General features: G+C 39.1%; 55 protein-coding genes (2 of these 55 cut by a window edge). 27 read left to right on the plus strand and 28 right to left on the minus strand.

Annotated elements, in window-relative coordinates:
- Both secA and IO68_RS31035 read left to right on the plus strand, forming a co-directional pair.
- A protein-coding gene (secA, locus tag IO68_RS31030; RefSeq protein WP_023014100.1) for a preprotein translocase subunit SecA crosses the window boundary here: on the plus strand, positions 1-532 show its 3' portion. The gene continues 2,201 nt to the left of window position 1, outside the view; the window shows 532 of its 2,733 coding nt (coding positions 2,202-2,733); the start codon falls outside the window, past its left edge; the stop codon is at positions 530-532.
- Positions 533-673: 141 nt separating this feature from the next.
- Positions 674-1,081: a hypothetical protein gene (locus IO68_RS31035; protein ID WP_004877239.1), complete on the plus strand. Its 408-nt coding sequence runs from the start codon at positions 674-676 to the stop codon at positions 1,079-1,081.
- 60 nt (positions 1,082-1,141) lie between these two features.
- Here the strand turns inward: IO68_RS31035 and lpxO are convergent, their stop codons facing one another.
- The 3 genes from lpxO to trhA form a co-directional block, all read right to left on the minus strand.
- Positions 1,142-2,047: a lipid A hydroxylase LpxO gene (lpxO, locus tag IO68_RS31040; protein ID WP_023014101.1), complete on the minus strand. Its 906-nt coding sequence runs from the start codon at positions 2,045-2,047 to the stop codon at positions 1,142-1,144.
- A gap of 224 nt (positions 2,048-2,271) precedes the next feature.
- A complete protein-coding gene (locus IO68_RS31045; protein ID WP_007482548.1) occupies positions 2,272-3,582 on the minus strand; it encodes an MFS transporter in 1,311 nt (436 codons plus the stop codon).
- Between the two features lie 120 nt (positions 3,583-3,702).
- Complete coding sequence (trhA, locus tag IO68_RS31050) at positions 3,703-4,344, minus strand: PAQR family membrane homeostasis protein TrhA (RefSeq protein ID WP_007482550.1); 642 nt, start codon at positions 4,342-4,344, stop codon at positions 3,703-3,705.
- A 101-nt stretch (positions 4,345-4,445) separates the two neighbouring features.
- On the opposite strand from trhA, the gene IO68_RS31055 reads away from it, so the two are divergent.
- Positions 4,446-5,660 (plus strand): class I SAM-dependent methyltransferase, encoded by a 1,215-nt coding sequence (locus IO68_RS31055; protein ID WP_023014102.1) that lies wholly within the window; start codon positions 4,446-4,448, stop codon positions 5,658-5,660.
- 9 nt (positions 5,661-5,669) lie between these two features.
- Positions 5,670-6,101, plus strand: a complete 432-nt coding sequence (locus tag IO68_RS31060; RefSeq protein ID WP_023014103.1) for a GNAT family N-acetyltransferase — start codon at positions 5,670-5,672, stop codon at positions 6,099-6,101.
- Positions 6,102-6,119: 18 nt separating this feature from the next.
- Here the strand turns inward: IO68_RS31060 and IO68_RS31065 are convergent, their stop codons facing one another.
- The 3 genes from IO68_RS31065 to IO68_RS31075 all read right to left on the minus strand — a co-directional run bounded on the left by IO68_RS31065 (position 6,120) and on the right by IO68_RS31075 (position 7,744).
- A complete protein-coding gene (locus IO68_RS31065; protein WP_023014104.1) occupies positions 6,120-6,350 on the minus strand; it encodes a hypothetical protein in 231 nt (76 codons plus the stop codon).
- 248 nt (positions 6,351-6,598) lie between these two features.
- Positions 6,599-7,453, minus strand: coding sequence for a patatin family protein (locus IO68_RS31070; RefSeq protein WP_023014105.1), 855 nt, complete (start codon positions 7,451-7,453; stop codon positions 6,599-6,601).
- 66 nt (positions 7,454-7,519) lie between these two features.
- The gene (locus tag IO68_RS31075) at positions 7,520-7,744 is read right to left on the minus strand and encodes a hypothetical protein (RefSeq protein WP_007482557.1); all 225 of its coding nucleotides are present in this window, start codon (positions 7,742-7,744) and stop codon (positions 7,520-7,522) included.
- Between the two features lie 102 nt (positions 7,745-7,846).
- Between IO68_RS31075 and IO68_RS31080 the strand changes: the two genes are divergently transcribed.
- Positions 7,847-8,500 carry a hypothetical protein gene (locus IO68_RS31080; protein WP_019383753.1) on the plus strand — a complete coding sequence of 218 codons (654 nt, stop codon included), beginning with the start codon at positions 7,847-7,849 and terminating at the stop codon, positions 8,498-8,500.
- 46 nt (positions 8,501-8,546) lie between these two features.
- Here the strand turns inward: IO68_RS31080 and IO68_RS31085 are convergent, their stop codons facing one another.
- The 3 genes from IO68_RS31085 to IO68_RS31095 form a co-directional block, all read right to left on the minus strand.
- Complete coding sequence (locus IO68_RS31085; RefSeq protein WP_023014106.1) at positions 8,547-10,682, minus strand: 3-hydroxyacyl-CoA dehydrogenase NAD-binding domain-containing protein; 2,136 nt, start codon at positions 10,680-10,682, stop codon at positions 8,547-8,549.
- A 10-nt stretch (positions 10,683-10,692) separates the two neighbouring features.
- On the minus strand, positions 10,693-11,898 hold the full coding sequence (locus IO68_RS31090) for an acetyl-CoA C-acetyltransferase (RefSeq protein ID WP_004877220.1): 1,206 nt from the start codon (positions 11,896-11,898) through the stop codon (positions 10,693-10,695).
- A gap of 286 nt (positions 11,899-12,184) precedes the next feature.
- Entirely contained in the window at positions 12,185-12,805 is a 621-nt protein-coding gene (locus IO68_RS31095) for a hypothetical protein (protein WP_031234924.1), read from the minus strand.
- A gap of 249 nt (positions 12,806-13,054) precedes the next feature.
- Between IO68_RS31095 and IO68_RS31100 the strand changes: the two genes are divergently transcribed.
- Entirely contained in the window at positions 13,055-13,486 is a 432-nt protein-coding gene (locus tag IO68_RS31100) for an NUDIX hydrolase (RefSeq protein ID WP_031234925.1), read from the plus strand.
- 80 nt (positions 13,487-13,566) lie between these two features.
- Here the strand turns inward: IO68_RS31100 and IO68_RS31105 are convergent, their stop codons facing one another.
- Positions 13,567-14,580, minus strand: coding sequence for an AraC family transcriptional regulator (locus IO68_RS31105; RefSeq protein ID WP_004877216.1), 1,014 nt, complete (start codon positions 14,578-14,580; stop codon positions 13,567-13,569).
- Positions 14,581-14,793: 213 nt separating this feature from the next.
- Here IO68_RS31105 and IO68_RS31110 point away from each other — a divergent pair, with 213 nt between their 5' ends.
- The 5 genes from IO68_RS31110 to IO68_RS31130 all read left to right on the plus strand — a co-directional run bounded on the left by IO68_RS31110 (position 14,794) and on the right by IO68_RS31130 (position 22,155).
- A complete protein-coding gene (locus tag IO68_RS31110) occupies positions 14,794-15,912 on the plus strand; it encodes a CaiB/BaiF CoA transferase family protein (RefSeq protein ID WP_023014109.1) in 1,119 nt (372 codons plus the stop codon).
- A 144-nt stretch (positions 15,913-16,056) separates the two neighbouring features.
- Entirely contained in the window at positions 16,057-17,277 is a 1,221-nt protein-coding gene (locus IO68_RS31115) for a carbohydrate porin (protein ID WP_171056570.1), read from the plus strand.
- 137 nt (positions 17,278-17,414) lie between these two features.
- A complete protein-coding gene (locus tag IO68_RS31120) occupies positions 17,415-19,811 on the plus strand; it encodes a glucose/quinate/shikimate family membrane-bound PQQ-dependent dehydrogenase (protein WP_031234926.1) in 2,397 nt (798 codons plus the stop codon).
- A 222-nt stretch (positions 19,812-20,033) separates the two neighbouring features.
- Positions 20,034-21,677 carry a nitrite/sulfite reductase gene (locus IO68_RS31125; RefSeq protein ID WP_023014111.1) on the plus strand — a complete coding sequence of 548 codons (1,644 nt, stop codon included), beginning with the start codon at positions 20,034-20,036 and terminating at the stop codon, positions 21,675-21,677.
- Entirely contained in the window at positions 21,670-22,155 is a 486-nt protein-coding gene (locus tag IO68_RS31130) for a DUF934 domain-containing protein (protein ID WP_023014112.1), read from the plus strand. The genes IO68_RS31125 and IO68_RS31130 overlap by 8 nt, the downstream gene beginning before the upstream one ends.
- 174 nt (positions 22,156-22,329) lie before the next feature.
- On the opposite strand, the gene IO68_RS31135 is transcribed toward IO68_RS31130, so the two are convergent.
- From IO68_RS31135 to IO68_RS31145, 3 genes are all read right to left on the minus strand, one after another.
- Positions 22,330-22,770, minus strand: coding sequence for a VOC family protein (locus IO68_RS31135; protein WP_023014113.1), 441 nt, complete (start codon positions 22,768-22,770; stop codon positions 22,330-22,332).
- A gap of 133 nt (positions 22,771-22,903) precedes the next feature.
- Positions 22,904-24,079: a thiolase family protein gene (locus tag IO68_RS31140; RefSeq protein ID WP_023014114.1), complete on the minus strand. Its 1,176-nt coding sequence runs from the start codon at positions 24,077-24,079 to the stop codon at positions 22,904-22,906.
- A 101-nt stretch (positions 24,080-24,180) separates the two neighbouring features.
- The gene (locus IO68_RS31145; protein ID WP_031234927.1) at positions 24,181-24,693 is read right to left on the minus strand and encodes a GspH/FimT family protein; all 513 of its coding nucleotides are present in this window, start codon (positions 24,691-24,693) and stop codon (positions 24,181-24,183) included.
- Positions 24,694-25,080: 387 nt separating this feature from the next.
- Here IO68_RS31145 and omp38 point away from each other — a divergent pair, with 387 nt between their 5' ends.
- The gene (gene omp38 / locus IO68_RS31150) at positions 25,081-26,100 is read left to right on the plus strand and encodes an outer membrane protein Omp38 (RefSeq protein ID WP_023014116.1); all 1,020 of its coding nucleotides are present in this window, start codon (positions 25,081-25,083) and stop codon (positions 26,098-26,100) included.
- Positions 26,101-26,240: 140 nt separating this feature from the next.
- Here omp38 and IO68_RS34035 read toward each other — a convergent pair whose 3' ends face one another.
- From IO68_RS34035 to IO68_RS31170, 5 genes are all read right to left on the minus strand, one after another.
- Positions 26,241-26,399 (minus strand): hypothetical protein, encoded by a 159-nt coding sequence (locus tag IO68_RS34035; protein ID WP_004877198.1) that lies wholly within the window; start codon positions 26,397-26,399, stop codon positions 26,241-26,243.
- A 4-nt stretch (positions 26,400-26,403) separates the two neighbouring features.
- Positions 26,404-27,609: an RtcB family protein gene (locus tag IO68_RS31155; RefSeq protein WP_007482581.1), complete on the minus strand. Its 1,206-nt coding sequence runs from the start codon at positions 27,607-27,609 to the stop codon at positions 26,404-26,406.
- A 273-nt stretch (positions 27,610-27,882) separates the two neighbouring features.
- Positions 27,883-29,340, minus strand: a complete 1,458-nt coding sequence (locus IO68_RS31160; RefSeq protein ID WP_004877196.1) for an amino acid permease — start codon at positions 29,338-29,340, stop codon at positions 27,883-27,885.
- Between the two features lie 76 nt (positions 29,341-29,416).
- Positions 29,417-30,433, minus strand: coding sequence for a methyltransferase (locus IO68_RS31165; protein ID WP_023014117.1), 1,017 nt, complete (start codon positions 30,431-30,433; stop codon positions 29,417-29,419).
- Between the two features lie 64 nt (positions 30,434-30,497).
- Positions 30,498-31,856, minus strand: a complete 1,359-nt coding sequence (locus tag IO68_RS31170) for a uracil-xanthine permease family protein (RefSeq protein ID WP_023014118.1) — start codon at positions 31,854-31,856, stop codon at positions 30,498-30,500.
- A gap of 175 nt (positions 31,857-32,031) precedes the next feature.
- Here IO68_RS31170 and typA point away from each other — a divergent pair, with 175 nt between their 5' ends.
- From typA to IO68_RS31185, 3 genes are all read left to right on the plus strand, one after another.
- Positions 32,032-33,867 (plus strand): translational GTPase TypA, encoded by a 1,836-nt coding sequence (typA, locus tag IO68_RS31175; protein ID WP_004877193.1) that lies wholly within the window; start codon positions 32,032-32,034, stop codon positions 33,865-33,867.
- Positions 33,868-34,113: 246 nt separating this feature from the next.
- Positions 34,114-34,548, plus strand: coding sequence for a large conductance mechanosensitive channel protein MscL (mscL, locus tag IO68_RS31180; protein ID WP_004877192.1), 435 nt, complete (start codon positions 34,114-34,116; stop codon positions 34,546-34,548).
- Positions 34,549-34,704: 156 nt separating this feature from the next.
- Positions 34,705-35,040, plus strand: a complete 336-nt coding sequence (locus IO68_RS31185) for a gamma-glutamylcyclotransferase family protein (protein ID WP_007482451.1) — start codon at positions 34,705-34,707, stop codon at positions 35,038-35,040.
- A 55-nt stretch (positions 35,041-35,095) separates the two neighbouring features.
- Here the strand turns inward: IO68_RS31185 and IO68_RS31190 are convergent, their stop codons facing one another.
- Together IO68_RS31190 and mutM are read right to left on the minus strand one after the other, a co-directional pair.
- Positions 35,096-35,386: a peptidylprolyl isomerase gene (locus IO68_RS31190; RefSeq protein WP_004877189.1), complete on the minus strand. Its 291-nt coding sequence runs from the start codon at positions 35,384-35,386 to the stop codon at positions 35,096-35,098.
- Positions 35,387-35,417: 31 nt separating this feature from the next.
- Positions 35,418-36,239, minus strand: a complete 822-nt coding sequence (gene mutM, locus IO68_RS31195; protein WP_004877187.1) for a bifunctional DNA-formamidopyrimidine glycosylase/DNA-(apurinic or apyrimidinic site) lyase — start codon at positions 36,237-36,239, stop codon at positions 35,418-35,420.
- Between the two features lie 206 nt (positions 36,240-36,445).
- Here mutM and IO68_RS31200 point away from each other — a divergent pair, with 206 nt between their 5' ends.
- A complete protein-coding gene (locus tag IO68_RS31200) occupies positions 36,446-38,578 on the plus strand; it encodes a TonB-dependent receptor domain-containing protein (RefSeq protein WP_007482452.1) in 2,133 nt (710 codons plus the stop codon).
- Between the two features lie 32 nt (positions 38,579-38,610).
- Here the strand turns inward: IO68_RS31200 and IO68_RS31205 are convergent, their stop codons facing one another.
- From IO68_RS31205 to IO68_RS31215, 3 genes are all read right to left on the minus strand, one after another.
- Complete coding sequence (locus IO68_RS31205) at positions 38,611-39,417, minus strand: tetratricopeptide repeat protein (protein WP_023014119.1); 807 nt, start codon at positions 39,415-39,417, stop codon at positions 38,611-38,613.
- A 214-nt stretch (positions 39,418-39,631) separates the two neighbouring features.
- Positions 39,632-40,357, minus strand: a complete 726-nt coding sequence (locus IO68_RS31210) for a DsbC family protein (RefSeq protein ID WP_031234928.1) — start codon at positions 40,355-40,357, stop codon at positions 39,632-39,634.
- Between the two features lie 226 nt (positions 40,358-40,583).
- Positions 40,584-41,306: a YgfZ/GcvT domain-containing protein gene (locus IO68_RS31215; protein WP_023014121.1), complete on the minus strand. Its 723-nt coding sequence runs from the start codon at positions 41,304-41,306 to the stop codon at positions 40,584-40,586.
- A 187-nt stretch (positions 41,307-41,493) separates the two neighbouring features.
- On the opposite strand from IO68_RS31215, the gene IO68_RS31220 reads away from it, so the two are divergent.
- The 5 genes from IO68_RS31220 (at position 41,494) to IO68_RS31240 (ending at position 43,604) form a co-directional block, all read left to right on the plus strand.
- Complete coding sequence (locus IO68_RS31220; RefSeq protein ID WP_023014122.1) at positions 41,494-41,940, plus strand: SRPBCC family protein; 447 nt, start codon at positions 41,494-41,496, stop codon at positions 41,938-41,940.
- 59 nt (positions 41,941-41,999) lie between these two features.
- On the plus strand, positions 42,000-42,338 hold the full coding sequence (locus IO68_RS31225; protein ID WP_007482456.1) for a DUF2004 domain-containing protein: 339 nt from the start codon (positions 42,000-42,002) through the stop codon (positions 42,336-42,338).
- Positions 42,339-42,361: 23 nt separating this feature from the next.
- Positions 42,362-42,718, plus strand: a complete 357-nt coding sequence (locus IO68_RS31230; RefSeq protein WP_023014123.1) for a DUF488 domain-containing protein — start codon at positions 42,362-42,364, stop codon at positions 42,716-42,718.
- A gap of 51 nt (positions 42,719-42,769) precedes the next feature.
- Positions 42,770-43,114 carry a zinc ribbon domain-containing protein YjdM gene (locus IO68_RS31235; protein WP_023014124.1) on the plus strand — a complete coding sequence of 115 codons (345 nt, stop codon included), beginning with the start codon at positions 42,770-42,772 and terminating at the stop codon, positions 43,112-43,114.
- Between the two features lie 154 nt (positions 43,115-43,268).
- Complete coding sequence (locus IO68_RS31240) at positions 43,269-43,604, plus strand: YegP family protein (protein ID WP_023014125.1); 336 nt, start codon at positions 43,269-43,271, stop codon at positions 43,602-43,604.
- 56 nt (positions 43,605-43,660) lie between these two features.
- Here IO68_RS31240 and IO68_RS31245 read toward each other — a convergent pair whose 3' ends face one another.
- Both IO68_RS31245 and IO68_RS31250 read right to left on the minus strand, forming a co-directional pair.
- The gene (locus tag IO68_RS31245) at positions 43,661-45,376 is read right to left on the minus strand and encodes a proline--tRNA ligase (RefSeq protein ID WP_023014126.1); all 1,716 of its coding nucleotides are present in this window, start codon (positions 45,374-45,376) and stop codon (positions 43,661-43,663) included.
- A 179-nt stretch (positions 45,377-45,555) separates the two neighbouring features.
- Complete coding sequence (locus IO68_RS31250) at positions 45,556-46,224, minus strand: hypothetical protein (RefSeq protein ID WP_023014127.1); 669 nt, start codon at positions 46,222-46,224, stop codon at positions 45,556-45,558.
- Between the two features lie 280 nt (positions 46,225-46,504).
- Between IO68_RS31250 and pilG the strand changes: the two genes are divergently transcribed.
- From pilG to IO68_RS31280, 6 genes are all read left to right on the plus strand, one after another.
- Positions 46,505-46,888 (plus strand): twitching motility response regulator PilG, encoded by a 384-nt coding sequence (gene pilG, locus IO68_RS31255; protein WP_004877165.1) that lies wholly within the window; start codon positions 46,505-46,507, stop codon positions 46,886-46,888.
- A gap of 19 nt (positions 46,889-46,907) precedes the next feature.
- Entirely contained in the window at positions 46,908-47,270 is a 363-nt protein-coding gene (locus tag IO68_RS31260) for a response regulator (RefSeq protein ID WP_004877164.1), read from the plus strand.
- 39 nt (positions 47,271-47,309) lie between these two features.
- Positions 47,310-47,846, plus strand: coding sequence for a chemotaxis protein CheW (locus tag IO68_RS31265; protein WP_023014128.1), 537 nt, complete (start codon positions 47,310-47,312; stop codon positions 47,844-47,846).
- A gap of 47 nt (positions 47,847-47,893) precedes the next feature.
- On the plus strand, positions 47,894-49,981 hold the full coding sequence (locus IO68_RS31270) for a methyl-accepting chemotaxis protein (RefSeq protein WP_023014129.1): 2,088 nt from the start codon (positions 47,894-47,896) through the stop codon (positions 49,979-49,981).
- A gap of 152 nt (positions 49,982-50,133) precedes the next feature.
- A complete protein-coding gene (locus tag IO68_RS31275) occupies positions 50,134-55,182 on the plus strand; it encodes an Hpt domain-containing protein (RefSeq protein WP_023014130.1) in 5,049 nt (1,682 codons plus the stop codon).
- A gap of 13 nt (positions 55,183-55,195) precedes the next feature.
- Positions 55,196-55,651 carry a hypothetical protein gene (locus IO68_RS31280; RefSeq protein WP_004877156.1) on the plus strand — a complete coding sequence of 152 codons (456 nt, stop codon included), beginning with the start codon at positions 55,196-55,198 and terminating at the stop codon, positions 55,649-55,651.
- Positions 55,652-55,696: 45 nt separating this feature from the next.
- Here IO68_RS31280 and dapE read toward each other — a convergent pair whose 3' ends face one another.
- The 3 genes from dapE to IO68_RS31295 all read right to left on the minus strand — a co-directional run.
- Complete coding sequence (gene dapE, locus IO68_RS31285) at positions 55,697-56,830, minus strand: succinyl-diaminopimelate desuccinylase (protein WP_031234929.1); 1,134 nt, start codon at positions 56,828-56,830, stop codon at positions 55,697-55,699.
- 124 nt (positions 56,831-56,954) lie between these two features.
- A complete protein-coding gene (locus IO68_RS31290) occupies positions 56,955-57,098 on the minus strand; it encodes an entericidin A/B family lipoprotein (protein ID WP_017196706.1) in 144 nt (47 codons plus the stop codon).
- 118 nt (positions 57,099-57,216) lie between these two features.
- Positions 57,217-57,671, minus strand: partial view of a DUF1853 family protein gene (locus IO68_RS31295; protein WP_023014132.1) — the 3' portion only. The gene runs 406 nt beyond the window's last position; the window shows 455 of its 861 coding nt (coding positions 407-861); the start codon falls outside the window, past its right edge; the stop codon is at positions 57,217-57,219.

The following is a 57,671-nucleotide window of genomic DNA, read 5'->3' on the forward strand; positions in this document are numbered from 1 at the left end:
AGATGAAGAAGGTCTGGTTGCACGTATCTCTGATGAGGTTGTAGCACGTTATCGTCAACGTCGTGAACAGATGGGTGCTGAATCAGCGTCAATGCTTGAGCGCCACTTTATGTTGAACTCGTTAGATCGTCACTGGAAAGATCATTTAGCGGCGATGGATTACCTACGCCAAGGGATTCACTTACGTGGCTATGCACAGAAAAATCCTGAGCAAGAATACAAAAAAGAGGCATTTAACTTATTTGTGAATATGCTCGGTATTATTAAGTCAGATGTGGTGACTGATCTTTCTCGTGTACATGTACCGACAGCTGAGGAGTTGGCTGAGTTAGAGGCTCAACAGCAACGTCAAGCTGAATCTATGCGTCTTTCATTTGAGCATGATGAGGTTGATGGTCTAACTGGTGAATTGACGGTTTCAGAGGAAACTGAAGGTGATTTGAACCAAGCATTCCCTGTACCAGAAAGCCGTAATGCGCCATGTCCTTGTGGGTCTGGTCTTAAATATAAGCAATGTCACGGTAAAATCTAAGTAATTTAGATCAAATGGCATAAGAAGCAGAGCATAGGTCTCTGCTTTTTTACGAGAAGTAACTTGAGTCAAAACTGGCTTTGTAGTTTCATAAATAGACTTAAAGATCTTGATTGAATTCGCATTAAAAGCGGGAAGACAATGAAAAAAGCATTACAACTTTTAGTTTTAGCGAGTACAGCACTAACAGGTTTGGCATTTGCAAATGAGGCGACGCAAACGACGACTGTTGATAAAGTGATGGCTGCAAAAGGTTCAACTACAGCCGAAGCGCAAGTGAAACGTGAAGTGACGACAGTCGTCAGTCCTCGCACAGGAATCCGTTATACACTTGGTGATACGGGTAATCGTCCAATCGTATTGCAAACTGCGGCAATTGCACCTGCAAACTCTGCAAACATCAATCGTATTGTTGCGTCTAATCCAGCACTATCTGCAAAAAGCCAAGAAAAAGCCAAGATTGCTTTAATTGGTGAAGCGGCTGTACAAGCTGCTGATGCTGCGGCAGCTCAAACTGCAAGTGCTCAGACACAGCAAGCTGCTCAATAAGATTGTGTAGGTAATAAAAAAGAGATGCTTTTGCATCTCTTTTTTATTGATGAATCAGGATTATAGAATACTTGGTAGTAGGATTAAGCCAATAATAATAGCAAACAATAACCACTTCGAAGCATAGTAAAGTGGACGGTTACGAGCTTTTAAACCACGTCCATAGTGATGAACTGCATACCCATATTTGAAAATACGGTTGATAAAACCTGTTTTATCTTGATCGTCATTAGGCGAACTCGCTGCTGACATGACATTACGACCAAACCAATGGTTGAACTTTTGCGCCCAGCCCCATTTCATTGGACGTTCAATATCACAGAACAAGATGATGCGAGTTTCATCTGTTTTGTTTTCAGCCCAATGTACATAGGTTTCATCAAAAACCGTTGCCTCGCCATCTCTCCAGCTATAACGCTCTTGATCGACTTCAATAAAGCAATCATCACTATTTGGTGTTACGAGACCTAAGTGATAGCGTACTGAGCCAGCATAAGGGTCACGATGTTTACCTAAATAACTACCAGAAGGCAGTTCTGTAAACATGGCAGCTTTCACAGAAGGAATGCTTTCAAGCAAGGCAACTGTTTTAGGGCAAAGTTGTTGCGCAGATGGATGGCTGTCTTGGTACCATTTCAAATAGAAACGCTTCCAACCACGTTTGAAAAAGGTGTTAAAACCTGCATCATTATTTTTTTCAGCTGCTTTAATTTGATTTTGTAGCTGAATGGCTTCTTCTCGAATCACCTGCCAATTGTCTTGTAATGGTTGTAGCTCTGGAAATTGAGCAACATCAAAGAATGGCTGATTAGGTAATTTAGAAAAACCAGTCATAAACATGTTGACTGGTGCTAAGAATGTAGAATGGTCGAATAATTGTCGAGATGCTTTTAATCGTTCCTTACCACGGTAAAAAGTGTATAAAAAACTGACTAAAAATACGGCAACGATAATCACTGCGTACATAAGTACAATCGTCTAAAAAATAGGAGGCGGCTATTCTAGCATAAAAAATATTGCCGAGAATGTGTGGCGTTGATCAATATAATACGATGAACTGTGCTGTCTGATGAGTGGTTGTTCGATAGAAGATGAATGACGAGAACAAAGGCAGAATGGATGTAATTAACTTATAAGATCATTATTGGATAGGCTGAGCATCATAGTAATGCTCAGCCTAATATAAAACACTAAATTTGATTATTTACATCATCGTTTTTGGTTTCACGAATCAGTAAAAATGCAATTAAAGATAAGATTGACGCAACGCTGAGATATAAACCAACAGCGCCTAAGCCATAGCTTTCAGCAAGTTTTGTCGCAATATAGGGTGCAAATGAAGCGCCAAAAATACCTGCTAAGTTAAAGGTCAATGCTGAACCTGTATAGCGTACTGAGATTGGGAAAATTTCAGACAGCACCGTGCCGATTGGGCCATAGGTCAATCCCATGATCGAAAGCCCCATACATAAGAACAAGAATACGAGAATTGGGCTACCTGAGCCAAGTAAAGGGGCAAAGCACAAACCAAATAAAGCAGATAATACACATACGGCAATCGATGTATTTTTACGACCAAACTTCTCAGCAAAAATTGCAGACAAAGGAATAAATCCTGCAAAACATAAGGTAGCAACCAGTTGTAATTCTAAGAATTCACTGCGTGTATATCCCAACTGTGTTGTTCCCCATGTTAAGGCGAAAACGGTAGTGAGATAGAACACTACGAAGGTACAGATTGCAGCAATTGTGCCAAGCACTAACATTGGGAAATGTTTGGTCATCACCTCTTTGAAAGGAACATTGACCTCTTTCTGTTTGTTCAGAACTTTTTGGAATGCAGGTGTTTCATGCAGTTTTAAACGGATATAGAGACCCACTAACACTAAAATTGAACTTGCGACAAACGGAATACGCCATCCCCATGTCATAAATGCTTGCTCAGACATAAATGCAGTGAGTAATAGGAAGGAACCTGTTGCCAAGATAAAGCCAATCGGTGCACCTAGTTGAGGAAACATTCCATACCAAGCACGTTTACCTTCAGGGGCATTTTCAGTTGCAAGTAGGACGGCACCACTCCATTCACCACCTAAACCAAGCCCTTGACCTAAACGACACAAGGCCAATAATAAAGGTGCAACGATTCCAATTTGAGCATAAGTTGGCAGTAGACCAATACAAACGGTTGAAATACCCATGGTCAACAGTGCTGCTACAAGGGTTGCCTTACGTCCAATCCGATCCCCTAAGTGTCCAAAAATGGCAGCACCGATGGGACGTGCTATAAATGCGATCGCAAATGTCGCTAATGACTGTAAAATAGCTGCACTGCCACTGCTTTCAGGGAAAAATAGATGAGGGAAGATTAGGACTGCTGCTGTGGCGTAGATGTAAAAGTCAAAAAACTCAATCGTTGTTCCGACCAGACTGGCGAATAGTACTCTTACTTTTGAATTGGTTGCCACTTCTGTGGTGACAGTCGTAGAACTTGACGACATACAAGACCTTCATTTTTTGTGTTCAAGAAGCAGAAATGAAACTGTCTTGAAATTCCTTTTTGAATGCGGGATTTACTCAGAAAACTGAAAGTTAAGATTTAAGTTGTTGAGTGACCAAGCTTAAAGTACATAACAATAGATTGCTAGAAAGTGTAAACCTGCCCCTATTAGCACAAAAACATGCCAAATTGCGTGGGTATATCTTACCTTTTTTAAAGCATAAAACAACGTACCCACCGTATAGGCAACACCACCAGCGATGAGTAATTGAATTGCACCCTGTGAGAGATACTTTTGCATATCATCCATCACCAAAACAGCTAACCAGCCCATAACAAGATAAGCTGCTAAAGAGACCTTTTGGAAACGATGAATAAAAACTAATTTAAACAGTGTGCCAATCAAAGCAATCACCCAAAGTGCAATCAGTAAGTAATGCGCTTTGGCTGTTGGGATTGCGATACTGAGGAAGGGGGTATAAGTTCCTGCAATTAAATAATAAATCGCAGTGTGATCCAGTTTTTTATACCAATAACGTTTACGTTCATCTTGCGCAAAATGATAGATCATTGAACTAAACAGTAATAAGACAAGGCTGAAGCCATAGACCCATAGACTAAGCCATTGTCCGAGTGGCAATGTATGTCCCTTAATAATCAAGCATACAGATGCAATGAGTGCGAGTGCAGCACCTATACCGTGACTATATGCATTAAGTAGTTCTTCTTTCGGGTCATAGTCCAACAATGTTTTTGTGTTCATCTAGCAATTAGGCTGCATAAAAATACAACTGTATCGTAATGCAATTTCCCTTTTAAAGTAAGACGCTTTAAAATTTAGTTTCTATTTGTCAGGTTTTCATTATGTTTGCGCCGAATTTTTCATTTGAACAAGAACAGCAGTTTTTCTTGGATATCCAGCAATCGATTGAAAATCAAAGCTTTGATCGTCTGATCTTGAGTCAGTATAAAGGTGAGTTGGCACAATTAGAAAAAATGACATTCCGTCAAATTGAGTTACAAGGTCAAGCCACTTTATCTTGTCTATATCATTATCCGACACAAGACATGACCAAAAACTATTCTATTGATGAAGGTTTAGAAAAAATTGCTGAACTTTTATCGCAATCCAAACAAGCCAATCTATTTACTTTGCATGAAGATGTTCAACTTAAGAAAAATAAAAAGAAAGCGATGCTAAGTCGACAAAAAAAACAAGCAGAAGCAACTAAAATCGAGCAACAGCATAATCGTGAAAAACATCGTTATGTACAACAGCAGAGTCCATTTTTAAAGCATCTTGGTATTACTGATGAAAAGGGACACCTTATTCCAAGCATGGCACGTAAATGGAAACAGATTAATAAGTTTATTGAAATCTTTTCAAATGCCTATGAACAAATCGATGCATCCCAACAATCGTTGAACATTGTAGATTTTGGTTCAGGTAAAGGTTATTTAACTTTTGCTTTATATGATTATTTACAGGCTCAAAATAAAACGCCGTTGATTACAGGTGTTGAATTACGTTCTAACTTAGTTGAGTTCTGTCAGCAGGTCGCAGATGACGTTGGATTTAATCATCTTGATTTTTTTGAAGGTGATGTGCGTAGTTATCAACCAGCAAAATTAGATGTGATGATTGCACTACATGCCTGTGACATTGCAACTGATTTTGCGATTCATACAGGTATTCGTTTAAATGCTTCAATGATTATGTGTGCGCCATGTTGTCATAAAGAATTACGCCCGCAGTTGAAAAGCCCAGAAGTATTACAACCGATGTTGCAATTCGGAATCCATGCAGGGCAGCAAGCAGAGATGCTGACGGATACGTTGAGAGCGTTATTGTTGAAAGCCTATGGCTATGAAACCAAAGTTTTTGAGTTTGTTTCTTTAGAACACACCAGTAAGAATAAAATGATTTTAGCAACCAAACGTAAAGATATTCAGCAGCCTGATGAAAAAATTATGCAGCAGATTCAAGCATTAAAAGAAATGTATGGCATTCAAAAGCAAAGCTTAGAATTATTGTTGCAAGATCAAATGCCAATCGAAAATATCGGCTGTAAATGCTAAGAGAGAAATATGTTCAGCGTTAAATATGGTTCGTGGGATCAATTACAGCAGGATGCAAAACTCATTCGGGAATTGGTTTTTATTTCTGAACAAAACATTACTGAACAAGATGAGTGGGATGATCAAGATGCAATTTCTCAGCACTTTGTCGTTTATGAACAAAAACAACCGATTGCGACGGCTCGGCTATTAGTAAACAATAGTGTAGGACGTGTTGCTGTGCTCAAAACTTATCGTGGTCAGGGCATAGGTCGATTGATTATGCTGGAGATTATTGCTTACGCTCAGGCTCAAAAACGACCAAGCTTACAGCTATCGTCACAAGTTCATGCAATTTCATTTTATGAAAAGCTTGGCTTTAGCATACAAGGCGATGAATATGATGAGTGTGGCATCCCACATATTGAAATGGTGATGCCGATTGGTCTTCACAGTTTATAAGTGAATCATTCGATCAACTTATTTTTGCTGATTTTGCTCAACAACTTCTGATGCAGCAGATGCATGTTGAGCCAGTTGTTTTTCTTGTTGTGCTTTACGTTGCGCGCCCGGCATATAGTCAGGTTCTTGCGTCATTGCTAAATAGAAAAAGCTTAAAAAAATGGTGCTGAGTACACCAACGATGATGACAAATTTCCAGCCTAAAACAGTTTCGTTAGAATCTTTGTGAGAATTTGAGCGATCACTCATAAAAAATATCCAAAAATAAAAAAATTAAATTTTGCATTGTAATAACAAAAATAAAGAACTGAGCAATGCTCAGAAAACCATGAATATTATATGGTTTTATCCTGTGTTTGAGTGCATTTTCATGATTTATATTTTTGATTGAGTTGAAGTGATTGATTTGAAAATATTGAAGTGATTGGTTATGAATGTTTACGGAATTTGAACGAGAAGCCGTCAACATTGCTGAGATTGACGGCTTGATTATTTGATTAAAGCCACTTCCACTGCTCAATTGCTTTAAGCCCTGTTTCTATTCCAACATCATAGCTATAACGGATTTTGGCTTTGTTCTTAGAGAGACGGCCCGCCATATTTTTGAGATCAGGAGGACATACTTCTAAGATTTTTTGTTGTGATGACGAACGTACAAATTCTACCGAGTCATTATAACGTTGAGTCCGTGCTAATAGGCTCTGAGCAAATCCTCGTTGCTGTTTAAACATATATTTTGCTAGGAATTGATCACCTTTGCTGCTTGCTTTGAAGTAGCTTTTTGGTCGTGTACGCAACACCATAAGCTTTGAAACATTGTTTTGTTGAGCAGCCCAGTGGATGGGAAGGGCATCTGCTACACCACCATCAAAATAAGGTTCACCAAAGACTTCAACAGCTTGACGAGTCAATACAGGTATTGAGCTTGATGCTCTTAAACCTTCTAAGATATTGTCTTTTGACGCTTTGATATAGGTGGCTTCGCCTGAAATAGCATGAGTAAGCACCATATAGAATTCAGGATGATTGGCAAATAAATGACTTTGATTTAGCGGATGTTCTTTTTCAACGACATCCCACATCCATTTTAAATCCAGTAAGTCACCACCTTTAAAAAAGCGACCGTATTGGATAAATTCGGAACGAAGCGAGTGATCTAAATAGATTTGTAGCGTGCGACCTTGTTGTGCAGCTAAGTAATTGGCGAGATTGGTTGAACCAGAAGAAACTCCGACACATAGATCGAAGGGGTTAAACTGTTGCTGCAAAAATGCATCTAAGACACCGCTGGTAAATGCACCACGCATTCCACCACCTTCAACGACCAGTGCCTGACGATTTTGTTGAAGCATTGAAAATCTCGAATAACATGATAAATCCCTGTTTAACACAGATTTATCATGTTCGACAATAACACTTTAGTGATTATGTTGATGGCCTTCAGTGCTGTCCATTTCCATTGACATAGAGGATTGTGACATTTCAGCTGGAGTTACGGCTTTCTTTTGGTTCATTGGCATATAATCTGGCTCATTGTTGATCGCCAAATAGAAAATCACCATAAATAAAAAGCTTAAAATACAAGTGATGATGAGTGCTTTCCAGCCCCAAGGAGATGTTTCAGGACAGAGTTTTTCAGACATAAGAAATTCCCAAAAGATGCGAAAAAATAAAGCTTAATTGGGTAAAGTTATAGCATAGATTGTATAAAATTGCTTTGTTGATTTTAATGGAAGATCGTTGCAATGAAAGTGGAAAACTTAACGGCTATGATTGATGTGTTTAAAGCGCAATCTGAACCAATTGATCGCTATACTTCTTTTGATTATTGCTACAATTATTTTAAAACAACAGAAGATTTGACGGCTGATTTAGAAAAAAGTTGTTTGGTACTTGGTTTTTATTTAGCAAGTTGGGGAATGCTACGAGGTTCAAGTTTTTTATTGCAAAAAAGTATTAAATATTTTCAACCATTGATTGAATATTATGCAAAGTTAGATAAAGCAGTTTGGGAAATTGATATTGATCAATATAGTAATGAAAACATTGAACAAATTATGGATATTTATGATAAGACTAAGGGTTTAATCATTGCAGATAATCGCACTCATTTGACTTTAGTCACAAAGATTTTATTGGGTGTTTTTGGTTTCATTCCTGCATTTGATCAATACTTTTGTCAAACTTTTAGAAAGCTATCGAATAATAAATGTGGGTTTAGAGTGGTGAATCCGACATCACTAGCTTTATTAAATGAATTTTATCTTAGTAATAAGTTAGAGATTGATGAAGTGTCTGAAAATACATATACAAAAGATTTTAAAACAGGTGATAAAACTGATATTTCTTATCCAAAAGCAAAAATTGTTGATATGTATGGTTTTACTTACCGACCATAAAAAAGCGTTCTTCCGAAGAAGAACGCTTTTTTAATTGTAAGCGATATTATTTAAAAGCTTCACCCGAGGCTGCCTGTTTTTTTAGCAATTCTGGTGCCTTAAAACGTTCACCAAATTTAGCAGCAAGCTCTTCTGAGCGTTGAAGTGATTGCTCAATACCATTTTGATTGAGGAACTGAATTGCTCCACCTGTCCACGGTGCAAAACCGATCCCAAAAATAGAACCAACATTGGCATCAATCACTGACTCTAAAACACCTTCTTCATAGCAGCGTAAAGTATCGAGTGCTTGAACAAACAGGAAACGGTCAATCATATCTTGTTCAGAAATATCATTGGCTTTTGTCCAACGGCTTAGACCATCCCATAAATGTTTTTTACCATTTTCAGGATAATCATAGAAACCAGCACCTGCGGCTTTACCTTTACGATTCAGCTCATGAATCATGGTGTGAACCACTTCATCCACAGGTGTTTTTGGTGAATCTTTACCTTCTGCTTGAAGTGCTTTTCGTGTTTCTCCTGCAACATGCTCGGTCAACGTTAAAGAGACTTCATCTTGAATTGCCAATGGACCTACAGGCATACCTGCTTTGAGTGCAGCCATTTCGATTTTCGCTGGATGCACGCCCTCAGCAAGAAGACGCATACCTTCTTGAATAAAGGTTCCGAATACGCGACTGGTGAAGAAGCCACGGCTGTCATTGACTACGATTGGCGTTTTAGCAATTTGCTGTACAAAGTCATAGGCTTTAGCCAATGTTTCGGCAGAAGTCTCTTTACCTTTGATGATTTCGACCAATTGCATTTTGTCGACTGGGCTAAAGAAATGCAGGCCAATAAAATTCTGTGCATCTTTACTTGCTGTCGCTAAACCCGTAATTGGCAGAGTAGAGGTGTTCGATGCAAAGATTCCACCCTCAGCTAAATACTGTTCAGCTTCTTGAGTCACCTTGGCTTTGAGTTCTTGATTCTCAAATACCGCTTCAATAATCAAATCACAGCCTTGCAGATCTGCTGCATCAGCGGTTGCAGTAATTAGTGCTAAGACTTGATCACGTTTTTCAGCAGACATTCGACCTTGCGAAACGCGTTTATCAAGGAGCTTTTGTGAATACGCTTTACCTTTCTCTGCATTTTCTACAGACACATCTTTGAGTACTACAGGAATGCCTTTGATTGCCGTTGAATAAGCAATCCCAGCACCCATCATTCCTGCACCCAATACACCGACTTTTGTTGCTTGCCATTTTGCAACATCAGCAGGGCGACTTGCGCCCGATTTAATTGCATTTAGACCATGCCAGAATGTACCGATCATGTTCTTCGATACTTGCCCCACAGTCAGTTGAGTGAAGTAGCGTGACTCGATACGTAAAGCGGTATCCACATCGACTTGCGCACCTTCAACCGCGGCAGCCATGATCGCTTCAGGAGCAGGATAGCAACCTTTGGTTTTGTCACGTAGCATCGCAGGAGCAATTGCAAGTACTTGAGCCACCGCAGGCGTTTTAGGGTCGCCACCTGGAATTTTGTAACCTTTGACATCAAATGGTTGTTGTGATTTCGGATTGGCTTTCACCCAAGCAATCGCTTTATCTAAAAGCTCTTGTTCATTTTCAGCCGTGTCATGTACTAAACCAAGCGATTTTGCTTTATCGACACCAAATTGCTTTCCTTCCATCAAGAAGGGAAATGCATTTTGTAGACCAAGCAAACGTACCATACGCACGATACCACCGCCACCTGGGAGCAAGCCTAAAGTCACTTCAGGTAGACCAAACTTGGTTTTTGGATCATTGATCGCAATACGATAATGACAACCTAAAGCGATTTCCCAGCCACCGCCAAGCGCAGTACCGTTTAAAGCTGCAACAACAGGCACACCTAAAGTCTCAATCGTACGTAAGTCACCTTTGAGTTTTTCAATCATTTTGAAGAACTCAGTCGCATGTTCAGGTTGTACTTGAATCAGTTCATCCAAGTCACCGCCTGCAAAAAAGGTTTTCTTGGCAGAACGGAAAATAATGCCTTTCAGTTCAGTTTCAGCCTTTAATTTTTGACTGACTTCATCGAGTGAATCGCGGAACTCTGCATTCATAGTATTTGCAGATTGACCAGATGAATCAAGGGTAAGAATTACAATATTGTCAGCGTTTTTTTCGTATTTAATAGCGCTCATGTTGTTCTCCTTACACCAACTCGATAATGGTAGCGATACCCATACCACCACCGACACATAATGTTGCTAGACCACGTTTTTTACCTTGACGTTCTAACTCATCAAGTAAAGTTCCTAAAATCATGGCACCAGTTGCACCCAATGGATGACCCATTGCAATCGCGCCACCATTCACATTGACTTTTTCGGCAGGTACTTTAAGTTCATTGATGAAACGCATGACTACAGCAGCAAATGCTTCATTCACTTCAAAAAGATCGATATCATCAATTGTTAAGCCAGCTTTTGCCAATGCCTTGCGAGCAGCAGGGGCAGGACCTGTTAACATAATGGTTGGATCTGTACCGACCAATGCTGTAGCGAGTACTTTGGCGCGTGGTTTTAGGCCTTGTTCTTTGACCGCTTTTTCAGAAGCAAGTAGTACAACCGCCGCACCATCCACGATACCTGACGAGTTACCCGCATGATGCACATGATTGATTTTTTGAGCTTCAGGGTACTTCTGTAATGCAACTGCATCAAAGCCCATTTGTCCCATCATTTCAAAGCTCGCATTTAGCTTTGCTAACCCTTCAACAGTGGTATTGCCTTTAATAAATTCATCTTTTTCTAAAATCATGACACCTGAATGATCTTTTACAGGCACAACTGATTTATCGAAATAACCATTTGCTTGAGCAGCAGCGGCTTTTTGTTGTGAGCCGACAGCAAATGCATCGACATCTGCACGGCTATAGCCATCCAACGTTGCAATAAGATCTGCGCCAACGCCTTGTGGAACAAATGAAGATTTTAAATTGGTTTCAGGGTCAAGTGCCCAAGGACCGCCATCTGAACCCATTGGAATACGTGACATTGACTCTACGCCACCAGCAACGACAACGTCTTCCCAACCTGAACGTACTTTTTGTGCTGCCAAGTTCACCGCTTCTAAGCCAGATGCGCAGAATCGATTGATTTGTACCCCTGCAACATCATCATTCCAACCCGCGGCAATTGCTGCAGTTTTTGCAATATCACCACCTTGGTCTGCAACAGGTGTTACACAGCCTAATACGATGTCATCAACTTTCGATGTGTCGAGTTGATGGCGTTGTTGTAATTCATTCAGTAATGAAGTCAGTAAAGTAATTGGTTTTACTTCATGAAGTGAGCCGTCTTTTTTTCCTTTTCCGCGTGGCGTGCGAATGGCATCAATAATGTAGGCCTCGCTCATAGGTTTTCCTTGTATCACCTTAAAATTGTTGTTTATCGAGTGTACTCAATTTAAGTGCTAGTGCAATGATGATAAACGTTGGCAAGTTTGATGTTTTTCGCCAATTGTTCAGATTGCTCTTTAGCTGCAAGATGAAAGAAATAAAAAGCTCGAATCAACTACTCTGATTTTAGTGAAGATGTTTTATCTCATTAGAAATCAATCTAATAAAATGATATTAATTGGGGATTTTAGAGTCTTAGTTGATGATCTTAATTAATCAGCTAAGACTCTAAATTTAATTGTATTAGCTTTCAGCTTTATAGTCTTTTAACGGAATGCACCATTGGTTCGGATCATCTTGCCAACCAAGACCGAGTGAACCAATTTCGAGTACATTGGTGTAGAGATCGCCGCCACTATTTTTATTTTTCTCAAATGTGGCATTTACGGTGTAGTCACCACGGTCAGCGAACATATAAACATCTGCTCCGAATACAAGACACGCATTAGAAAAAGTTCTTCCTGTATGTTGGATATCATCACCTAATACGACAGTACGACCATCGAATACCATGTTGACGTTGTCTTTTTTATAACTGTCCAAAGGTTTGTCCCAGTCGATACCTTGGACACGATATTCATCAACAACTTTGCCATCTTCACTATAGGCATGTATGGCATATCTTTCGTCTTTAGTTGCGTATACATAGTGAAACTGATCACCATAATCTGCCGTGGATACAGGCTTTCCAAAACGCTTGGTGACGCTATTAATTGTATCTTTGACACGAAGCTGTTGACCTGAAATATTGATCACAGGAGGAGTGACTAATTGCTTTGCTTTGTCAGCAGATATGGTTTTTGCTTGTGATGAATGTGTACATGCTACTAATAGTAAAGCCGTAAACACCATAGAAAACTTCATACGATTTCCCCATAAATATTTAAAATTAAAGCTAAATTGGATTTGTTGTAGCTAGTTTTGATTTTAGATATATTAGATTGCTTAGAATGAATCTACAAATAAGATATCGGAAAGTCTTTAGGGAAATTAAGATTTTAGATTAAATAAAAAGAGATGATTCTGTCGATAGCTTATCGAATTTAAGATTTTTTATTATAAAGCATTGTAATGATTGTTATTTTATAATTTATGTTTAGCGAAGACGAAAGAATGAATCAGATCAAAACCAAGGCACTTTGTATTTTCCGTTATAAGGAGAAGGTCTTACTTTCAAAAGGATATGATCCTAGTAAAAATGAAAATTATTTAAGACCGATTGGTGGCGGGATTGAATATGGTGAATTGTCTGAACGGGCTGTATGCCGTGAGGTAATGGAGGAAATTGATAAGCAAATTATTTATCCAAAGCTCTTAGGTGTGTTAGAAAATTTATTCACTTTTGATGGTCAGCAAGGGCATGAAGTTGTTTTTATTTATTGTGCTGATTTTGTTGATGAGTCGATGTATCAAATTCAGCAAATAACGGGACATGAAACGAACGGATCAACTTATTTGGCGCAGTGGTTCAGTAAAGAAGAGATCGAAGATAATCATTATGCTGTGTATCCCAAAGGTGTTGAGCAGTGGTTATTTACAACATAAAAATTAAACTTATTATTAATGCTATTTATTATAAGAGGTAGTGTTCAACTCTTAAAAGTTGAACACTTGTATAGAACACATTAATTATGGTGTCCGTGCAACTGACGATACAAACCAGGTGTCACGCCTGTCCATTTTTTAAATGCACGGTGGAAGGTACTGGTTTCACTAAATCCAACCTGTTGAGCAACATCTTCAAGCGTAAGATTCGGTGTAAGTAATAAGTGAATTGCTGCGTCACGACGCAAGGCATCTTTGACACCTTGATAGCTTTTACCTTCTGCTGCTAAGCGACGACGTAAAGTCTGTGGTGAAAGATAAAGCATTGATGCTACATCATTAAGTGTTGGCATTTCTTCGCCAATTTGACTTTTCAATACATCACGAATACGCGATGTTAATGAATTGGTATTTTTGAATTTCACTAACAATTGCGCTGGTGCAGCTTTGAGAAACTCTTCTAAAGTGTTTTCATCTTGTCGAATTGGTAAATCGAGATAATCTGCAGCAAAGGTAATTTCTGTGCGTGGCGCATCAAATTGCATTACTGGCGCAAAGAACAGTGCGTCATATTCATCGGCGTGGTTTGGGCGTTCATAGCCAAAATGAACGCGTTCTAAAGGTAATCGACGCTCAATTAACCATGAAGCAAGACCATGCCAAATCATCAGCATACTTTCAGTAATGAAATGATCTGGATCGAGTGCTTTTGGAATATGAGGAACCAAACGAGCTTCATGCTTATCGCGTTCTAAACTGACAGACCATTCGTCTCCAAACAATTTGTAGAATTGAGATGAAAGCTCTAATGCTTGTCCAAGTGTCTTAGAATGAATAATCAATTGACACATGATTGCGAATGTACCTAGACGACGTGGTTGGACATCAAAGCCAACGTGCTCATCTTGAGTGACCATCCATAACATTTTTACAAAGCGAGTGTATTGCTCAGGGGAGATTCGAGCTTTAGGTTGGCGCAGCAATTCTGCTTCTATACCGACATGTGAAAGTAATGTTTCAACGTCCATGCCTAGGCGCTTAACACCTGTTAAAGCCGCATTCACGAAGTGGATGCTGATCGTATCACGGCTCATATTGAATCCTTCAGTTTCTTTACTGTTCACGATAATTGACCTAAATAACCGTCTAAAATATCAAATTGGGCAATTGACAAGAAAAATAATTGCTCATTCTGTACATGTTAAATTGCCGAAACTATCAAGGTAAATGGCTGAACATGACATTGTTTTTGTGTTTATCCAAACCTAGTATAAAAGAAAATTTGAACAAATTGAGTAAAAATTATTATGCCATCTGCTTTAAAGGGATTGAAAGTCCTAGATTTTTCAACTTTATTACCTGGTCCATTTGCGAGTATGTATCTAGCAGACATGGGTGCAGAAGTTATCCATATTGAGTCACCGACTCGCCCTGACTTAGTAAGGATTATGCCACCCTATGCGAATGGTCAGGCCACTGCACATAGTTATTTAAACAGAAATAAACAGTCGATTGCATTAGATCTTAAAGATGCAGCCAATATTGAGTTGCTGAAAAATAAAATCTCTGAATTTGATATTGTGGTTGAGCAATTCCGACCAGATGTGATGCGCCGTTTAGGTTTGGATTATGAAACTTTAGCTGAGATTAATCCGAGATTAATTTATTGCTCGATTACGGGGTATGGTCAAACAGGGGCATACAAAGATCGAGCAGGGCATGACATTAATTATCTTGCGCTTGCTGGTGTCTCAGGGCATAGCGGTCGTCAGGATAGTGGACCACCCCCATTAGGGATTCAAATTGCAGATGTTGCAGGAGGTTCTTTACATGCCGTGATTGGGATTTTGGCAGCAGTTGTAGAGCGTCAACGTAGTGGTATGGGGCAATACATTGATATTTCGATGACAGATTGTGTGGCGAGCTTAAATAGCATGGCTGCTTCAGCAAGTCTTGCTGGGCAGACACCTCAGGCTCCAGAACAAGGTATGCTGAATGGTGCGAGTTTCTATGATTATTATGAAACCAAAGACAGTCGCTATTTTTCAGTAGGCAGTTTAGAGCCGCAATTTATGGCCGGTTTAGCAGCAGCATTAGACTTACCGATTCTGCTGGCAAAAAGTGCATCCTTTGATCCTGAAGATCGTCAAGCCGTTAAGCAGGCATTGCAGGAGAAATTTAAGACCCAAGATTTTGCAGCATGGCAACAGCTATTCCAAAATCTCGACATTTGTGTTGAGCCTGTACTCAGCCTTGACGAGGCATTAGTATCGCCAATTGCTGATCAACGTGGCTGGGTGGTCGATGTTCCATTGTCTGAAAATGCAGAGCAAACTGAACCGCAGCTTGCATGTCCAATCAAGTTTTCTCGTTCGAAAATGAACTATGCATTTATAGGGCAAGGCTTGGGTGAGGGCAAATGGTAGAAAATATGTGCATTCAATCACTGATTGTTAACATATTGTACAGATCATTAACATTTTGAATAAATTGTAATTTCAAAATCGGAGTAACCTTTTATATACAAAAACATAAAAGGTTACGTAAACATGACAATCTCTAAACCATTGATTGTTTCTTGTTTATCCGTTCTATCATTGAGTCTTTTCGCACAACAAACTCAAGCAGCCGAAGCTTTTGACCCAAATGGTCAATGGCTGTTTGGGGATTGGAACGGTCAACGCACTGCGTTGCAAGAACAGGGTTATAACTTTTCTGCGGATTACACGGGTGAGTTTGCAGGGGTTTTAGATTCTAAACAGCATTCAAGTCATGGTAGTGAATATACTGGACAATTGGCTTTAGGTACACATCTTGATCTAAACAAAATTTTAGGTTGGCAAGATACAGAAGCTCAGATCACGATTACCTATCGTGATGGCCAGTCGCTTTCTCAAAAAGCAGATGGTCTGCAAGGACATCTGAGTTCAGTGCAAGAAGTTTGGGGACGTGGTCAAACTTGGCGCCTTACTGATCTCTGGATCAAAAAGAAATTTTTAGATCAAGCCTTAGATATTAAAGTTGGTCGTTTTGGTGAAGGTGAAGACTTTAATAGTTTTGACTGTGATTTCCAAAACTTAGCTTTATGTGGTTCTCAAGTCGGGAACTGGGTTGGTGATCAATGGTATAACTGGCCTGTCAGTCAGTGGGCATTACGTGTTAAGTACAACCTCCAACCTGATCTTTATGCACAAATCGGGGCTTATGAATACAACCCTGAAAATTTACAGCGTGGTAAAGGTTTTAATCTGAGTACTGATGGTTCTCGTGGGGCAATTATTCCTGCTGAAGTTGTATGGACTCCAAAACTAGGCGCGCTTTCTCTCCCAGGTGAATATCGTTTTGGCTATTACTACAGTACGGCTGATGCAACTGAAATCGAAAATCCAAGTAAGACAGGACACAAACAAGGTGGCTGGTTCTCAGCCAAGCAACAGTTAACTCAACATAATGGTCAATCTGATCGTGGTTTAACTGGTTTTGTAAATGTCACAGTACATGATTCAAAAACCAATGCTGTTAAAGACATGCAAAATGTTGGTTTGGTCTACAAAGGCTTACTTGATCAACGCCCGCAAGATGAACTTGCTCTAGGTGTGGCTCGTATTCATGCCAATGATAAAAACAACAATCTTTTGGATGAAGAATATAACACTGAGTTGTATTACGGCGTCCATGCAACCAACTGGCTGACGATTCGTCCAAATATTCAATATATCCATCATGTTGGTGCATTGAAAAATGGCGATAAAACGTGGGTTGGTGGGATTAAGTTTCAAACTATTTTCTAACTAAAAGTTGAGAAACTTTGCACATTTAGTCAATGCATAAGATTACATCTGCAAAGTTTCCTTGATGAATTGAATTCGACCATTGAAAGGTTTTGTCCTTTTCATGGATCTAAAATCAAAAGATGCAAGGTGATCTTATGAATCAATCTGCTTCAAAATCTGGGCTTAGAACATTGACGGTCATTATTATTGGCCTGATTGCATTGTTCTTGCTCATTGGCGGTGTCTGGCTCGCGACAATTGGCGGGTCTTATTATTATGTAATTGCTGGTGTGTTGCTACTGATTGTAGCAGTACAACTTTATAAGCGCGCATCTGGCCCATTATGGGTCTATGCCGCGTTAATGTTATGGAGTGTGATTTGGGGTGTTTGGGAAGTTGGAACGGACTTCTGGGCACTTGCTCCGCGTCTTGATGTTTTAGGTGTTTTGGGCTTGTGGTTATTAGTACCTGCTGTAACGCGTGGTATTGATAAGCTAGGTTCAAGTAAAGTTGCACTATCATCTACGTTAGCAATTGCGATCGTCGTGATGGTGTATTCAATCTTTAATGATCCACAAGAAATTAATGGTGTAATCGAAACGCCTCAACCTGAACAAGCAAAAGCAGTCGATGGCGTTGCGCCAGAAGATTGGCCTGCTTATGGTCGTAGCCAAGGTGGAGAGCGCTATTCTCCATTGACTCAAATTAATGACAAAAATGTCAAAGACTTGAAAGTGGCTTGGACATTCCGTACAGGTGATTTCCGAACTGAAAATGATTCAGGCGAAACAACCAATCAGGTGACACCGATCAAGATTGGCAACAATATGTATATGTGTACCCCACATCAACATTTGATTGCACTTGATCCTGCGACAGGTAAAGAAAAATGGCGTTTTGATCCAAAACTCAAAACGGATAAAACCTTCCAACATTTAACTTGTCGTGGCGTGATGTACTACGATGCGGCGAATACCACTGAATTTGCTACCAGTTTACAAGCGAAAAAGTCTAGCTCTGCTGAATGTCCACGCAAAGTATTCGTTCCTGTAAATGATGGTCGTTTAGTTGCGGTCAATGCTGATACAGGTAAAGCATGTTCTGATTTTGGGCAAAATGGTGAAGTGAATTTACAAGAATTCATGCCATATGCTTATCCAGGTGGCTATAACCCGACATCTCCGGGTGTTGTATCAGGTACTACAGTGGTCATTGCCGGTTCGGTTACTGATAACCATTCGAATAAAGAGCCATCGGGCGTGATTCGTGGTTATGACGTGAATACTGGTAAATTGCTATGGGTATTCGATACTGGTGCCGCTGATCCAAATGCAATGCCAGGTCAAGACACAACATTTGTGCATAACTCACCAAACGCTTGGGCGCCACTTGCCTATGATTCAAAACTAGATATCGTTTATGTTCCAACAGGTGTCGGTACACCAGATATTTGGGGGGGAGATCGTACTGAGTTAAAAGAACGTTATGCGAACTCAATGCTAGCGATCAATGCAACGACTGGTAAGCTTGTTTGGCATTTCCAAACCACACATCATGATTTGTGGGATATGGATGTACCATCACAACCTTCATTAGCAGATGTCCAAGATAAATCAGGTCAAACTGTTCCAGCGATTTATGTCTTAACCAAAACGGGGAATGCTTTTGTATTAGACCGTCGTAATGGCCAGCCAATTGTTCCGATTACTGAGAAGCCAGTTCCACAAACTGTAAAATGGGGTCCGCAGACTAAAGGTGAGTTCTATTCAAAAACTCAACCATTCTCTGATTTTAACTTAGCGCCTAAAGATAAATTGACAGATAAAGACATGTGGGGTGCCACAATGTTTGACCAGTTAATGTGTCGGGTGAAGTTTAAACGTTTGAATTACGATGGCATTTATACACCACCTTCTGAAAATGGCACTCTCGTATTCCCTGGCAACTTAGGTGTGTTCGAGTGGGGCGGTATGTCTGTGAATGCTGATCGTCAGGTCGCAGTTATGAATCCGATTGGCTTACCGTTTGTGAGTCGTTTGATTCCTGCTGATCCAAACCGTGAGCCAGTTGCACGTGGTGCAGGTACAGAACAGGGCATGCAACCGATGTATGGCACACCTTATGGTGTTGATATTAGCCCATTCCTTTCACCATTCGGCTTACCATGTAAACAACCAGGATGGGGCTTTGTTGCTGGTGTGGACTTAAAAACGCATGAAGTGGTCTGGAAAAAACGTATTGGTACGATTCGAGACAGCTTGCCACAATTGTTCCAATTGCCACCTGTAAAAATTGGTGTACCAGGTCTTGGTGGATCGATTTCAACTGCGGGTAATGTGATGTTCGTGGGTGCAACCCAAGATAACTACATTCGTGCATTTAATGTTTCAAATGGCGATAAGTTATGGGAAGCACGTTTACCTGCAGGTGGACAAGCTACACCAATGACTTATGAAGCCAATGGTAAACAATATGTCGTGATCATGGCAGGTGGGCATGGCTCATTCGGTACTAAGATGGGTGACTATCTCGTCGCTTATGCTTTACCTTAAATCCCTCCCAACCTCCCTTTCATAAAGGGAGGAGTTCCCCTCTTTTTAAAAAGAGAGGTTAGGGGAGATTAAAAGTCCAGATTTATCTGGGCTTTTTCTTTTGATAGCCTTTAATAAGCTTATCAATAAAACCGTTATTAAATATGCAAAAAAAGCATTTTATTGATGAATAAAAGCTCGCTATGCTAGTCCTCTTTATAATGAATTTACTAGCCATACGCCATGTATTTATATACTGACTTCGATCAGCAGCTGATCAACCAACGTGTTGCTCAGTTTCGCGATCAAACAGAACGCTATTTAGCAGGAAAATTGACCGAAGACGAATATCGTCCATTACGTTTGCAAAATGGTTTATACGTGCAACGTTACGCGCCGATGCTTCGTATCGCTGTGCCGTATGGCTTAATGAATACAAAACAACTCAGAAAAATTGCAGAGATTGCGACTGAATATGATCGCGGTTATGCGCACGTTTCAACACGCCAAAATATTCAGTTGAACTGGCCTGCATTAGAAAATGTACCTGATATTCTTGCTGAATTGGCAACGGTTCAGATGCACGCTGTACAGACTTCTGGTAACTGTATCCGTAATACAACCACTGACCAGTTTGCAGGTGTGGTTGCAGGTGAAATTGCTGATCCACGTCCAACATGTGAGCTGATTCGTCAGTGGAGTACATTCCACCCTGAATTTGCCTTCTTACCACGTAAGTTCAAAATCGCGGTTTCTGCTTTAGAAGAAAAAGATCGTGCTGCGACAGCATTCCATGATATTGGTGTTTATATCGTGCGTAATGATGCAGGTGAAATCGGTTATAAAATCATGGCTGGTGGTGGACTGGGTCGTACCCCAATTATTGGTAGTGTGATCCGTGAATTTTTACCACGCGAAGATTTGATTGCTTATTTAGAAGCAACTTTACGTGTCTATAATTTACATGGTCGCCGAGATAATAAATATAAAGCGCGTATCAAGATTTTAGTCAAAGCGCTTACGCCTGAAGTATTTGCGCAAAAAGTTGAAGCTGAATTTGAACACACACGTGAAGCATTGAAAATTCAACCAGAAATCTTGAAAAAATTAGATGAAGAGTTTACGCCATTTGATTATCAAGATTTAGAAGATCAAGATTTAACGACTTTGTTTGCTGAACATCCTAAATTCAAACAATGGTTTAATGTGAATACCAATGCACATAAAGTTAAAGGTTATCGTATTGTGACGATTTCTTTGAAACGTGCAGGTGTTGCGCCAGGGGATATGACTACTGAGGAAATGAATTTAATTGCTGACTTAGCAGATAAATACACCTTTGGTGAGTTCCGTACTACGCATGAACAAAATATTTCATTAGTGGATGTTCCGCAGAAAGATTTATTTGAATTGTGGCAAACGCTTGAACATCACAATATGGCGCGTGCGCATATTGGTTTTATTACCGATATTATTTGCTGTCCGGGCGGTGATTTCTGTTCATTGGCAAATGCGAAATCAATTCCAATTTCAGAAGCGATTAGCCGTCGTTTTGATGATTTAGACACGATTTATAATCTTGGCGAGCTTGACCTGAATATTTCAGGCTGTATGAATGCTTGTGGTCATCACCATGTTGGGAATATTGGTATTCTTGGCGTTGATAAAAAAGGTGCAGAATTCTATCAAATTACCCTAGGTGGACATGCGGATCATGATGCGTCTTTAGGTGATATTTTAGGCCCATCTTTTGCTGCTGATGCTGTGCCAGATGTGATCGAAGAAATTTTAAATACTTACCTTGATTTGCGTAATGAAGGTGAGCGTTTTATTGATACCTATCGCCGTGTCGGCATTCAGCCATTTAAGGAGCGTGCTTATGCTTAATACAACGCTACAAGTGCTTTTTAAAGATGGCACAATTGCAGATAATACCTATCAAGTGATTGCTGAAGATGGTGTTTTTCCAGCGGGTGATGTGGTTTTAACAACAGCACAGCTTGATCAATTACCAAATGTGCAAGGTAAAAAAGCGCTCTATATTACAGTCAATGATTCTCCTGAGACCCATCAGTTTCCATTAGATGCATTTGATGCAATTTTTATCGAATTTGCTGGTTTTAATGATGGTCGAGGATATTCATTTGCAGCATTGTTACGTCGCCAAGGCTATCAAGGTGAGTTACGTGCTGTCGGTGATATCTTTAAGGATGTTCTAAATTATTTAAAACGTTCTGGCTTTGATACTTTTGTGGTGAAAGAGGGTAAGGATATTCAAGAGGCTGCTGCTGGGCTTCAGGACTTTACCAATCCTTATCAAGCTTCTACCGCTGTACCGCAAGCAAGCTACCAAACAGGCGCTTAGAAATTTTTTTGTAATAAAAAGCTGAACTTAGGTTCAGCTTTTTATGGAGCTATATTTTTCCTAGTCGTAAATAAATCAAACCATTTAGAATAACTAATCATAAAAACTCAACTTAATATGAGAATTTCTTCTATCTATTAGTTCGTATGAGTATTTAGCTATAATCTTTTAGCCTTATTCATCTAATTGACAATTCACCATCCATTTGATGCCAAATTGATCTGTAAATGCACCGTATAGCGCCCCCCAAAATGTTTTTTCTAATTGCATTTCAATATGTCCGCCCACAGATAATTGATTGAATAGGCGGCGTGCTTCCATTTCATCATCTTCAATATTAATTGAAATATAGTGATTATTTCCTTGAATAAAGCTGCTATTTGGAGCGCAGAATTGATCAGTTACGTCAGAGCCCATTAGTACGGTATATTCATTAATGGGTAAAGACACATGTAAAATTAAACTTTTATCGGCTTCTGATAAAGTGACACCTTCTGCTGGTGGCATATCCGCGTAACGACTAAGCATTGCAAATTCACCACCAAAAACGGATTGATAAAAAATAAAAGCTTGTTCTGTTTGACCTTTAAAGTTTAGATAGTGATTAAGTTGCATTTTAAAGCTCCTTGTTGTTTTTTTATACAGTGCATAACGTAGCTCTATTTGAACAATAGGTGAATTATTTTTTGTAATTATTAAGCATAAAAAATCCTGCACAAGGCAGGATTTTTTATAAGACAATAAATCTTTAGATCAATTCGATTGCAACAGCTGTTGCTTCACCACCACCGATACAAAGCGCAGCAACGCCTTTTTTACCACCTGTACGTTTAAGTGCATGGATCAGTGTCAAAATAATGCGTGAACCCGTTGATCCGACAGGGTGACCTAATGCACAAGCCCCACCATTGATATTCACTTTTTCAGCATCTAATTTGAAATCATCGATCGGGCACATTGTAACCATTGCAAATGCTTCATTGATTTCCCATAGATCAACCTCTTGGGCATCCCAACCTGCTTTTTTCAATACTTTCTCAATTGCGCCAACTGGTGCAATCGTAAACTCAGAAGGGTGCTGTGAGTTTGATGCTGTCGCAACAATTTTAGCTAAAGGTTGTAAACCACGCTGAGCAGCTACATCACTATTTGTTAAAACAAGTGCGGATGCACCATCAGAAATTGAGCTTGCATTAGCCGCTGTGATTGTTCCATCTTTGGCGAAAGCAGGCTTTAATGATGGAATTTTATCAATTTTTGCATTTAAAGGTTGTTCGTCTTGATCAACAACAACATCACCTTTGCGTGTCGAAAGGGTGACTGGAACGATTTCATCCTTAAAGTAGCCTTCAGTAATTGCTTTTTGAGCACGTTGCAAAGAGCGAATAGCAAAATCATCCATTTGCTCACGTGTATAGCTACGTTTATTTGCCATATCCTGTGCAAATGAACCCATCAAACGACCTGTTTCTGCATCTTCAAGACCATCCAAGAACATATGATCTTTAATTTCACCATGACCCATGCGATAGCCAGCACGCGCTTTAGGCAAAACGTAAGGAGCGTTGGTCATTGATTCCATGCCGCCTGCAACAACAATTTCAGCACTACCAGCTTTGATCATGTCTGACGCTTGCATAACAGCTTTCATACCAGAACCACAAAGCTTGTTAATTGTCACAGCACCTGTTGAATCTGGTAAGCCAGCTTTACGCATTGCTTGACGCGCTGGACCTTGCTTTAAACCTGCTGGTAACACACAACCCATGATCACTTCTTCAACGTCAGTTGGTTGTAGGCCAGCGCGTGCAATTGCTTCTTTAATTGTGATCGCCCCAAGTTCAGGTGCTGTTGCACTTGATAAAGCGCCTTGGAAGCCGCCCATTGCAGTACGGGCACCATTAACAATTACGATATCAGTCATTATGTGTCTCCAGATTTATAATTTGTAGAGAATGTTCAAAACCTATGCAGTATAGTCAAAAATACGAGTTTTGGTTTTTTTCTGGTTGGACTGTAGAGTTTTTAGCAGGTCGTTACCATTTCACTGCGGATCTGTCCCATATTGCTTAAAATAACTTTTAAATGATTATTTGAGTTATTCATACAATAGAAAAAGCTACCATTTGAACCTCTTGGTAACCCTGTATCTCCTTGAAAGGTGACTGAGTTAACCCTTAGTGTTCCTCTCCAGTCTAATGTTCCATATTTTGATGGTATTGTGTTGGCATATAAAATTTGTTCTGAACGTTCTCGTGTCCGATTTCGGTTCTCATCAAAAAATCCAATAAAACCTCGACTCCAATCATTACTGCATGTTATGAGATCTGTACTTGCACACAAAGTCACATTTTTATGATGAATTTGAGCATCAGATTTAGCTTTTTGTATGTAAATTGTGAGAATTTTCTTGATCTGATTTACTTCATTTGAGATGAGCATATTGTTAAAGTAGGGTATTCCAATTGCTGCGATTATAGAAATAATGGCAATAGTGATGATGGCTTCACTCATTGTGAAACCTAAATTTTTAAACATAATATGACCTATATGTATTTCTGTAATTTTTTTATTAACAAAGTGTTAAGTAATTACTGTATTTATTAAATTAAGTTTAGTATTAGAAAAACTAACGATTACTTCATGTAAAAAATGCTGCTAAACTTGAAGTGAGCGAACAATAAGTTATTCAAATTTTCATTGCGAATCAAAATTTACTGAACTACAACGGAAATTGTAAGTAATTTTGTCAATAATTTACGAGGTTAAAGTTATCAAGCACTTGGAAAATTGATCAAGTGTTTGTATGATTCAAAGTGAAGTGAATAGCTTAAAAATAATACTGTGAACACTTCTGTGTTTATGGGGCCAAAAATCATAGGCTAAGCTTGAACAACAAACAATTGTTATCTCTGGAGGATATCCATGAAATTGAGTCGTATTGCACTTGCTATGCTTGTTGCTGCTCCTTTAGCTGCTGCTAATGCGGGTGTTACAGTAACACCATTAATGCTTGGTTACACAATGTTTGATACAGAACATAATAACCATGGCGATAAAGGTCAATTAACTCCAAGCCCAGAGCTTGAAGATGATTTATTCGTTGGTGCTGCATTAGGTATTGAATTAACCCCTTGGTTGGGCTTTGAAGCTGAATATAGCCAAATCAAAGGCGATACAAGCACAAACAATGATTACAAAGGTCGTAACATCGCTGGTAATGCGTATGTAACTTCTGATTTAATCACTAAAAACTACGATAGCAAAATCAAACCTTACGTATTAGCTGGTGCTGGTCACTATAAATACGAAGGTGATGACATTTACGGCGGTAAGCAAGAAGGTACTCTAGCAAATGCTGGTGGTGGTGTTTTCTGGCGTTTAAATGATGCTTTATCTCTTCGTACAGAAGCTCGTGGTACTTACCATTTTGACGAAAAATTCTGGAACTATACAGCTCTTGCTGGTTTAAACGTAGTTCTTGGTGGTCACTTGAAGCCTGCTGCTCCAGTAGTAGAAGTTGCTCCAGTTGAACCAACTCCAGTTGCTCCACAACCACAAGAGTTAACTGAAGACCTTAACATGGAACTTCGTGTATTCTTTGATACTAACAAGTCAGACATCAAGCCACAGTACAAGTCTGAAATTGCTAAAGTAGCTGAGAAATTATCTGAGTACCCGAATGCGACTGCGCGTATCGAAGGTCACACAGATAACACTGGTCCACGTAAGTTAAACGAACGTTTATCATTAGCTCGTGCTAACTCTGTTAAATCAGCTCTTGTAAACGAATACAACGTTGATGCTTCTCGTTTGTCTACTCAAGGTTTCGCTTGGGATCAACCGATTGCTGACAACAAAACTAAAGAAGGTCGTGCTATGAACCGTCGCGTATTCGCTGCGATCACTGGTAGCCGTACTGTTCTTGTACAACCAGGTCAATAAGCTCAATAATTTGAGTTTTAAATGACATAAAAAAGCGACTCAATTGAGTCGCTTTTTTTATTGCTATATTGTTGGTTTGATAAGATATATTCATTTGCTTTCTCCTTAATTTAATTGATGTATTTGAGGTAATATTTTAATTACCAAATACCTTTGTTGAGTTGTTGTTTTGCCTGTTGTCGATCTCTACGATGCTGTGCTCGTGGTTTTTCACTTTCATGTATTCCACCTTTTTTTAACAAAGGGGATACTGCAACAGGGTTGCGAGCTTTGATTTTTGGCATCTCTTTAAGTTTCATATCATTAACCTTTAATGCATAAAATTTGTTTAAGGGTGTGCAAGATTTCGACTAAATCTGATTGGTTTGCCATGACTTGATCAATATCTTTATATGCACTTGGGATTTCATCAATAACACCACTATCTTTACGGCATTCAATGCCTTGAGTCTGATGAATCAAATCATCTTGGCTAAAGAGTAATTTAGCTTTACTCCGACTCATTTTTCGTCCTGCACCATGTGAACATGAGCAAAAAGATTCAGGATTCGCTTTGCCTTTTACAATATAAGAGCGAGCTCCCATGGAACCTGGGATAATTCCTAACTCATCTCTGCCTGCGCGAATTGCACCTTTTCGTGTGATCAGTAAGTCTTCACCAAAATGATGTTCACGACTGACATAATTATGATGGCAGTTAATTGCTTCTTTGGTCATTTGAAATGGCGGCAGGAGTGGTCGAATCGCTTCTAAAATGAGGCGCATCATTTCACGTCGATTTTCAAAAGCATATTCTTGCGCCCATTCCACTGCCTCAACATAATCATCAAAGCTATTTGAACCTTCAGCAAAGTAGCTCAGATCTTTGTCTGGAACATGTCCAAACCGATGCTGCGCTTCTTTCTTTGCAAGTTCGATAAAATAAGTCCCAATCACATTCCCTAAACCACGACTACCAGAATGCAGCATGATCCAGACATCTTGGTTTTCATCCAGACAGAGTTCGATAAAGTGATTACCACCTCCTAAAGTACCCAGTTGTTTTTGCCATGTAGCATCAAATTTTCTGAGCATTCTAACAAGTCCAGGATGCTTTTTAATGATTGGTTGCAATCGCTTTTCCAGTGGAATAACACTTGAGGCTTTTGCCTTGATTTGTTTGTGCAACTCAAAACCTACAGGAACTTTGCGCTCAATTGCATGTCTCAATGGCGCTAAATTGTCGGGTAGTTGCAAAGCTTTTAAATTCAGCCGAATTGCGTTCATTCCACAGCCAATATCCACACCGACAGCGGCAGGGATAATCGCATGCTTGGTCGGAATGACACTACCAACAGTCGCACCTTTGCCGACATGTACATCTGGCATTACTGCGATATGTGAATGTACAAACTGTAGCTGTGCCATTTTTTTGAGTTGTTCAATGCTTTCTCGATCAATGTCATTGGTGAATATTTTTACTGGTACACCAAATTGTGCATCTGCATTGAGTATTTTTTGTATGCCCATTTTCTTATCTCGGTCATTTTAATTCTTCTGTCCGAATAGGCATAAAAAAACCTAGCGAATGCTAGGCTTAAGTAGGCATTCGGACAAGTGATCGTAAGATTTGTCACTTGTCCGTGAGATGACGGTGCCAAATCTAAAGTGTGTTTTCCTGTAGTAATAGCATCGTGTCATCCTCCTGTTTTCTTAAATACTTATACAATGTATAAGTTTGCCGTTGAAATATGAGCGTGAATTTTACTCATATTTCAACTTGGCTCAAGTTTTACCTGATTTTTATTCGCCTTCTTTAACATTCATGTCTTTGTAGGCAATCAGTTTGGTTTTATGTTTCCATTTATACCCTAGCCATATCACCAAGAATAATGGAATGCTGATATAGGTCGAAAGTAAGCCTATCCAATCCACTTTTCCACCTAGAACAGCTTCATAATTTTGTCCTAAGATAATGATTGAACACAGAATAAATGCAAACCACGGTGCAAAAGGAAAGAACTTTGCGCGATAGGCGAGGTCATCAAGTTTGTGACCCTGAGCAAGATAACCTTTACGGAAACGGTAGTGTGAAATTGCAATACCAAGCCAAACGATAAATCCACACATACCTGACATGTTCAGCAACCAGTTAAACACTTGTTGCTCACCAATAAAAGTGGTTAAAAAGCAGAGTGCAGCGACAGCCGTCGTTGCGTAAAGTGCATTCATTGGTACACCACGACGATCAAGCTGAGAGAACCATTTTGGTGCTCGGCCTTCTTTTGCCATGTCAAATAACATACGTGTTGATGAGTACATGCCTGAATTACCAGCGGATAAGATTGCGCTTAGAATCACGGCATTCATTAGGCCAGCAGCAAATGCAAATCCTGCTTTCTCATAAAGTAATGTGAAAGGTGAAAGTGCGATATTTTCACTTTCTGCAGCATGTAACAACAGTGGGTTGTCATAGCTAATCAAGGTGCCAATGATGAAGATACACAGGATGTAGAATAATAAAATACGCCAGAAAATTTGTTTAATCGCAAGCGGAATCGTTTTCTTCGGATCTTTTGATTCACCTGCTGCAACCCCAACCATTTCGGTACCTTGGAATGAGAACCCAGCAATCATGGCAACACCGATCATGGCCTGTAAACCACCAACAAACGGCGCGTCACCTTTAGTCCAATTCGTAAATACTGATGCATCTGGTGTTAGCATGATTTTTGCGATCATGGCGATCCCGATAATAATGAAGACAATAATCGCGATCACTTTAATCATCGAGAACCAGAATTCACTTTCACCAAAACCTTTGACGGTCATTGCATTGATGCCAAAAATCACGGCAAGGAACAGCGCACTCCAATAAAAGCCAGAAATTTCTGGGAACCAGAATTTCATAATAAATTGAACTGCAACTAATTCAAATGCAACGGTAATTGCCCAGTTGTACCAGTAATTCCATCCTAAGGCGAAGCCAAAGCCTTCTTCAACATAGCGGCTACCATAGGTAAAGAATGCACCTGAACTTGGGTTATGTGTTGCAAGTTCACCCAAGCTAGTCATCAAGAAATAAATCATGATACCAATTAGTGCATAGGCGAGTAATGCACCGCCAGGACCTGCAGTCGCAATAGTTGAACCTGATGCAAGGAATAAACCTGTACCGATCGATCCACCAATCGCAATCATATTGAGGTGGCGAGCCCCGAGCTTGCGCTGAAGGTGTTGGGGAGCAGATGTATCGCTCATAAAAATTCCTTAAACTTTATAAGGGTCTATTGACACTTCTCATAGGTTGTAGGGTAGACGAACATGTCAATTGACCCTATTTAGCACTCGCGAAGAGTACCTTAAATCCTTGTTGATCGGTTTTTATCATACATTGACCAAAACTTTGCTCAATGAGAGGCGGGTAGTTTAAAAAACGGTTCGCCACGATCCATAACTCACCTGAGCTTTTCAGGTGGGATTTTGCAAGCTGACAGAGTTCTTCACTTGCATCGTAATTGGTATGAATCCCTTGATGAAATGGTGGATTGCTCACAATCGCATCCAATTCTTTAGGTGCATCTTTTAAACCTGTGACAGCTTGTAGATGTAACTGAGCTAAATCCAAGCCATTTCGTTTGAAAGTCATCTCAGTTGACCGTAATGCAAATGCATCAACATCAAGCGCAAAAATATGTTGCTCTGGATTTAATTTGGCTAAAAAGCTGCTGATAACACCAGCCCCACAACCAAAGTCGGCAATCTTACCTGATTTTACTTCTGATAGGTAAGGTAGTAATACGGCTGTTCCGACATCTAAATGTGCTTGACTAAATACACCAGGTAGTGCACAAATTTCTAGCTGGTCTTGGTTTACTTGAACTGTATATGTTTTTAACCATTGTTCAAGTGGTTTAAGTTGCTCAGCTTTTTCTATTTTTAATTGCCATAATTGACAGTGACGTGCGCTATCTAACTTTAGTGTTTTCCCATAGGGTTGCAGTTGTTTTGCTGCGCGTTCCACGCCCCCTTTTTTCTCACCGACAAGAAGAATATTTTGACCAATGGTTAAATGGCTCACCACAACATGCAAAATATAGCTGAGGAGTTCTTTTGATTTTGGAACGAAAATAACGACTTGATCAAAGTTAGATTGAGGAAATTCCACTGAAAAGCTTGAATCAATTCCTGAGCTTAAAAAGCTTTGGTGATCAGCATAATTCCAAGTCCAAACAGATGCTTGTACTTGAGTTGGTAAATTTTTGGCGAGTTGATCATTTGGGGCATTGATCAGTAAAACTTGCCCGTTTAAATAATCTTGTTGTCTCAAGACAATTTCACTACGTGGATCCATTATTGATCTCTCATCAAAAACAAAGCCCAGTTGCTAAACTGGGCAATGATCATTTATTAGATGACTATTTGTGTGTTTCAGGTAAAACAATATTCAAAATCAAAGCTGCAATACCGCCTGTTGCGACACCTGAGCTAAAAATATTTTTGAATAATTCAGGTAAATGCTCAAGGATCTGAGGAACTTGTGCAACGCCTAATCCAAGCGCAAGTGAAATTGCAATAATCAGCAAGGCACGACGATCTAGATGGATACTTGAAAGGATATTAATACCTGATGCAGCAACTGCGCCAAACATTACCATCACTGCACCACCTAATACTGCTTGCGGTACGGCTTGAATCACAGCAGCAACAGCAGGGAATAAGCCTAAAATAACTAAAAGTACTGCTATCCAAATACCGACATAACGACTTGCTACACCTGTGAGTTGAATCACACCATTATTTTGTGCAAACACTGAGCTTGGGAAAGTGTTAAAAATACCAGCAAGGAACGAGTTGGCACCATTAACTAAAACACCACCTTTAATACGTTGCATCCAAATAGGACCATCAACAGGTTGGTTTGAAATTTTACTGGTTGCAGTCACATCACCAATCGCTTCCAAAGAGGTAACGAGATAGATGAATGCCATTGGAATAAACAAACTCCAAGAGAAGCTTAAACCAAAATGCATAGGCGTTGGGATTTGAATTAAAGGAGCATCACTCAAGACTGAAAAGTTCAAATGTCCCATAAACCCAGCGAGGATATAGCCAATCACTAAAGCAATTAAAATTGCTGAACTTTTCACCCAAATAATACGAATACGATTCAGTAGAATGATGATCCCAAGAACCGTACATGACATGATCAGGTTGTCTGCATTAGCAAAGGTATTGTCTTGCATTGCAGTATAACCACCACCCATGCTAATCAAGCCTTCTTTAATCAATGTTAAACCGATGAGCAGAACGACAATTCCTGTGACTAACGGGGTAATCAGCTTTTTTACCCAAGGTAAAATACGAGAAACACCCATTTCAATGAATGAGCCTGCAATCACAACGCCAAAAATAGCAGCCATAACTTGTTCTACGGGCGTTCCCGCAGCAACCATTGCACTTCCGATACCAATGATCGGGCCAATAAAGTTGAAGCTTGTACCTTGAACAATCAGTAAACCTGCTCCGAAATGACCGACTTTCTTACATTGTAAAAATGTCGCAATCCCTGAAATGATCAAAGACATTGAAAGGATCATATTGGTATCTTCACGAGAGACACCAAGTGCTAAACAGATTAGTAATCCTGGGGTAACGATTGGCACTAAAATCGCGAGGAGATGTTGAAGTGCAGCTAAAAATGCAACAAAAGGTTTCGGTCGATCATTCAGTCCGTAAACTAAGTCGAGCTGTTGCTGAGGTTGGGAATTTGACATGGGAGTTTGAAAAAGCGATAAGCATTAGTGGAATATTCTAATAGAGTTAGTCTACTTTACCAACGATTCTGTAACGTTTCGTCAGAAAAAAAGTCACATGTCAATAAACTGTCACTACTAAAGTGTAGTGTTTTTCTGTATAATCTGCCCTCAAATTTTAAGCGTATCGAATTCTATGTCTGATATTAAGAATCTCCGCAATATCGCAATTATTGCGCACGTCGACCACGGTAAAACCACGCTTGTCGATAAATTACTTCAACAATCTGGTGCTTTGGGTGACCGTGCAGGCGAGATTGAGCGTGTCATGGACTCGAATGCGCTTGAAAGTGAACGTGGTATTACCATTCTTGCAAAAAACACGGCAATTAAATGGTTAGATAAACGTACTGATACTGAATACCGTATCAACATCGTCGACACCCCAGGACACGCCGACTTCGGTGGTGAAGTGGAACGTGTGATGTCGATGGTTGACTGTGTATTACTTCTTGTTGACTCACAAGAAGGTCCAATGCCACAAACTCGCTTTGTAACTCAAAAAGCATTTGCTCGTGGTTTGAAGCCTATCGTGATTATCAACAAAGTTGATAAACCAAGCGCGCGTTGTGACTGGGTAATCGATCAAGTATTTGACTTGTTTGACAACCTTGGCGCGACTGACGAACAGTTAGACTTCCCAATCGTTTATGCTTCTGGCTTACGTGGTGTTGCTGGTCCAGCTCCTGAAGAGTTGGCAGAAGACATGACACCGTTGTTTGAAACGATCGTTGATATCGTTGAACCACCAGCGGTAGACGTTGATGGTCCATTCCAAATGCAGATTTCATCACTTGACTATAACAGCTTCGTGGGTGTTATCGGTGTTGGTCGTATTCAACGCGGTTCAGTAAAATTAAATACTCCTGTTACTGTAATTGACAAAGATGGCAATACACGTAATGGCCGTATCTTAAAAATCATGGGTTACCATGGTTTAGAGCGTGTAGATGTTGAATCAGCATCTGCTGGTGATATCGTATGTATTACAGGTATCGATGCACTTAACATTTCTGACACAGTTTGTGATCCGAAAAATGTTGAAGCTTTACCAGCATTGTCTGTAGATGAACCAACTGTATCTATGACATTCCAAGTAAACAACTCTCCGTTTGCTGGTAAAGAAGGTAAGTTCGTAACTTCACGTAATATTCGTGAACGTCTTGACCGTGAATTGATTCACAACGTAGCACTTCGTGTTGAAGATACTGATAGTCCAGACCGTTTCAAAGTTTCTGGTCGTGGTGAACTTCACCTTTCAGTATTGATTGAAAACATGCGTCGTGAAGGCTTCGAAATGGGCGTATCTCGTCCACAAGTAATCATCAAAGAAATTGATGGTGAAAAACAAGAGCCTTACGAAAACGTAACGTTTGACGTTGAAGAGCAGCACCAAGGTTCTGTAATGGAACAAATGGGTCACCGTAAAGGCGAAATGACCAATATGGAAGTTGACGGTAAAGGCCGTATCCGTATTGAAGCAACTGTTCCTTCTCGTGGCTTAATTGGTTTCCGTTCAGAATTCTTAACTATGACTTCTGGTACAGGCATCATGACATCAAGCTTCTCTCACTACGGCCCTGTGAAACAAGGTTCAGTAGCGAAGCGTCAAAATGGTGTGTTGATTTCTATGGTTCAAGGTACATGCTTGGGCTATGCACTATTCAGCTTGCAAGACCGTGGTCGTTTATTTGCTAAACCACAGTTAGAAGTTTACGAAGGTATGATCGTGGGTATTAACTCTCGTTCAGACGATATGGTGGTAAACCCAACTAAAGCGAAGCAGTTAACTAACGTTCGTGCGTCTGGTACTGATGATGCGTTGACTTTAACACCTGCAATTGAATACACGCTTGAGCAAGCACTTGAATTCATTGAAGATGATGAATTAGTTGAAGTAACACCTAAATCGATTCGTATTCGTAAGCGTTACTTAACTGAAAACGAACGTAAACGTAATCGTGATAAATAATTTTTCTGAATTGAAAAATGAAGAAAACCGCTAAATTTATTTGGCGGTTTTTTTATTGAGTAAAACAAGTGTCTATTTCATGCATAAGTTCATATTTTTATTAAAATAAAATATGTTGTTAAAGTGTGAAATAACTTTCTTTTTTTGAGAAAAATATTAAATTATTTACATACAACTAAATGCCTATCATTTGTAATTTAAGTACAAAAACAAATGTAATTCGATTCATTTTCTGGAGTGTCAACAATGAGTATTATTCAAGAATTTAAAGAGTTTGCTGTAAAAGGCAATATGATGGATTTGGCGATTGGTGTAATCATCGGTGGCGCTTTTGGTAAGATCATTGATTCATTAGTGAAAGATGTTCTGATGCCTGTCATCAACTTTATTATTGGTGGGGAAGTGAATTTCACCAATAAGTTTGTTGTGCTCGGTTCAAGTCCTGAAAACATCACAACTTTAGCTCAAGCTCAGGAGGCGGGGCTTACAGTTCTTGCTTATGGTAACTTTATTACGATCTTGATCAACTTCCTGATTTTAGCGTGGGTGGTGTTCTTAATGGTGAAAGTCATGAACCGCATGCGTAAAAAAGAAGAAGAAGCGCCAGCAGCACCTGCACCAACACCAGAAGATATTCAATTGTTGCGTGAAATTCGTGATGAGTTGAAAAAGCAAGCTTAATTGCTTTAAATAAAAAAACGGCATAAATTATGCCGTTTTTTTATTGTAGTTGTTTAATTGGTATTTGCTATTTCTTTGAGATAATGAGTTTTGATGAATATGGTCTCTGACTCAATTTCATTCTAAGATGTTAAATAATTGAAATGGAATAACATGATGAACCGATTGTTTGTATATGGCACATTGTGTCCGAATAGAGAAAATGCTCATATTTTGGGAGCTATTGAAGGGGATTGGCAAGTTGCAAAGGTACATGGAACCATCCATATATTGGATTGGGGGCCCGACAAAGGACTGCCTGCAATTGTATTGAATCAACATGATCTGCTAGTTGAGGGTTATTTATTTAGTACCGATAAATTAGAACAAAACTGGCCAATGTTAGATGAGTTTGAAGGATTCCAATATGAACGAGTTATTGCTGAAGTTGTTTTGGAGTCTGGTGAAAAAATAGATGCATGGACTTATGTCATGAAGCTTCAGCAAGATTAGCTCATTCATGCATGGAGGAAATGAGCTTATGGATACATTTAAGCTCATTGTTTATCTATCGTAGACCATCCATGCGGAATTTAATTTCTAAAAGATGGAAGCCAAACTGACTTTTAATTGGGCCGTGTAAAATTCGTTCTGCAGCTGTGAACACCAATTTATCAATTACAGGTACAAGCTGCCCTTTTTTTACTTCACCTAAATCGCCACCGCGTTTAGCAGAGTTACAAGTCGAATACTGCTTCGCAATTTTTGCAAAGTCTGCGCCAGACTGAATTCTTTTCTTAAGCTGTTCCGCTAAGTCTTTGTCTTTCACTAGAATATGCCGAACAATTGCAGTTTGCATAATGTTTCTCCTTCAATTACCTTGTATTTGCTTAAGCTTTCTTCAGCTTCAATGGCTGGCATTGTGGGCAAAATACACTGGCTCGTTGTCCTAACTTTAGGTTTTCAAGCGTTGTTTCACAGTTCACACACATTTCACCAGCACGGCCATATGCCAATAGTGTTTGCTGAAAATAACCATTTTCACCCATCGCATTACTATAGTTACGTAATGTTGAACCACCTAAATCAATTGCTTGTTTTAAGATGCGTTTAACCTCAATAACCAGCTTCTCAATTTGTACTTTCGTTAACGTTGAAGCAGGTTGTGCGGGATGGATGCCAACATTAAATAGACTTTCTGTCGCATAAATATTACCTACGCCAACAACGATATGATTATCCATTAAAGCAATTTTGATGCCGACATTTTTTTTATTTAGCTTTTCATGTAAATAGGCTGCATTAAAATCTTCGCTCAGAGGTTCAGGGCCGAGCGTATCAATCAGTTTAGTCTGGTTGTTTTGATCAAGCCAAAGAATGCACCCGAATCGACGTGGATCATGGTAGCGTAATTGCTGATCTTCAAAATCAATAATTAGATGATCATGTTTGCGTAGTTCATCTTTGGCTTCACATAAACGGAAGCTTCCAGACATACCTAAATGCCAAAGCATTTGGTCTTGCTCAAACTCAGCAAGAATATATTTAGAACGGCGCTTGAGTTGCATTAAACGCTGTCCAACCAGCTTTTTAATATCATTCGGTATAGGCCAACGCAAGCTTGGGTTCAAAACGCGAATGGCTTGAACACGTTGTTCTAATAAAGGCAGTAAGCTGGTTTTTGTGGTTTCAACTTCAGGAAGTTCAGGCATAGTTAACTCAAGTTGTTTCAACAACAATACAATGAGGGCAAATGTTTCACTTACAATTATGCGGGTATTTAATTTTATTTGCTAATCATGCTGATTAATCAGTTTAATTGTTTTCACTTAAGTTAAATACCTAAGATAAACATAAAATAATCATATTCTTAGCTTTAGCTGTTGTCGTTTAAAATTTCGAGAAATAAGGAATCTTCATGCCTTCGATGAAAATTAATCTTCTATACGGTTACATTGCCATGTTTATGGCATTGGGTAATACCTCAGTATGGGCAATTGAGGTTGATCACGATCAGCCAGCACAACTCCCAACAATCAAAGTTGAAGCGACACGTACAGATACTTCTTACATGGAGACGCCTGCTTCAATTTTTAGGGTGGATATGCCTGAAAGTAGCCAGTCGGCGCAGGTTAATTTGACGGAAATCGTGAAAGGTGTCCCAAGTATTCAGCTTAGGAATAGAGAAAATTACGCGCAAGACCTGCAACTTTCTATGCGTGGTTTTGGTGCGCGGTCTACATTTGGCGTTCGTGGTATTCGATTGTATGTTGATGGAATTCCTGCAACCATGCCTGATGGACAAGGGCAAACCTCAAATGTTGATTTGAGTAGCTTAAGTCATCTTGAGGTTTTAACGGGGCCATTTTCTTCACTGTATGGTAACTCGTCAGGTGGTGCGATTTTAGCAACCACCAGAGAAGGTACAGGAAAAGACTCGATTGAGATGAGTTATGCTGGTGGGAGTCACAATAAAAATCGTGCTGGTTTAATTTTACAGGGCGGTTCAGATCACCAATATGAACCAAGTTATATCATTAGTTCATCTTATTTTGATACTGATGGATTTCGAAATCATAGTGGCGCAAATAAAGTATTGAATAATGCAAAACTAACGTGGAATCTTGATGATGGCAGTAAAATTAACTGGATCACCAATTACGTCAAGATTAATGCTGATGATCCGCAGGGATTGAATAGGCAGCAATGGCAGAATAATCCACGTCAAGTGAATGATACAAACAATACTTACAATGTTCGAAAAGATATTGATCAAACACAAACAGGGATCACGTGGTCAAAACCGCTTAATGATCAGCATGAATTGTATGGCATGGCATATTTTGGTAATCGCCAAGTGACCCAGTATCAATCTATTCCTCGCTCTGCACAATTAAATCCTAATCACGCAGGTGGAGTAATAGATTTTGAACGTAATTATTATGGTGCTGATTTCCGTTGGACGGGTAAAGAGTTATTGCCAAATACTCGCTTTAGTATAGGTGTTGCCGTCGATAAGATGGATGAAGATCGACAAGGTTTTGAAAACTTTAATATTGTTGCTGGTGAACCATCATACGGCGTTAAAGGCACGTTACGCCGTGATGAAGACAATAGCTTATGGAATATCGATCCATATCTACAAGCATCTTGGCAGTTTTTACCGACTTGGCGTTTAGATACGGGTGTACGTTATAGCAATATGCATTACAAATCTAAAGATCACTATTTGAGTAATGGGAATGACAGTGATAAAACAGAGTATGACAAGATTTTGCCTTCAGCCGCGTTAAGCTGGCAAATTCTGCCTGAATTATTGCCTTATGTGAGTTATGCAAAAGGTTTTGAAACACCGACTTTTACTGAAATGGCTTATCAAGCTGATAGTAACAAGTCGGGCTTTAATTTTGATTTAAAGCCATCGACTAGTGATAACTATGAATTGGGTTTAAAGTCGCAAAATCAGTTGGGTGATTTTACTGTAGCCGTTTTCCAGAGCAAAACTCAAAATGATATTGTTTCAGCGGGTTCTTCAAATGGTCGTTCGACTTTCCGTAATGCAGATCGTACTTTAAGAAAAGGTGCTGAATTTACGTGGAATAAGCAAGTTTGGAAAGATCTTACTGTAAATGCGAGTTATGCTTACCTAGATGCAACTTTTGATTCATATGTTCCAGCACTTGGAAAAATTGCTGAGATTCCTAAAGGTAATGCAATTCCTGGCATCGCTAAGAATCAAGCATTTATTGGGCTAGCATGGAAACCAGATCAAGGTTTTTATGCAGGACTTGATACGCAGTATATGGACAAAATCTATGTCGATGACAGTAATAGTGATGCTGCTGCTAGCTATACAATTGCATCGATCTACACAGGATATGCTTGGAAATATGCAGATTGGGGCTTTAATAGCTTTGCACGTGTAGATAACTTATTTGATAAAAATTATGCAGGTTCAGTTATTGTTAATGATGGTAATAGTCGTTTCTTTGAACCAGCGGATGGGCGTAATTGGAGTGCTGGAATCAGTGTAAGTAAGCATTTTAAATGATAAAAAGCGCCTAAGATCAGGCGCTTTTTTTGTTATTTTTTAGGTGGAGGTGCAGCTTTTTGAGCAGCAATTGCTTGTTCGACTTTCGCAAGGGATTCTTTGGCATTTGGGATATTTTGAGCTGCTAACGACGAGAAAATCTTTTGAGCTTCTGGAAGGTTCTGTTCAATTACATCCCCGTTTGCCATCATGTTGCCTAAAACTAATAATGAGGGCGCATAGCCTTTTGCTGCTAATGTTCGAAAAGTATTTATAGCACGTTGTTGCATAATTGGGTTTTTGTTTTTTGTTCCTATACCTAAATCATATAAAGCTTTAAGGTGTATTGCTGGGTAGTAGTCTTTTTGAATCAAAGGAATGAGTTGTCGAATAGCAAGTTGATCGTATTCTGGTTTGCCTTGTGCAAAAAATAGGGTGGCGATTTCAACACCAGCTTCTTCAGAGCCTTGTTTTGCTGCTTTATCTAACATCTGCTTATATTTGTTTGTATCCTTGCTGATTCCTACACTGCTTTTGCCATAACGGTACATTTGTGCTATTTCAAAGCTAGCTTTTCCGAATCCTTTGTTAGAGGCTTCTTGAAAATACTGCAAAGCTTTTTTCTCATCTTTGATCGTACCTTGACCTTGTTGAGTCATTGCACCTACATTATAAATTGCTTGAGCATTTCCTGTATTTGCAATGCGTTGCATTTCTTGGAATGCGCCTGAAAAATTTTTGTCTTCGTATAATTGGGTTGCTTTTGCAAATAGATCAGTTTGAGCAGTGGCTTTTTCCTCAGCTGCAAATGTTGAGTGAGATGCAGCTAGAATTAAACTAGCAATGAGCAACTTTTTCATATTTTTTTCCTTATACCGAAACCTGCTTTCATCCTTTATGTAGCAGAGTGCAATATGCAATACACATCATAAAAAATTGGCGTAAAATGTAAATGATGGTTTTGTATATCTCTTGATTAAGATGGGTCAAAGAACTTAAATCAAAATTATACCAGTAGTCCATTTGTTTAATGGACTACTGGTGTATTTAAGAGTTTTTTAGAGATTGTATGCTCTATTTGCTGGCTTCCTGCAACAGTAATTCAATCTGTTCAGCATCTTGTGGAATACCTGAAACTCGCATGCCATTTGCAAAGAATATTGTTGGCGTTCCATTGATTTGAAGTGATTGACCAAGGGCTATGTTTTTCTGAATAGGCGTGCCACATTGGCCTGAATTTTTATTCAGTTTGCGGTGAAGCATATAATCTTCCCAAGCTTCATATTGATTTTTAGCACACCAAATTTTATTTGCCGCTATTTCAGCTTGAGGATGGAGTTTCTTAAGTGGGAATAAAAAAATGTAGACCGTTACATTGTCGATGGAAGTCATATATTGTTCTAATTTTTGACAATATGGGCAGTCTGGATCAGTGAACACATACAGCGCATGTTCTCCATTTCCTTTCACATATTTAATAGCTTGGTCTAGAGGTAGCTGTTTAACATCAATTTTTCCTAACTCTATCAAACGTTCCTCGGTAAGATTGGTTTTATTTTTCACATCCAATAAATTTCCAAAAAATAAATATTTTGCAGTTTCATCCGTATAAATAATTTTTCCTGCGACATAGACTTCATAGATACCCGTTAAAGGGGAAGGTGAAACCGATTTGATTGGAAGATCTGGATAATTACGCTTGAAATTTTGTTCTAGTGTTTTGCTGTCAGCATGAAGGCTTTGTAAGCTCAAAAAGCTTAAAGTAATTGCAGATAACCAAGTTTTGATCATTATTTTCATGAGGAGTTGATTCTATAGGTAATCGTTGAACAATAACGTCGATTGGGATTTCCGACAAGAATTGTAGTTCAAATTTATTTAAATTTTAGCTTTATTATTTTTGAGCATTTTTGCGAGTTCGAGATTTAAATGGTTACTAATTAAGAAATATTTAAATCAAAAAAACTCATGAGATAACCCATGAGTTTTTAAAATCAAAAAATTAAAGCATGATTTTTATAAGGACTTAGTTTGGACGAGCCACATCACCATTCAGTGCGTCTGGTAAATCCAAAACATTTACATTGAGCTCTGCTAATGCTGCTGGCTTGGCAATTACAAGCGCAAGATAGCTATCTTCAAATGCAATACTATTTACCACCTCTACATCTTTACTGAGTTGGGTTGCTGGCATTGGAAGATCACCTTTGGCTTGGATCAAATGTAACCAGTGTTTCGGTTTTGCTTTAAACCAAAGGCGAGCAACAATTTCCTGACCAAGATAACAACCTTTGTCAAAATGAACGCCATCACGTTGATGTAAACGTAACTCTTGCGGTTGGAAAAGATGCTCAGTTGTTTGAGTAATCCAAGCTTGACCCGATTGAATCGCCTGAATTTGCCAAGCGTTAATATCAGTTTCAGTTTGAGAAAATTCAGTTTGCTTGCCATTTGTTGTTGGAAAAACAGTTCCAACTTCTTCTAATTTCATTTTGGAAAAAGCACCAAATTTTTTAATGTGCTTTGCAAACTCTTCTGCTTGATCCTGTGTTGTCACAAGCTCAAAACTTTCAGGATTAAGTTTTTTAATCCATAAACCAAAATGAATACGTCCTTTTAAATCGCAAATAGCAGTGTAGCGACTTTCGTTTTCAGCTAAGCGCTCTGTATGAACGGTCACTTGTCCTTGAAGGAATTTTTGTGCATCTACACCATTTAAGCTAAAAGCCGTGAAAGCAAGTTGACTCATAGATCAATCCTAAAGCTATATTCTGATCACGAAAATATGGACTGTTATTTTGCGCCATTTTTCACAAAAAATCAGCTTTAGATTCTCGATATTCGAGCTGAAATGAGGGATCAGCAACACCACAGTTCTAATAGAAGTTGATATGATAAAGTTGCAGGTTAAAAAAACAGCAAAAAGGAGAATAACAATGTCTGGTACAGTAAAACTACATCGCGTCTTTACCGCTCCTCCAACACGTGTTTTTAAAGCATTTCTAGATCCAGATGTATTAGTGAAATGGATGCCACCACATGGTTTTACCGCAAAAGTCCATCATTTTGATCCACAAGTGGGCGGCAAATATAAAATGTCATTTACTAACTTTTCAACAGGTCATATTCATGCTTTTAGCGGTACTTATATTGAAATCGTCGAGAATGAACGATTACGTTATACAGATCAATTCGAGGATCCTAACTTATCAGGAGAGATTAATGTGACAGTTGAATTGAAACCTGTGATTGTGGGGACGGAAGTTCATATTACACAGCAAGGAATTCCAGATGTTATTCCTGTAGAGGCTTGTTACTTAGGTTGGCAAGAGTCTCTAAGCTTATTTGCTTTGCTTGTAGAAGCAGATATTCCTAATCAATAATTGAAGTGTTGAAATATAAATAAAAACTAATAATAAATTTGATATTTTGAGGTGGGGAAATGAAAGAGTTATCCATTTTACAGCAACGTGAAAAACTAGCACGAGCTGCCATGCAATTGGCCTTAGAAGATCAACAAGCTGAAGATAGCGTTGATTTATATATACAACATCATTTGGAAGAAATTGAACCTGAATATTGGTTTAAACATTTTGGGACATCCTCACCGACACCCTTACAGGTTTTAGATGCTTTGGTACTTGAGCATGAAGGGGATGATGAGGAAATAGAAGCCTATGAAATGCTTGATTTTAGCTTGCCTGATCAAGTGACCAATTATGTGATTTGCGTTAGTTTTGATTCACATGGACAAGTCATTGATATCTCAATGGAGAGTTAGTTTTAAACCATCTGGAGGCAGTGATGCAAATTGAAATTAAGCGTATTTATGATCCAGTTAATGAGTCAGATGGCATGCGTGTGCTTGTAGATCGTTTATGGCCAAGAGGTATTTCAAAAGAACGGGCACATTTGGATTTGTGGTTAAAGGAAATTGCACCTTCCAATGCATTACGCAAGCAGTTTTGTCATCAGGCTGCACATTGGCAAAGTTTTCAAAAAGGCTATTACCATGAATTAGGGGAGAATCCTCATGTTGATGAACTAAAACAGATTGCAATGAAACAACCATTAACATTAATTTATGCAGCAAAAGACCCTGAGTTAAATCATGCGTTGGTACTCAAAAATTATTTTTATGGAAAAGAGATTCAGTCCTGAGATTTTGAAAAATGGTCTCTATCCATCATAATAGGATTTTGAGATTTTTTTATGTCTTTGCCAAATTGCCCAAAATGCCAATCAGAATATACATACCAAGATGGCGATCTTCTTATTTGTCCAGAGTGTTCACACGAGTGGAAGGACGGAGAAACTCAAGCTTCTGATGTAGAAGAAATAATTAAAGATGCAAATGGTAACGTTCTAGCTGATGGCGATAGTGTTACTGTGGTTAAAGATCTTAAGATTAAAGGTTCATCTTCCGTTGTTAAAGTGGGTACGAAAGTAAAAAGTATTCGTTTAGTGCCAGATGCAAGTGATGGTCACAATATCGATTGTAAGATTGATGGCGTCGGTGCTATGAAACTAAAATCAGAATTTGTTAAAAAAGTTTAATTTGATTTGTGGTGAGAGGGGGCGCGTGCTCCCTTTTTATTTTATAAGTGAAGTAAATTACTAAAAGTGAACAAAATACGATCTTTTTAATTGCGGTTGGCTGTTCTATATTGGGTGAATAACAAATAATCAATTTGAATAAATAGAGGTCTTTATGGCTGGATGGTTCGAGGTAACTCAAGCGAGTGATGGGCAATATCGTTTTGTATTAAAAGCGGGTAATGCTGAAACTATTTTAAATAGCGAATTATATAAGACTAAAGCTGCCGCATTGAATGGAATTGCATCAGTGCAAAAAAATAGTCCCGATGATGTTCGATATGAGCGACTAACTTCTAAGAATGAGAAGCCTTATTTCAATTTAAAAGCTGCAAATCATCAAGTAATTGGTACAAGTCAACTTTACGCCAGTGAACAGTCTCGTGAGAAAGGGATTGAGTCGGTCAAAAAGAATGGACCTTCAGAAATGATTAAAGATTTAACTGTATAACTGAGCAATAAAAAAAGCCGTTCTAAAACGGCTTTTTTTATACGCGAAATTTTTAATTAACGAGTGAGTTGAGCCATAAGCTCATCTTTGCTTAAGTTACTCGCTTCCGCATCTCGGCGACCTTTGTATTCAAAAGTACCAGCATCTAAACCTTTTTCACCGATTACGATACGATGTGGAATTCCCATCAACTCGAGATCAGAGAATTTAACACCTGGACGCTCGTTACGATCATCAAGTAATACATCGTAACCTTGCGCTTGTAATTCAGCGTATAGAGTTTCAGCAGCTTCAAGTGTGCGAGGTGATTTATGTGCATTCATTGGAACAATTGCGACTTCAAAAGGTGCAATCGCTTTTGGCCAAATAATACCTTTATCATCAAAGTTTTGTTCAATTGCAGCAGCAACTACGCGTGTTACGCCTATGCCATAACACCCCATAGTCACTGTAAATGGTTTACCATCTTCACCGAGAACCTTACAACCCAATGCTTCAGAGTACTTTGTACCAAGCTGGAAGATGTGGCCAACTTCAATACCACGTTTAATTTGAATCGTGCCTTTGCCATCAGGAGATGGATCACCTTCAACAACATTACGAAGATCAAATACTTCTGTGAATTTTGCGTCACGATCCCAGTTTACGCCAGTTGCATGTTTATCAACTTCATTTGCACCAGCTACAAAGTCAGATAGAACAGACGCAGCGCGATCAATGATAACCGTTAAACCTTTTTCAACGAGACCTTGCGGGCCACAGAAACCTGCAGTTAATCCATGTTGTTGTAATTGTTCTTCAGTTGCAAAAGTTAAAGGCGCAGCGATTAAGGGATGCTTTTCAGCTTTAATATCATTCAGTTCGTGATCGCCACGTAAGAACAGGGCAACCACTGGTGTATGACCTTTCTCATCGCTTGGACCTTGTACTAAAAGTGCTTTAACGGATTGTTTAGCATCGCTGTTTAAGAACTGGCATACATCGGCAATGGTTTTTTGATTCGGCGTATCAACAAGCGTATAAGCTTGAGTTGCAGCGGCGCGTTCACCAACTAAAACAGCTTCAGCCATTTCAACATTAGCAGCAAAGTCTGACTCAGTTGAGAATGCGATATCATCTTCACCACTTGCAGCAAGTACGTGGAATTCATGAGAAGCTGAACCACCAATTGAACCTGTATCTGCTTGAACTGGACGGAAGTCTAAGCCAAGACGTGTAAAGATACGACTATAAGTGTCATACATTACGTCGTAAGTTTCTTGGAGAGAAGCTTGGTCAGCATGAAATGAATAGGCATCTTTCATGATAAATTCACGAGAGCGCATCACACCAAAACGTGGGCGAATTTCATCACGAAATTTAGTTTGAATTTGATAAAAATTCAAAGGTAACTGTTTATAACTTTTTAGTTCGTTACGTGCTAAATCTGTGATCACTTCTTCATGTGTTGGACCAAGTACAAATGGATTATCGTGGCGATCTTTAAAGCGTAACAATTCTGGACCGTATTGTTCATAACGGCCAGATTCTTCCCAAAGCGCAGCGGGTTGGGTAACTGGCATGAATACTTCTAAAGCACCAGAACGATTCATTTCTTCGCGAACAATCGCATCAACTTTCTTTAAGACACGCGTTCCCATGGGCAACCAAGAGTATAAGCCAGAAGCTAATTTACGAATCATCCCCGCACGTAACATGAGCTGGTGTGAAATGACTTCAGCATCATTTGGGGTTTCTCTTAACGTTGCAAATAAAAAGCGGCTTGCGCGCATGGAAACTATCCTAAAGTTAAGTGTTATTTAAAGAAGACAACAAAAATGAAAAGATAAACAGAGCATTTCTGAAGACGAGGTATTATGCCATGAAATCATTAATTTCGGAAAAACTAAACAGTGGCATTTCTTCCAAGTGATACGAGTGTGTGGAGATTATAATTTAAGCTATGGTTAAGCTAGCGCGTTCGACTCGCATCATTTTGCTCTAATATACGTAAGCGATTGATAATATCTTCATAGTCAGATTCGGTTTTATGATAAGTATTACGTAAACTTTCAACTGTTCTTTTGACATTATCAATGTTTCTGTTGTTATTTTCTAAATTGTTTTTGAGTTGTGTTGGGATTGCCTGTCCTTTGCGATGATATTCCATTTCTTGGCGCTTAAATGCAATTTTATCTTGCTGTAATTGTTTGAGCTGATCTTGTTGATAATTTAATTGCTTTTTTTGTGTTGCGAGAACTTGATCTCGTTTTGAGGCTGCAATTCGGGTATTGCCATAGGCGCGTTTAAGTCGTAAATCTTGCTCTCTCTGTCTAGCGATAGACTCTCTACGTGCAGATTGTTGAATATCTTGGGCGGCATTATAAGGGCGATTTTTTTTGATCACTTGCATATTGCGATCAAGTGCTTCATAGCCATAACGAATATGTTCAGGGGTCACTGATGTGCTCACATTTGCGACACCATTTTTATCGTAATAACGGTACCAAACGGCTTTGGGTTGCTCAACTGCGGCAAAGCTAGAAGAGCAAAAAACGCATAAAAAAACAGCGCAAATGTAATTACGAGCAATCGTTGTAAAGTCGCTAATACGGAAACCGAACTTTAACGAACCAGTCATTACATTCCCCGATAAAAGTTAATTAAATCACTTATTTTTAAATAATAATCAGTTGTATATTAGTAGCTATTTATACAATTAAAAATACTTAGTATGCAAAAAAAATAGTTATTTGGTGAAAAGTGTGACCTAATTATTATTGTTGTAGGAAACTGATATGTTGGTTCAAAAAACTTCATTGATAATGCAAGTAGAGATATGTTAAAAATATCAACTAATCTGTATAAAACAAATTAAACCAACCATAATTTGTATTGAGTGAATGGGGCAGGACAATTAAATGGAAGATAAATTTCAAAATTTAAAGGTAATGGTGATTGACGATTCAAAAACAATTCGACGTACGGCTGAAACTTTGCTCCAGCGAGAAGGTTGTGAAGTTGTGACAGCGGTTGATGGTTTTGAAGCCTTATCGAAAATTGCCGAAGCAAATCCTGATATCGTTTTTGTTGATATTATGATGCCGCGCTTAGACGGCTATCAGACCTGTGCCCTAATCAAGAATTCATTAAACTATCAAAATATTCCAGTGATTATGTTGTCAAGCAAAGACGGTTTGTTTGACCAGGCAAAAGGGCGTGTTGTGGGGTCTGATGAATATTTAACAAAGCCATTCAGTAAAGATGAGCTGTTAAATGCGATTCGTAACCATGTTAGCGCATAAAATTTAAATTGAGGAAAAAATGGCTCGTATACTTATAGTAGATGATTCTCCTACTGAAACTTTTCGTTTTAGAGAAATTTTAACAAAACACGGTTATGAAGTAATTGAAGCAACCAACGGTGCTGATGGCGTAACAATGGCACAAGCTGAGTTACCTGATTTAGTTCTTATGGATGTGGTGATGCCAGGGATGAATGGCTTCCAAGCGACTCGTCAAATTAGTAAAGGCAAAGATACACAACACATTCCTGTCGTGATTGTAAGTACCAAAGATCAGGCGACAGATCGAGTATGGGGTAAGCGTCAAGGGGCATGTGACTATTTGACCAAGCCAATTGATGAGCAACAGCTTATTGATGTAATTAAACAATTATTAAGTTAATTCATACGAGCCTTTTCATTACTCAATACGGGATAGGTTATGGCAGCAAATGGATTTATCGAATTGCTTCGCTTATCTAAGCGAGGCAATAAACAATATGCTTCAACTCAAAATGAAGTCAGCCGATGGTCTGGTATCGCATTTGAGATGTTAGGGCAATATTTTGTTGCACCATTGGGGGAAATTTCTGAGGTGATTTATCCACCGAAATATACCCCAGTTCCAAATACTCAGGCATGGGTACGTGGTTTGGCAAATATTCGAGGACGATTGCTTTCTGTTTCTGATTTAACACATTTTATTTCAGGACAACGCAGCCAATTTTCTCCGACACAAAAAGTAATTTGTATAAGTCATCAAGATCAGTATGTTGGCTTGGTTGTTGATCAGGTTTTGGGGATTCAGCACTTTAATAAAAAGAGTTTCTTTTCACAAAGTTCTGAGTTAGATGATAAGTTGCAAGACTATTGTCAGGGGTATTTCCATCAACATAATCAACAATGGCATGTATTTTTACTGAGTCGGTTATTGAAAAATCCTCAATACATGAATGCATCAATAAAATTTATAAACTAATTTAATGCGCTACGGAAGATAAACGCGTATTCAGGGGAGAAGCTGATATGGGCTTTAAACTTAAAAAGAAAAATGCTAGCGGTAGCGATAGTGCTGGCTCAAAAAGTGGCGGTGCATTTCTAGAAAAGATCCGTACGCAACTCGATCAGTTTTCTCGATTATTCGGTGAAACTGAAAAATCAAAGCCTATTCTTTATCGTGCGTTAATTGCTTTGGCTCTAGCAGTTATTCTCTTGATTTATCTTTTCGTCAGTGTACCACGCTCGAATCAATTGACTCGTAGCTTGGGTGAGTTGCGTTTATTATCACAGATGATTTCTCGTCAAGCGACTGAAGCAACTGCGTCTGGTACACCAGAAGCAATGAAAAGCCTGGTTGAATCTCAACAGCGATTTGTAACAAACCTTGAAACCGTTGAAAGTGTTTACGGTACGGGTTCAGAAGAGTACAAGAAAGTAGATTCGCTTTGGGGTGCAGTTGCTAAAAATATTGAGTTGATTACCTCTCAACAAAAAGTTATTAATCAATTATACGATACCAATATTTCGATCAGTGAAACTATTCCTGAGATTCAGGCAGAATATAACTTGATGGTCGATCAAATGGTTCGTGAGAACATGCCAAGTAGTCAGGTAATCATCACGAAGAACCAAGTATTTATTGCGGAACGTATTTTGCGTTCTATTAACTCGGTACTTGTTGGTACAGATAACTCTAGCGTATCTGCAAATGACTTCGGCGCAGATATTGATACCTTTGGTGTTTACTTAAATGCTCAATTGAATGGTAGTGCAGAATTAGGTGTAGAACGTATTACATCACCTGATTTACGCGAGTCTGTTGATAGTATTAAGTCTGACTATGATGCAGTTTTGAAATCAGCAGCTGAAACAGTTTTAAAGAACGCCAATCAAATCGTTCGTGTACGTCAGGCTTCATCTGAAATTTTCTCACAATCAGATAATTTACTTGGTGCTTTAAATACCTTATCTGATAAAGCTGAAGGTGGTTGGGCTAATGTAATTGCAGGTATCGTATTAATTGGTGCATTAGGATTGCTAGTTTTCTCAGCATTACAGTTACTTGCATTGCGTAGTAATACGGATAAAGAGCGTGTTACACGCTTGCAAGATGAATATGATCGTAACCAGAACGCGATTTTACGTTTACTCGATGAAATTGCCGATCTTGCAGATGGTGACTTACGTTCATATGCAACGGTATCTGAAGATTTTACAGGGGCAATTGCTGACTCGATTAACTTTGCGATTGATCAATTACGCGACCTTGTATCCCGTATTACAGATACTTCTCAAGAGGTTGCTCGATATACGCAAGATACGCAGAATATTACCAATCAGTTAGCAGAGGCATCAGAGCATCAGGCACAAGAAATTGCGGGTGCATCAGCGGCGATGAACGAAATGGCATTGTCTATTGACCAAGTATCTGCAAACGCTTCTGAATCAGCTGACGTAGCACAACGTTCGGTACAAATTGCATCGAATGGTGCGCAAGTTGTAAACCGTTCGATCGAAGGTATGGATCATATTCGTGAACAGATTCAAGAAACATCAAAACGTATTAAGCGATTGGGTGAGTCTTCACAAGAGATTGGTAACATCGTCTCTCTGATTAACGATATTGCCGACCAGACGAACATCTTGGCATTAAACGCTGCTATTCAGGCATCTATGGCAGGTGAAGCAGGTCGTGGTTTCGCCGTTGTAGCGGATGAGGTACAGCGTCTTGCAGAACGTTCTGCATCAGCAACGAAGCAGATTGAGAGTCTGGTAAAAACGATTCAAACAGACACAAACGAAGCCGTTATTTCCATGGAACAAACGACTTCAGAAGTTGTTCGTGGTGCGAACTTAGCAAAAGATGCTGGTATTGCACTAGACGAAATTCAAACGGTATCGGGCGATTTGGCGAAGTTAATTGCAAGCATTTCTGATGCTGCAAAACTTCAGTCTGCATCAGCAGGTCATATTGCTACAACGATGAATGTCGTACAGGAAATTACCTCTCAAACTACGACTGCAACTTTTGATACAGCTCGCTCAGTTTCTGAATTGGCAAATATGGCTGAATCATTACGTGAATCGGTAACAGACTTTAAGTTACCTGAATAAGTCAAGAAAGGAGGGTAGATGGGGTATCTGCCTTCCTTTTGTAGAGATCTAGACTATCTCGGCAAGATGAGGATTCGACGGAAAGACATCTTGTGCGTTAGATAAACGTATTTTTTAGCCACAATTCGTGGATAAAAACGAAAGAAGCCGCTATGAAAGAAATATTAAAAACGTTAGTTGAAACGATGACGCTTCCTGAAGATAGTTATCTTGAACAAGACTCAGAAATTCTCGAAATTTTTATCGAAGAGTTAGAAGAGATTTTTGTTGAGTTAGAACCTTTATTGGCTCAATGGATCGAGCAGCCGAATCAGCAAGATGTGTTGACAGATATTCGTCGTCATTTCCACACACTAAAAGGCTCTGGTCGCATGGTGGGTGCGAAGTCTTCTGGTGAATTGGCTTGGACGGTTGAAGATACTCTCAACAGAGTACTTGCTGGTACACTTTCGTTAAACAGCGAAATTCAGCAATATGTCCAAGCCATTTTCAATGTTTATCATTTTAAACTTTTCCAAGATTTTAAATCGGTTCAAAAGCATCAAATTAATTTAAAACCATTGGTTCTTTTAGGACAACAATTACAACAACAGCAAAGCCCTGAACCTTCGCTAGCTGAATTATTACAATTAGCAAATACACTAAATAGTGAAACAGTCACAACAAGCTTAGAAGATGTTACTACTGAAGAAATTGCTGCAGAAGTTGAGTTCACAGAGGCTGCCGACTTTATTAGCGAAGATCAGGTGGATGATGTTCTCATTAAAGAAACTCTCGCTATTTTCTTAGAGGAAGCAGAGGATCATTTAGCTACAATTGATCAGTTCTTGTTAACCGAGCGTCCAACCAACGACAACTATAATACTTTGATTCGTGCATTACATACATTGCGTGGTAGTTCAGCTATGGCGCATGTGGATCAAGTATTTGAAGCAAGTTCCAAAGTAGAAAACTTATTTAAAACTTTGTTGCAAGATGAATTGGATTCTAGTTCAGACGAAACAGCGCTTCTTACAAATTATGCTCAGTTTGTTCGAGACTATTTACATACCTTGAAGCAAGAAGGTGCACAAGAGCAGCTTGATCAAATTTATAGTACTTTTAATGCTGCATGGGATAGTTATGATTTCCAATTAGAAGAAAAACAGGGTGATGCTGTTCGTCCGCAGGGACTTGTTTCTCAGTTATTAGAATTAAATATCAATGATTTATTAGATGTTGAGTTTGATTTTGAAAAACGTGCTCGTAATGAGTTCCCTCAATATATTCAATCTTTAAGTCATCAAACAGAGCTTTTGCTACAGCATACCCATCACCATGCAACGATTGGGATGTATCAATATACGAGTTTAATGAGATCAAGCTATCAAGATCTATTGTTCAAACCAAACTTGTTGAATATTGATTATGCATTTGATTTATATCATCAAGTTCATCAGCACTTTATCCAGTTGTTTGACACGCTAGCCGCTGGTCAACGCGTCACTTTAACCAAAGCTCATGAACTTTTATTGAATGAATTAAGTTCATTTACTCAACAAAATATTGAAGCTTTAGAGTCGGAACAAACTTCTGAAAATGAATCATTGCCTTCACTTGAAATTAAAGCGGTGGGTGAGGAAAATGTTTCTCCAAATATTAATGTTGCAGTCGAATCAAATGATATATCTGCTCAACTGCGGTTAGATAAGCAGTTGTTAGATTCTGCTGAATCTAACAAAGATTTTGATCCTGACTTATTAGATATTTTCCTTGAAGAAGCCGATGAATTATTGTCTGGTATTGATGATGATTTGAATAGTTGGACAGTCGATCATCAAAATCTTAATGCACTTAAGAACTTGATGCGTTATTTGCACACCTTAAAAGGTGGTTCAAATATGATTCAGGCACGTCACATCGGTTTAATCGCGCATGAGTTAGAGACCATCTATGAGAAGTTAATCAACCAACAAATACAAGCTTCTCCTGATTTAATTCGTGTGATTCGTGCAGTACAAGATGATATTGCTGATCGAATCCAAACTATACGAGATCAAAAAGTTGATTATCCATCAACACATATTCTGACTGTCTTAACAAGTTTAGCTAAGTCTACAGGTGTTGCTGCTGAAATTTCTGTGGAGGCACAAACAACTTCTGAAGCATTCGTTGAAGAAGAAACAGTTACAGACGAACTCAGTATTGGAAATGAGCTGTCGACTTTAGATTTGTCATTATCTCAAACCACTGCTTTTGATACCGCAGATCAAGCATCTCAATTGGCCTTAGATAAGCAATTGTTAAATTCAGGCGAATCTAATCGTGAGTTCGATCCTGATTTACTGGATATTTTCCTTGATGAAGCAGATGAATTGTTGGTTGGTATTGATTCAGACTTAAATCTTTGGACCGTGAATTATCAAAATACGGATGCATTAAAGAACTTGATGCGTTATTTGCACACCTTAAAGGGCGGTGCAAATATGATTCAGGCACGTCATATCGGCTTAATCGCGCATGAACTTGAGACGATTTATGAGAAGTTGATTAATCAACAGTTGCAGCCTTCACCGCAGTTAATTGGTTTAATTCGTTTAGTTCAGGATGATATCGCTGATCGTATTCAAATCATTCGTGACCAGCAGGTTGACTATCCGTCAACACATGTCTTGGAATTGATCCAACAACCGAGCAGACCTGTTACTCATGCTGATGTGGTAGAGCGTGAGGCAGAGGAAATTGAACTTGTTGAGCCGCAGGCAGAGATCATTGAGCCGTCATTAGAACAAGCTACGTTTGAAGTCGTAGAATCAATCGAACAGCCTGTAATAGAAGAAAGTTGTATATCGGTAGATACGACTCAAGAAACGGAATCTCTACATGCTGATGATGAAGTTCGCTCTCTAGTTGAAGAGACTTTCTTAGAGGAAGCTGCTGAGCTACTTGAACAAGCTCAGAGCTTATTAAAACAATGGTTTGATCAACGTAGTAATCGTAGTTTGTTATTACAACTTCAGCGTAATGCCCACAGTTTAAAAGGTGGCGCACGAATGGCTGAGTTGGATGCAATTGCGATCATTGCATACCATTTAGAAAATGCATTCGAGCAGTTTGGTGTGCACCATTTCAATTCGAATGTTTACGATAATTTATTAAACACAGCCTTTGCTTGGTTAAGCGATGCAATCTTTAAACGCCAATATGCAAACTTTGATGGGTTAAAACAAAGTTTGGAGAAGATGGAGTTTGTGGATGTTTCTGCTCAATTACCACAAAAACTGTCTGTTAAAGATATCTTTACTCCTGAATATACTATGGAGTTTGTTCAGGGAGATGGTACAGAGCCACCTTCAATGTTGGGTGAGTGGGAAAGCTCTGAGCGGGTTGAGCAAAACAATGAGATGATTCGTGTTTCAGCTGATGTCATTGAGAAGATGATTGACTTATCAGGTGAGAATGCAATCAACCGTTCACGTATCGAAATGGACTTAGGTCAGCTGGGCGGTACGTTAACGGAAATGGAGCTTGCGATTAAGCGTTTGGCTGATCAGTTGCGCCGTATGGAAGGCGAATTGGAAAGTCAGATTATTGCACGCCATGGTGGCGAAAACTCGCGCTATGAAGATTTTGACCCATTAGAAATGGATCAATATTCTTCTTTAAATCAGTTGTCGAAATCGTTAGCTGAATCAGCATCGGATTTGGTTGACTTTAAAACAACCTTATCTGAAAAGATTCGTGATACCGAAGGCCTGTTATTACAACAGTCGCGTATTCAGGCCGAAATTCAAGAAAGTCTAATGCGTACTCGCTTGGTTCCATTCTCTAGATTGTTACCTCGTTTACAGCGTATCGTGCGCCAAACTGCATCAACGTTAAATCGACCAACGGACTTAATTGTTAATAATACTGAAGGCGAGTTAGATCGTAGTATTCTTGAAAAATTGGTTGCACCATTCGAACACATGCTGCGTAATGCGATTGACCATGGTATTGAAGATCATGAACATCGTTTGAAAGCCAATAAGCCAGAAACGGGTAGTATTGTTTTAAATATTGGTCGTCAAGGTACTGATGTTGTTGTGACATTCAGTGATGATGGTAAAGGGATTGATGTTAGCCGAATCAAGCAGAAAGCAATTCAAACTGGTCTTATGACCAAAGACCAAAAGCTTGATCAAGAAGAAATTCTACAATTTATTTTCCATCCAGGCTTTAGTACCGCGGCTCAAGTCACCCAGATTTCAGGGCGTGGTGTTGGTCTTGATGTGGTTCAAAGTGATATTAAGGCGCTTGGTGGTCACGTCAGTGTTGACTCGAAATTAGGTAAAGGCACAACATTTACTATTCGAGTTCCAACTACGGTAGCGGTAAGTGATGCCTTGATGGTAAAAGCTGGCGATCAACAATTTGCATTCCCATTGGCGCAAATTGACCGTATTGTCCGTATTTCACCTGCTGCACTAGAGCAATACTTTGAGAGTAAAGAAGACTATTTCAAAATCGATCAGGAAAATTACCGTTTACGTTACTTGTCTGAATTCGTTGCGGGACAGCCAATTCCTCGTTTGAGTGGTATCGTGCATTCATTGCCAGTTCTGTTAGTTAAAGGTGCTCAAGGGCAAACGACCGCGCTGTTGGTTGATCAATTAATTGGTTCACGTGGACAAATTGTAGTGAAACCAATCGGCCAACAATTCTCAAGCATTGGTGTAATTGCAGGTGCAACGATTCTTGGTGATGGTCAAGTTTGTTTGATCTTGGATGGTCAAAATATTGCACGTCAAGCGCAGTCAACTCATCGTAGCAAACAAGCTGATGAGACCTATACTAAACATCGTTATGATGAGCGTCGCTTGATTATGATCGTCGATGACTCAGTAACGGTACGTAAAGTTACATCTCGCTTGTTGGAACGACAAGGTTATGATGTGGTTACTGCTAAAGATGGTGTGGATGCGATGGAGCAACTCGAAACCATTAAACCAGATTTGATGTTGCTTGATATTGAAATGCCACGAATGGATGGTTTCGAGGTAACAAACCTTGTTCGACATCATGAGTTACATCGAGACTTGCCAATTATCATGATTACCTCACGTACAGGTGAGAAACATCGTGAGCGAGCGTTGTCATTAGGTGTAAGTCAGTACATGGGTAAACCATTCCAAGAAGAAGCTCTCTTGGAAAATATTGAAAGTTTACTGGCAGTGCGCTAAGAGGTGAATAATAATGGCTAAAAAGAGCGCTAACTCTACATTAGGTCAAATTGACCAGCAAGAGTTACAGCATTTAATTACAGTTTCTACTGGATTTATTGATGCTTATATTATTGAGTGTCATCAAAATGTGCCAATGTTACTGCCACAGAATATTGTTTTGTCCGCAATGGATACTCAAACCGATGCGGACTATATCGAGTGGCATGATTTAAAGCTTCCTGTTTTTTCTGTGAATGATCCGAGTGAGCAGCAAGGGGTTGCATTAGTTATTGAGGGTGATGACGTTTCTGAACGCTTTGCTTTAGTTTGTAATGAAATGCCTGAATCGATTCGATTGCGTATTTCTGAGATTGTAGATGAAGAGCGGGATATTGCTGATCAGAATGTCTTTAAATATGTGAAAATGGGGGATAAACAGTTTTATGTCCCAGATTTGCAAAACATACAAAAAAAGCTTGGTTTATAGTAAAAAAGGAACTCATTTGAGTTCCTTTTTTACTTAATTTTATTTTTATGCGAGCAATTCAATAAGGATTTGTTCGTAGATTTCAGCTAACGGATCTAGATCGTCTACATTCACATGCTCATTAATTTGGTGAATTGTTGCGTTTAAAACACCTAACTCTAGCACTTGAGCACCTGTTGGTGCGATAAAGCGACCATCTGAAGTACCGCCACTGGTTGAGAGTTCTGCATCAACATTAACGACATTTTTGATTGCCGTGGTTGCGGCATTTACAAGTTCACCAACTGGGGTTAGGAATGGTAATCCTGACAAAGTCCAGTTGATGTCATAAGTTAGATTGTATTTGTCGAGTATTGCTAAAACGCGTTGTTTTAATTCATCTGCGGTGACTTCTGTTGAGTAACGGAAGTTGAATGTCACTTTAAGTGTACCTGGAACAACATTTGTTGCACCTGTTCCGGCTTGGATATTTGAAATTTGGAATGATGTTGCAGGGAAATATTCATTTCCATGATCCCATATAGTTTCACATAAATCATTGATTGCTTTAGATGCTAGATGGATTGGGTTTTGCGCAAGGTGCGGATAAGCAACATGCCCTTGTTTGCCATGTACCGTGAGTACTGCATTGAGTGAACCACGACGACCATTCTTAATAATGTCACCAAGTGTATTGGTACTAGATGGCTCGCCAACTAAACACCACGTCATTTTCTCATTACGTGCTTCTAAAGTTTCTACAACTTTAACCGTACCATTTATTGATGGACCTTCTTCATCAGAAGTAATTAGGAAAGCAATAGAACCCTTGTGATCTGGATGTTTAGCGACAAAACGTTCTGATGCTACAACCATTGCGGCTAATGCTGTTTTCATATCCGCTGAACCGCGACCATATAACTTACCATCACGGATACTTGGTAAAAATGGATCTGAATTCCAAGCATCTAACTGACCAGTCGGGACCACATCCGTGTGACCAGCAAAGCAAAATACAGGATATTCAGTTCCACGACGCGCCCATAAGTTGTCAACGTCGTCAAAGCGCATATTTTCGATTTTAAAACCAACCTTTTCTAAACGCTCAGCCATGATTTTTTGGCAATCATGATCGACTGGAGTGACAGAGGGTTGACGAAGGAGTTGTAGGCTAAGTTCTAAAGTATCGGAGTGGTTCATGCGAGATGTGGCTAAATCTGGTGAAATCTGAACCGATATAATAGGGGAATATCACTGAGAAAGGTATGTCAAATTAAACCTTATCTATGTCTAGATAAGGTTTTGTGGAGGTTGTTCTAAAAAATTACATTTTATCCTGAGTTTTTTCAGCAGTTTGAGTAACTTTATCACCTGCTTTAGACACATCCTGCCCAAAACCCTTAAAGGTATTACAACCAGTCAATACAAAAGCGGTCATGATCGAAGCAACTAAGATTTTTTTCATCATCTTCTCCGTTTAAATGTAAGTATGATGTTCTTAGAGACTAAAAAAAGTACTAGAAAATGAACATGATGGTTTATTGGTAGATGTGTTATGAATTGTTACTTCACAAACAAATCTTCATTTAAGCTGAATTTAATGATGTAAGTCTTGAGGTTCGAAACATATAATATTGAGGCTCATTCATAGGGGCGTAGTACAGACCATCAGTCCACCATTTTGCTGATTCAGAACTCAAATTTTGATTCGGACATAACCATTCAGGGCGTTGCAAACGATGATAATCTGTTTGAGGGAGGTGAGTTCCCCAACGACCTAAGCGTCGTTCTGAATTTATCCATTCCGGAAGGTGCGCTCTTGCAATGTTATATCTAGTAGGTAAATAAAGTTGACCTTTCATCACAGCAAATTTTCGTTGAATGATGTGGTTATTTGCTTCTGAAAATTGAAACTGACGTTCAGTGAAATGTTTTAGCTTTCTGTTGAGAGTGTCTTCACGGTTGAGGCCATACCATTCAGCTAAATCTAATTTACATTCCCCCAAATAATATTTTAAAGCAACTTCCCAATGCTCAACTT

The organism is Acinetobacter sp. COS3 (genome assembly GCF_000475335.1).
Taxonomy (GTDB): domain Bacteria; phylum Pseudomonadota; class Gammaproteobacteria; order Pseudomonadales; family Moraxellaceae; genus Acinetobacter; species Acinetobacter venetianus.

Excerpts from the sequence above, each read along its gene's own strand:
- IO68_RS31240 (WP_023014125.1), top strand. The coding sequence starts at position 43,269 with ATGGCTGGATGGTTCGAGGTAACTCAAGCGAGTGATGGGCAATATCGT.
- IO68_RS31155 (WP_007482581.1), bottom strand. The coding sequence starts at position 27,609 with ATGGGCATACAAAAAATACTCAATGCAGATGCACAATTTGGTGTACCA.
- IO68_RS31060 (WP_023014103.1), top strand. The coding sequence starts at position 5,670 with ATGTTCAGCGTTAAATATGGTTCGTGGGATCAATTACAGCAGGATGCA.
- IO68_RS31095 (WP_031234924.1), bottom strand. The coding sequence starts at position 12,805 with ATGAAGTTTTCTATGGTGTTTACGGCTTTACTATTAGTAGCATGTACA.
- IO68_RS31225 (WP_007482456.1), top strand. The coding sequence starts at position 42,000 with ATGAAAGAGTTATCCATTTTACAGCAACGTGAAAAACTAGCACGAGCT.
- IO68_RS31140 (WP_023014114.1), bottom strand. The coding sequence starts at position 24,079 with ATGACTGATATCGTAATTGTTAATGGTGCCCGTACTGCAATGGGCGGC.
- IO68_RS31070 (WP_023014105.1), bottom strand. The coding sequence starts at position 7,453 with ATGCTTCAACAAAATCGTCAGGCACTGGTCGTTGAAGGTGGTGGAATG.
- IO68_RS31110 (WP_023014109.1), top strand. The coding sequence starts at position 14,794 with ATGCCATCTGCTTTAAAGGGATTGAAAGTCCTAGATTTTTCAACTTTA.
- IO68_RS31230 (WP_023014123.1), top strand. The coding sequence starts at position 42,362 with ATGCAAATTGAAATTAAGCGTATTTATGATCCAGTTAATGAGTCAGAT.
- lpxO (WP_023014101.1), bottom strand. The coding sequence starts at position 2,047 with ATGTACGCAGTGATTATCGTTGCCGTATTTTTAGTCAGTTTTTTATAC.
- IO68_RS31160 (WP_004877196.1), bottom strand. The coding sequence starts at position 29,340 with ATGAGCGATACATCTGCTCCCCAACACCTTCAGCGCAAGCTCGGGGCT.
- dapE (WP_031234929.1), bottom strand. The coding sequence starts at position 56,830 with ATGAACCACTCCGATACTTTAGAACTTAGCCTACAACTCCTTCGTCAA.
- IO68_RS31105 (WP_004877216.1), bottom strand. The coding sequence starts at position 14,580 with ATGAGCCGTGATACGATCAGCATCCACTTCGTGAATGCGGCTTTAACA.
- IO68_RS31215 (WP_023014121.1), bottom strand. The coding sequence starts at position 41,306 with ATGAGTCAACTTGCTTTCACGGCTTTTAGCTTAAATGGTGTAGATGCA.
- IO68_RS31075 (WP_007482557.1), bottom strand. The coding sequence starts at position 7,744 with ATGTCTGAAAAACTCTGTCCTGAAACATCTCCTTGGGGCTGGAAAGCA.
- omp38 (WP_023014116.1), top strand. The coding sequence starts at position 25,081 with ATGAAATTGAGTCGTATTGCACTTGCTATGCTTGTTGCTGCTCCTTTA.
- IO68_RS31100 (WP_031234925.1), top strand. The coding sequence starts at position 13,055 with ATGAATCAGATCAAAACCAAGGCACTTTGTATTTTCCGTTATAAGGAG.
- IO68_RS31280 (WP_004877156.1), top strand. The coding sequence starts at position 55,196 with ATGGCTAAAAAGAGCGCTAACTCTACATTAGGTCAAATTGACCAGCAA.
- IO68_RS31065 (WP_023014104.1), bottom strand. The coding sequence starts at position 6,350 with ATGAGTGATCGCTCAAATTCTCACAAAGATTCTAACGAAACTGTTTTA.
- IO68_RS31045 (WP_007482548.1), bottom strand. The coding sequence starts at position 3,582 with ATGTCGTCAAGTTCTACGACTGTCACCACAGAAGTGGCAACCAATTCA.
- IO68_RS31145 (WP_031234927.1), bottom strand. The coding sequence starts at position 24,693 with ATGTTTAAAAATTTAGGTTTCACAATGAGTGAAGCCATCATCACTATT.
- IO68_RS31190 (WP_004877189.1), bottom strand. The coding sequence starts at position 35,386 with ATGCAAACTGCAATTGTTCGGCATATTCTAGTGAAAGACAAAGACTTA.
- typA (WP_004877193.1), top strand. The coding sequence starts at position 32,032 with ATGTCTGATATTAAGAATCTCCGCAATATCGCAATTATTGCGCACGTC.
- trhA (WP_007482550.1), bottom strand. The coding sequence starts at position 4,344 with ATGAACACAAAAACATTGTTGGACTATGACCCGAAAGAAGAACTACTT.
- IO68_RS31080 (WP_019383753.1), top strand. The coding sequence starts at position 7,847 with ATGAAAGTGGAAAACTTAACGGCTATGATTGATGTGTTTAAAGCGCAA.
- IO68_RS31270 (WP_023014129.1), top strand. The coding sequence starts at position 47,894 with ATGGGCTTTAAACTTAAAAAGAAAAATGCTAGCGGTAGCGATAGTGCT.
- IO68_RS31290 (WP_017196706.1), bottom strand. The coding sequence starts at position 57,098 with ATGATGAAAAAAATCTTAGTTGCTTCGATCATGACCGCTTTTGTATTG.
- IO68_RS31165 (WP_023014117.1), bottom strand. The coding sequence starts at position 30,433 with ATGGATCCACGTAGTGAAATTGTCTTGAGACAACAAGATTATTTAAAC.
- IO68_RS31055 (WP_023014102.1), top strand. The coding sequence starts at position 4,446 with ATGTTTGCGCCGAATTTTTCATTTGAACAAGAACAGCAGTTTTTCTTG.
- IO68_RS31090 (WP_004877220.1), bottom strand. The coding sequence starts at position 11,898 with ATGAGCGAGGCCTACATTATTGATGCCATTCGCACGCCACGCGGAAAA.
- IO68_RS31245 (WP_023014126.1), bottom strand. The coding sequence starts at position 45,376 with ATGCGCGCAAGCCGCTTTTTATTTGCAACGTTAAGAGAAACCCCAAAT.
- IO68_RS31135 (WP_023014113.1), bottom strand. The coding sequence starts at position 22,770 with ATGCAACTTAATCACTATCTAAACTTTAAAGGTCAAACAGAACAAGCT.
- IO68_RS31265 (WP_023014128.1), top strand. The coding sequence starts at position 47,310 with ATGGCAGCAAATGGATTTATCGAATTGCTTCGCTTATCTAAGCGAGGC.
- IO68_RS31125 (WP_023014111.1), top strand. The coding sequence starts at position 20,034 with ATGTATTTATATACTGACTTCGATCAGCAGCTGATCAACCAACGTGTT.
- IO68_RS31185 (WP_007482451.1), top strand. The coding sequence starts at position 34,705 with ATGAACCGATTGTTTGTATATGGCACATTGTGTCCGAATAGAGAAAAT.
- IO68_RS31220 (WP_023014122.1), top strand. The coding sequence starts at position 41,494 with ATGTCTGGTACAGTAAAACTACATCGCGTCTTTACCGCTCCTCCAACA.
- IO68_RS31130 (WP_023014112.1), top strand. The coding sequence starts at position 21,670 with ATGCTTAATACAACGCTACAAGTGCTTTTTAAAGATGGCACAATTGCA.
- pilG (WP_004877165.1), top strand. The coding sequence starts at position 46,505 with ATGGAAGATAAATTTCAAAATTTAAAGGTAATGGTGATTGACGATTCA.
- IO68_RS31210 (WP_031234928.1), bottom strand. The coding sequence starts at position 40,357 with ATGAAAATAATGATCAAAACTTGGTTATCTGCAATTACTTTAAGCTTT.
- IO68_RS31235 (WP_023014124.1), top strand. The coding sequence starts at position 42,770 with ATGTCTTTGCCAAATTGCCCAAAATGCCAATCAGAATATACATACCAA.
- IO68_RS31250 (WP_023014127.1), bottom strand. The coding sequence starts at position 46,224 with ATGACTGGTTCGTTAAAGTTCGGTTTCCGTATTAGCGACTTTACAACG.
- IO68_RS31170 (WP_023014118.1), bottom strand. The coding sequence starts at position 31,856 with ATGTCAAATTCCCAACCTCAGCAACAGCTCGACTTAGTTTACGGACTG.
- IO68_RS31200 (WP_007482452.1), top strand. The coding sequence starts at position 36,446 with ATGCCTTCGATGAAAATTAATCTTCTATACGGTTACATTGCCATGTTT.
- mscL (WP_004877192.1), top strand. The coding sequence starts at position 34,114 with ATGAGTATTATTCAAGAATTTAAAGAGTTTGCTGTAAAAGGCAATATG.
- IO68_RS31275 (WP_023014130.1), top strand. The coding sequence starts at position 50,134 with ATGAAAGAAATATTAAAAACGTTAGTTGAAACGATGACGCTTCCTGAA.
- IO68_RS34035 (WP_004877198.1), bottom strand. The coding sequence starts at position 26,399 with ATGAAACTTAAAGAGATGCCAAAAATCAAAGCTCGCAACCCTGTTGCA.
- IO68_RS31035 (WP_004877239.1), top strand. The coding sequence starts at position 674 with ATGAAAAAAGCATTACAACTTTTAGTTTTAGCGAGTACAGCACTAACA.
- IO68_RS31260 (WP_004877164.1), top strand. The coding sequence starts at position 46,908 with ATGGCTCGTATACTTATAGTAGATGATTCTCCTACTGAAACTTTTCGT.
- IO68_RS31085 (WP_023014106.1), bottom strand. The coding sequence starts at position 10,682 with ATGAGCGCTATTAAATACGAAAAAAACGCTGACAATATTGTAATTCTT.
- IO68_RS31205 (WP_023014119.1), bottom strand. The coding sequence starts at position 39,417 with ATGAAAAAGTTGCTCATTGCTAGTTTAATTCTAGCTGCATCTCACTCA.
- IO68_RS31120 (WP_031234926.1), top strand. The coding sequence starts at position 17,415 with ATGAATCAATCTGCTTCAAAATCTGGGCTTAGAACATTGACGGTCATT.
- mutM (WP_004877187.1), bottom strand. The coding sequence starts at position 36,239 with ATGCCTGAACTTCCTGAAGTTGAAACCACAAAAACCAGCTTACTGCCT.